This is a genomic window from Thermophagus sp. OGC60D27 (genome assembly GCF_052400625.1).
Classification (GTDB): Bacteria; Bacteroidota; Bacteroidia; order Bacteroidales; family Marinilabiliaceae; genus Thermophagus.
Genome location: NZ_JBQTGH010000005.1, coordinates 115,343 through 173,013, shown reverse-complemented (window position 1 = coordinate 173,013; position 57,671 = coordinate 115,343). Strand labels below are relative to the sequence as shown.

Sequence of the window (57,671 nt, the reverse complement as noted above, 5' to 3'; positions counted from 1 at the left end):
AAAATCTTGAATTTCTATTAAAACGATACTACTGATATGCCAAATTTTATGAGCACAATAATGTATAGCCGTATTTTTCAGTCTTTGTTTATTTTTGTTTTGTTGCTTCCCGTTAATGCCAGTGGACAAAATAATATAATTGATGAGGTGATTGCCGTTATTGGCGATGAGCCTGTTCTTAAATCGGATATTGAATTCCAATATCAGCAGGCGTTAATGGAGGGTGTAGAGTTTCCGGGGGATTTGAAATGTCATTTGTTGGAGCAAATGATGATTCAGAATCTTTTGCTGGAGCAGGCTAAGATAGATAGTGTTGAAGTGAGTGAAAATCAGGTGTTGATGATGGTCGATCGACAAATCAATACCTTTATAAATCGGGCAGGATCCAGAGAAAAATTAGAAGAATGGCTTAATAAATCCATACTTCAAATCAAAGAAGAGCAGCGAGAACTTGTTCGCAATCAGATGCTGACTCAGCAGATGAGACAAAAAATTACGGAGAATGTAAGCGTTACACCTTCCGAAATCAGAAGATTCTTCAGGGAAACAGCCAAGGATAGCCTGCCCCAGATGCCAGCTCAATATGAATATCAAAAAATTTCTATAACACCTCAAATTAGTCAGGAGGAAATAGAACGAGTGAAGGCCAAACTACGGGATTTTCAGCGACAGGTGAGAGAAGGTCGTGATTTCGCTACATTGGCAGTCCTTTATTCTGAAGATCCCAACAGTGCCGCCAGAGGTGGGGAATTGGGATTGACACCTAGGGCCAGTCTGGTGCCCGAATTTGCCCAGGTGGCGTTTAATCTGAGGGATAAAAATAAAGTATCAAAAATTGTGGAAACCGAATTTGGGTTTCATATCATGCAACTTGTTGAACGACAGGGCGACCGGGTGAATGTTCGGCACATTCTTCTAAAACCCAAACCCTCCGAAAGCGCTATTCAGGAAGCTCGTAATATCGCGGATTCACTGGTGGTATTAATTAGAAAAGACAGCATTTCATTCGAAGAGGCTGCATTACGATTTTCTACCGATAAGGATTCTAGAGCCAATGGCGGTTTTGTGATTAACCCACGTACGCAATCTACCAAATTTGAGCTTCGAGAAATCCAACCGGACATAGCTCAAAGACTGGAGCAGATGGAAGAAATGGAAATTTCGGAACCTTTCAGAATGAAAGATCAACGTCTTGGAACCGACCAGTTTACTTTTGTTCGGCTGACCAAAAAGACGCCACCACATACTGCCAATATGGTTGATGACTATCAGACAATAAAAAGCTTGCTGGAGAATAAAAAGAGTGAAGAGACCTTTATTAATTGGATAAGAAAAAAACAAAGGGAGACCTACATTACTATATCAGAAGAATGGCGGGATTGTCAATTTGAATTTGAGGGGTGGGTTAAATAATGGTTAGTAGATAGATCGTCCGTAACGAGGATGCCTGCAATGGTTGAAAACTTATGGCAGAAGGAACTGTTTTTAACCGCGATATTTCGAAATGATGAGACGGCATTCGGATAAGAATAGTAGGAGTTAAATGTTGTTTTGTATTGGGGAAAGAGTTTTTTTAATAAGTTAAGCCAAGGGTTTAGCAAATTATACCGTTTTGTGGATGGGGAAATACATGCTTTATATATCTGGGTTTCTGTTGGTGCTAACCGTTTCTTTTTCAGGTTGTGCCAGGGAAGTGTATAATGTCGTGTGGGAGGGAGTGGTTGCCGATGAGCTTACCGGAAAGCCTGTCCCGCATGCCCGGATTTCAGCATCCGCCTCCTATCAGCAAAATATTGATGAAACAGCAGAGCTTAATCAGTATTCTTTGAGTGATGAATATGGTCGATTCAAATTGGCCTTTCCACGTGCGTTTGGTTTGACCTTACGAGTCAGTGCTCCCGGCTACCTCAGTGGTTTGCAATATAAAACGGTAAAGAAGGCAGAGTTGGGTGATACCTTATTTATTTCGCCAAACCCGTTTAATGCCAGTTTGGTCGTACGAAAAATGGATTTGTCCGGTTTTTCTCCGGATGTGCCGTTTGTGAGAGAAATTCATTTTCAGAATAATATTAGAACACGAGGGAAAAGTCCGGTGAGATGGGGATTTGACTTTCTGTCGGGGCGTAATACATTAAATTTGGATAGTGCCGATATTTGGGTAGTGGTCAATGAACAAAATGGAAGAATATTGCTCAATGCTTCATCCGGGGGTGGTATCTTCCCGGTGGTAGAAGGCAGTTCCGAAGAGTTTCTTTTGGGATACACCCAGGCACCTGATGAGGGCTATCAAAAAAGCTATATGATAAAAGGAGATGAAGCCGGCTTTTTTGTTTTGTGTCGAAATGGAGTAAATGTTGCCAAAATGATACCTGAAAACAAAATATGTATCTTGTCATATACAAACTCTGCAGGACAAAGAATACAGGAAAAAGGCATTCGCTTTAATTATTTGTTTCAACCTGATTTGAAAAACCGATTATCATTTCCGGTTTCTGCTTCAGTGATCAAGGTTGAAAAAGCAGCCAATAGGGTTTCGAATTAAAATTTATTGCAGGGTATTTACTAGTTGAGATTTTCTTTATATATGTCTAAATACTTTTCTTCTGGTTGGCACTTTGGTTTAATGGTTTGGGCAAAGGGAGTCCTGATTTTTTCTTTTATTATTGGAAGTTTTGTTTTTACGCAGGCACAACAAAATCAAAAGGAAAAGAAGATTTTGATTGAATATGCCGACCGGATGGAAGGCGCAGAGAAAAGACTGGGAAAAAATACCTGGGCTCTGATCGGGAACGTTAAAATGCGTCACCTCAATACCCGAATGTTTTGTGACAGCGCCATTCTTAATCGTGACTCTAACAGGGTTATGGCTTTTGGTTCCATTCATATCATTCAGAATGACACCATTCACCTTTATGGGGATCAACTGGATTATGATGGCAATGAAGAGTTGGCCAAAGTGCGGCAGAACGTCAGGATGGTCAATAAAAATGTTGTGCTGACTACTGATTTTATGGATTACGATCGCAGAAATGACGTTGCGTACTATTTTAATGGCGGGAAAATCGTTGACGAAAGTAACCAGTTAACTAGCCATCTGGGGTTTTACTATCCGCGAACGGGGGAGGTCAACTTTAAAGATAGTGTTGTTCTCATAAACCCTGATTACAAAATGTATAGTGATACTTTAAAATATTTTACGAAAACAGAGGTGGTGGGAATTGTGGGACCAACGGAAATCTTCAGTGATGAAAATAAGATCTATTCCGAATTGGGCTTTTACGATACACGGAATGATCAAGCGCGTCTTCTCAAAAAAAATTACATTGATGGGGGTGAGCAGAAGCTGAGTGGGGATACTATTTTGTATGACCGGAATAATGGATTTGGGGAAGTCTTTTCTGCGATGGCCTTGGAAGATACCGCCAATAATGTGATTATCACTGGTGATTATGGCTATTATAATGAGCAAACAGAAGAGGCCTTGGCTACAAAGCGTGCGGTTCTAAAGCAGGTTTATGGTAATGATACGCTTTTTTTGCATGCCGATACTCTAAGAGCCGATCCGGCCCCGGATGATGTAGAGAATAAAATTGTAAGAGCTTTTCATCATGTTCAGTTTTTTAGACGTGATTTGCAGGGACGATGCGATTCTATGGTCTATGATTTTAGAGACAGTACTAATACTTTTTATTATGATCCCATAATATGGGCACAAGGAAATCAAATGACGGCCAATGTGATAAAACTCTACATTCGGAATAGAACTTTGGATCAGGCAGAACTGATTGAGAATGCATTTTTGATTGCCCCGGAAGATTCTATCCACTTTAATCAAATAAAGGGGAAAATTATGACCGGTTTTTTTAAAGACAATAAACTCTTCCGGATTGATGTGGATGGAAATGGACAAGCAATTTATCATCCCAAGGACCAAGAGTATATAATAGGCGTCAATCGTGCGGAAAGCAGTAATATGTCTATATTTTTGAGTAATAGAAAGGTGGATACTATTATTCTTCGTACGCAGGCTGCAGGAAATATGAATCCTCCCTTTGTTTTGGAAAAAGAAGATACGCGTCTTGAGGGGTTTTTATGGTTAGAAAAATATCGACCCCAAAAGTATGAGGATATTTTTCATTTTGAGAAGATCACTGAGGAAATACAACGAACCGATTACAGCGATTTCCATATTGCCAATTAATATTTTTAATTAGGAAAGCGGTCGTGGTACGAAATTTGGCAGTTGCCATTCAATGGATGTAGTATTTTGGTTTGCTCGATATTGTTAATTGAGCATTCGGGAATGAAAACAATATAAAAAAGAGGTCGCCTTAATATATTATGGCGACCCCTTTTTTTATAAAAAGATTTTGTTCGATTGATCCCATAGATCAATACTCATCTTCGTTAAAGAAAAAATCATCCTTGCTAGGATAATCCGGCCAGATGTCCTCGATGCTTTCATAAACTTCTCCTTCATCTTCAATTTCCTGCAGATTTTCTATAACCTCCAGTGGCGCCCCTGAACGAATAGCGAAATCGATAAGTTCATCCTTCGTAGCTGGCCAGGGCGCATCTTCTAGTTTTGATGCTAACTCAAGAGTCCAATACATAGCAATTACAATTTAACTCTTAATAATATTTTGTTTTTTTGGTATTGGTGTTTTGTGCGAAATTAAAAAAAAAAACTAATCTTCCAACCCAGGGTCCCATCTTATTTCTTCGTTATTGAAATATTTTGCCAGGTAACGCGATAAGATAAAGAAATAGTCCGATAAACGGTTCAGATAGCGAATTATCCATGGGGCAACCTCGGATTCTTCGGCCATCCGGACAACCTGTCGCTCGGCTCTTCTACAAACAGTACGCGCTATATGGCATTGTGCTGCTGCTGGATGACCTCCGGGTAATATAAAGTTTTTTAAAGGAGGAAGTGATTGATCTATCGTGTCGATTTCTTTTTCAAGAAATTCAATCTCTGCTTCTCCCTCTTTGATGCGGGACCGTAGGTCGGAAACAGAATCGTCCGTGGCCAGGTAGGCTCCTATGTTGAATAGTTGGTGTTGAATTCTGGATAAGCTAGATTCTGTGTGTTCTTCATTTTTTGAAAAAGCCTTGATGAGACCGATATGGGCATTTAATTCGTCCACGGTTCCATATGCTTCTAGTCGGTAATGGTATTTGGGTACCATCGTTCCTCCAATCAACACAGTCTTTCCTCTGTCGCCGGTTTTCGTGTATATTCGACTCTTTTCCATGGTTATTTTTTTAAGGTTGTGCAAAGATATAACTATCGATGCCAATAGAAAGTTTAGGAAACTAAATTTTATCTGACGTATTCTGAAAACGCAGCGTTTGAGAATGCTGTAAGTGTTGAAAGCACAATAAATAAAAATTAATAAATAAAAATATTTTTTGTGGCTTGTTTTTTTGAGGATTCGTTATTAATTTAGCGGTAAAATTAGTAAGTGTTTGAAAGACACATAAAGTTATGAATGGCTTTGGGGGATGTATAAGGATTGAATGGATCGCTCATTAGTCCGTATGAGAATGGAAGGGAATAAAAAAACAAATATGGTAAAAGAACGATTAAATAATCACATTTCGGTGGATTGTGTGGTGTTCGGTTTTGATTTTGAACAATTAAAAGTACTACTGGTCGATCGTGTATTAAAGGATGAGACAACCGGGGAAGAGTTGTTTTCGGATTTGACTCTTACAGGAAACCATATTTATGAACATGAGAGTTTGGAGGACGCTGCAGCCAGAATCTTGTTTGATCTAACGGGGTTAGAGAATATATATTTAAAGCAATTTGCGGCATTTTGTGCTCCTGATCGATTGAAAAAAACCAATGATCAGGCTTGGTTGAGGGCTAATGGTCGGGATCCGGACAGCAGAATTATTTCCGTAGGGTATTATTCTCTTCTGGCAACCCGGAATGTTACTTTAAAATGGAAAGGAAGAAATGTTAAATGGTATCCCGTTTCGGAGGTGACAGATTTGGCCTTTGATCATTTTCATATCCTTCAATCAGCGCTCGAGGCGTTGCGAAGAGAATTGTTGTATGAACCCATCGGCTTTGAACTTTTGCCGGAAAAATTTACCCTTTCGCAACTGCAGAAATTGTACGAGGTGATATTGGGAGTTGAATTGGATAAGCGGAATTTTCGCAAAAAAATTGCACGAATGAAATATCTCATACCATTGGACGAGAAACAGAAAGGTGTGGCCCATAAACCAGCCCGGCTTTATATGTTCAGTCGGGAGGTTTATGAAAAGACCAGAAAGGAAGTATTGGATTTTAATATATAAATATTATACTGACCATGTCAGGTTCCGGACAGAAATTAAGTTTTAAAGAAAAAGCAGGATATGCCTTGGGTGATGCTGCCGCCAATATTGCATGGCGTGGGGTCGCCACATTTCTGCTTGTCTTTTATACGGATGTATATGGATTAAATCCTGCCTCCGTCGGGCTATTGATGCTAATTGCCCGCTCCAGCGATGGAGTAAGTGATGTATTAATGGGTGTGATCGGTGACAGGACCAATTCCCGTTACGGGAAGTTTCGGCCTTGGATTTTATGGACAGCAATCCCCTTGGCTGTTATGCTTTCCTTGCTATTTACCACCCCAGATCTTGGACCTAATGGGAAAATCATTTATGCTTATGTGACCTATATTCTTTTTACACTGGTATATACTGCCAATAATATACCATATGGAGCCCTGATGGCGGTGATGACCAATGATGATAAAGAACGCACCAGTATAGGATCATTTAGAATGGTCGGGGCTTTTGCAGGTGGAATGCTGGTGCAGGGAGCTCTTCTTTTTCTGGTTGCATACTTTGGTGATATTAATCCTGATATTAAGGTGGTTGAAATAGGTGATCAAAAATATGAAGTTGCCGTCTCATCACCTAAAAGTGTAGAAAATGTTAATATAAAAACAAAGGCAGGCGTGGCCACCTTTAGGTGGGCGGAAAAAGCAGATAAAGAACAAGATAATATCCCTACCAAAGGAATTAGCTTTTCGATGGAGGCAAATCACTCCTACACATTTTTGGTGGAAGGCGAACCCGCTATAGATGAAACCAAAATTACCATCGTTGATCAGAAAAACGGTTATTCCAAGGCCATTTATTTGATGTCTGTATTGTTGGCAATTTCCCTCATTATCACTTTTTATTCAACCAAGGAGAGGGTCTTCCCTCCGGCATCACAGAAAACTAACTTGCTGAAAGATCTTAGAGACTTAATATCGAATCGACCTTGGCTGGTACTATTAGTTATCGGGTTATTATTTAATATTTATAATTCCATAAAGCAGGGGATTACAGTTATCTATTTCACCCATTATTTGCACAATCAACTACTGGCAGGATCCTATATGGTGGGTTTGATGATTGCGTCTGTTTTGGGTGCTATGATTACGTCTCCATTAGGCCGGCGGTTGGGAAAACGTCCTCTATTTATTTATGCGTTGTTGTTTTCGGGCGGAATAAATGCCTTACTTGCTTTTTGCGGAGCGGAGGATATTGTTCCCATTTTTGTAATAGGAATAGCTTCAGAGTTAGGCGCTGCTATCTTTCCGACCCTCTTCTTTGCCATGTTAGGCGATGCGGCCGATTATTCCGAATATAAAAACGGACGAAGGGCTACCGGACTCATCTATTCTGCCGGGTCATTCGCCACGAAGTTTGGTGGAGGACTGGCAGCCGCCATTATTGGATTCGTTCTCTCGTCATTTCATTATGATGGGATGGATGCTGTTGCCATCCAAAAAGCTGTTCCCGGCATCGTGATGTTGATGAGTTGGATCCCTACTATCATTGCTTTAATCGGTGCTGGACTTATGAGTTTTTACCCGCTCAATCAACAGAAAATGGATACAATTACTATGGAATTGAATCAAAGAAGGCTGATGGAAAAGAAGGAAGCTGTTTAAGGTAACATTTGATGTGAGATATTAAAAGGAAAGCGAACATATTTGAGAAGAACCATCAGATACAATAAAACAAATTCATAATAAATAGGATACAGACCATGAAATTTGGATTTTTTGACGATATCAATAAGGAATATGTAATAACTACTCCGGCAACCCCTTGGCCATGGATAAATTATCTGGGGAATGAAGATTTTTTTTCGTTGATATCCAATACGGCCGGTGGTTATGCTTTTTATAAGGATGCTAAATACCGTCGTTTGATTCGCTATCGCTACAATAATGTGCCGATGGATAACGGAGGTCGGTATTTTTATATCAAAGATGGGGAGACGATCTGGTCGCCTGGATGGAAGCCGGTGAAAACGGAATTGGACCATTATGAATGCCGGCATGGATTAAGTTATACAAAAATTACAGGGGCTAAAGAGGGGTTAAAAGCTGAAGTTTTATTTTTCGTTCCACTAAAGTCATGGTGCGAAATACAAAAGATGACTTTGCACAATACCTCCTCAGATATCAAAAAAATCAAATTGTTTTCTTTTTTGGAGTGGTGTTTATGGAATGCCGAAGATGATCAAAATAACCTGCAGCGAAACTTGAATACCGGTGAAGTAGAAATTGAAGGCTCTACGCTTTACCACAAAACAGAATATAGGGAGCGCAGAAATCATTATGCATTTTACCATGTGAATGCACCTGTTCAGGGTTTTGATACCGACAGGGAAAGTTTTGTAGGATTGTATAATGAACTTTCAGAGCCTCAGGCAGTGCTGGATGGTAAACCACGGAATTCTCATGCCCATGGATGGTCGCCGATTGCTTCTCATTATCTGGAGGTGGAACTGAAACCCGGTGAAAAGAAGGATTTGATATTCATTCTCGGTTATGTGGAAAATCCTGATGATAAAAAATGGGAAAGTCCAAAAGTGATCAATAAAAAACCGGCAAGAACGCTTATCCAAAAGTATGACTCCATTCAGAAAGTGGATCGCGCATTTGAAGCATTAAAAGATTACTGGGTAGCTCTGTTGGATGGTTTTGTCCTGGAAAGTGGTGATGAGAAACTTGATCGAATGGTCAATATCTGGAATCAGTATCAGTGTATGGTCACATTTAATTTGTCCCGATCGGCGTCCTATTTCGAAGTGGGCATCGGCCGGGGGATGGGATTCCGAGACTCCAATCAGGATCTGATTGGTTTTGTTCATCAGATACCCGAGAGAGCCAGAGAGCGCATTATTGATATTGCCTCAACCCAGTTTGAGGATGGTGGCGCTTATCATCAATATCAGCCGTTAACCAAACGTGGTAATGATGCCATCGGAGGTAACTTCAATGACGATCCTCTATGGCTTATTCTTTCTACTTCAGAATATATAAAGGAGACAGGAGATTATAGTATTTTGGATGAAATGGTTCCGTTTGACAATGATGAGTCACTGGCCAAGCCCCATTTCGAGCATTTGAAAGCCTCGTTTTATCATGTTGTGAATAATCTTGGCCCACATGGATTGCCCTTGATTGGTAGGGCCGACTGGAATGATTGCCTAAACCTCAATTGTTTTTCCACCGATCCCAATGAGTCGTTTCAGACGACCGGCAATAAAACGGGAGGAAAAGCGGAATCACTTATGATTGCAGGGTTGTTTGTGGTATATGGCCGTGAATTTGTGACTCTTTGCCGAAGGATCGGAAAAGAGCAGGATGCCAAGGAGGCGCAAAAATATGTGGATGAAATGGTTGAGGCAGTTAAACATTACGGTTGGGATGGAGAATGGTTCCTTCGGGCATATGATTATTATGGCCGGAAAGTGGGAAGCAAGGAAAATGAAGAAGGAAAAATATTTATCGAATCACAAGGGTGGTGCGGTATGGCGCAGATAGGAAAAGAAGAAGGTCTGATAGAAAAAGCGCTTGACTCGGTAAAGGAGCGTCTGGATTGTAAATATGGCATTGTGCTAAACAATCCTGCTTTTACCAAATACTTGATCGAATATGGAGAGATCTCTTCATATCCGGAGGGGTACAAGGAAAATGCCGGAATCTTCTGTCATAATAATCCCTGGATAATGATCGCTGAAACAATGATCGGAAGGGGAGAGTATGCCTGGAATTATTATAAAAAAATATGTCCGGCCTACCTGGAAGATATTTCTGATCTGCACCGTACTGAGCCTTATGTGTATGCTCAAATGATTGCAGGAAAAGATGCTTCCAAACCGGGAGAAGCCAAAAACAGCTGGCTTACCGGAACCGCTGCTTGGAATTATTATGCTGTTACCCGATACATTCTGGGAATACGTCCCGAATATGACGGTTTAAGAATAGACCCATGCATTCCGCCTGACTGGAAGGGCTTTAATGTAAAACGGAAGCTAAGAGGTACGACTTTCTACATTAAGGTAGAAAACCCTAAGTCTGTTAGTAAAGGCGTGGTCAAAGTTGTGCTGGATGGAAAAGTTATTGATCAAAATTTGATTAACACTTTTGATGGCGGTCGGCATGAAGTACTCGTCATAATGGGCTAGAAGTGATATCTGTCGATTCGTGTTTTTGTTTAATCTTTAGATGTATGTGTATATGATAGAAATTTAAATAATAAAGGGATGTTGCCCTACAAATTGGCGTTGAGGAGGACATCATCCCTTGTGATCATTTTAACCGATTCTATTGTTAAATAACCCGTTAAAAAAGCAAATCTATGAAAAAGATTCAATCTTTTTGGGAATTGAACATGTTAAAAAAAGTCAATTCCTGTGGTAAGAAGTTTCTTACCCGGTTTTCCTTTGCTCTTGCTGCTTTCTTCTTTTTGACAACGGCAGCCTTCGCACAGGATCAGAAAACGGTCACCGGACAAGTGACCGATGAACAGAACCGACCGCTGCCCGGTGTTAATGTGGTCATTAAAGGAACCATGCAGGGTACCATTACCGATACGGACGGTAATTACCAAATTCAGGCGGCTAGCGGTGATGTGCTCCAGTTTAGTTTTATTGGATTTCAAACATTGGAAGTGGCAGTGGGTGAACAGTCTGAAGTTAATGTTGCCCTCGCTGAGCGAACCACCGGTATCGATGAAGTCGTCGTCGTGGGGTACGGTGTACAACAGAAATCCCTGGTCACCGGCGCCATTTCAAGTGTCGATGCCGAGCAACTGGAATCTACTTCCAACACTCGGGTAGAACAGGCCTTGCAAGGAAGAACTGCCGGTGTTACCGTCCTTCCTACCTCCGGTTCGCCGGGTGCAGGTGCCAAGGTCCGAATCCGGGGTACCAACTCTAACCAAAGTTCCGAACCGCTTTATATTGTGGACGGAATGAAGGTAGACAATATCGACAATATCGAACCCGGTGATATTAAATCCATTGAAGTGCTCAAAGATGCTGCTTCTTCCGCTATCTACGGGTCGGAAGGTGGGAATGGTGTTGTAATCATTTCTACCAAGACCGGGGAAAAAGGAAAAGGTCAGATTTCCTATAATTTCCAATATGGCATTCAGAGTGTGAAGACCAATATGGAGCTTATGAATGCTCAGGAGTATGCTCAATATATGGAAGAGCAGGGCTCCAATGTTACGGTTCCTGCCGGCATCGGCAACGGCACCGACTGGCTTGATGAGGTCTTTGAAGAATCGCCCATGCAGCGTCACCACCTGAGCTTCTCAGGCGGAGGTGAGTCTTCCAATTATCTGGCATCTGTCTCGTACAGCTCACAAGATGGTGTCGTGGGGGGAGATAAAGCTTCTTATGAGCGGCTTTCATTTCGTCTAAACTCTTCGCACGATATCAAAGAGTGGTTGGAAGTAGGCAATACTTTCACCTATTCTCATTCCAAAAGAAGTACTGTGGGTGAGGATGATGAATATAGAGGCGTACTCAATAATGCTCTTTTGATAGATCCAACAACGCCGGTTTATTATGAACTTGGCGAAGAAAGCGATAAAGAATTGGAGGCTTTGGCCGACGGTCATACGCTATTGACAGATGATCAGGGACGCTATTATGCATTGCCCGTTAATGCAACCGGTGAGATTGCCAACCCCGTGGCCATGCTGGAAACCTACAATAATGAAAGAACCAAAGATCAGTTGTTGGGAACTTTATATGCCAATCTGAAGCCTATGGAAGGATTGACCATTACTTCACGATTAGGCCTGGATCTGACTTATGACCAGTACCATAATTGGAATAAGGTCTATTATTCTTCCCAGGAAAGAAATAATGGCACGAATACCATGAGTGATGACCTGGACAAGTACTTCAACTGGTTATGGGAGAATTTTGCCACCTACAAGACCGCTTTCGATAATCATGATATGACCTTCTTGTTAGGATACTCGGCACAGAAAAAGATGCATCCTAGTTGGTACCTTTATTCAGGTCCTATGGCTAGAGAAGGTGATCAGTTTGCGTATCATGATTATGCCACTTCAAGGAAACAGGATGTTGTAGGAGGAGACCTGGAAGAAGAAACGATGACCTCTATATTCGGCCGGTTCTCGTACAACTACTTAGGTAAATATTTGTTACAAGGCTCCATTCGTCGTGATGCTGCCAGTGTCTTCTCTGAAGATGACAGGTCGGCTGTATTCCCCTCTCTTTCTTTAGGATGGGTTTTGTCAGAAGAAGATTTTTGGGGCGGTTCACTGGTCGATTATTTTAAACTTAGAGGTAGCTGGGGACAGAATGGAAGTACTTCCATTTTGACCGGTACTGCTGATAAAGAACTGTGGACCGCGTCCGGAATTTTTTATCCCACCGCTTCTGAAAATGGGTATTTCTCAGGATCCCAGATTGACAAACTGGTCAATGAAAATCTGAAGTGGGAGCGTACCGAGCAGCTGTCTGTCGGGGCTGATATGCGCCTGTTAAACCGAAAAGTTAATTTCTCGGTGGATTATTATGATAAGGTCACCAAAGATTTGATCGTTTTGGCTATGTTGCCTTTATCCGGAGGGGTCAATGTTCCCTTTGTTAACGGTGGTGATGTATCCAATTCCGGTTTTGAATTTGAACTGGGATACAATAATCAGTTTGGGGATGTGAATCTGTCGGTAAGCGCCAATTTGGCAACCCTGAAAAATGAGGTTACGCATCTTGATCAGGATGCCCCTATTGCCGGTGCCAATGTTCGGGGTTATAATCTGACTTGGTTCGAAGAAGGAGAACCTATTTGGTATTTTAATGGCTATAAAACCGATGGCATTAATGAAACCACCGGAATGCCCAATGTTGTGGATGTGAGCGGTGACGGACAGATCACTTCCGCCGATTTGACCAAAATTGGTGATCCTCATCCCGATTTGCTCTACGGTGCAAGTATAAATCTGGACTACAAAAACCTGGACTTTAAGTTGTTCCTTCAAGGAACCAAAGGGAATGACATATATACAGCATGGTATCGTCCCGACCGTCCACTGTCCAACAAACCTAAATATTTCTATACAGATCGGTGGACACCACAAAATACCAACGCATCTATGCCTAAGCCCGACGGAAGCAGTGAATATATCTATCGTAGCGACCTGATGGTGCAGGATGGATCTTATATGAGGATTAAACAGATCCAGCTGGGGTACTCATTACCTCAAAGCCTGATTAATAATTGGGGAATTTCTAATACCAGAGTCTTTATTTCGTTGGACGACTACTTCACCTTTACCGATTATGAAGGACTGGATCCTGAGGCAGGGAGTTCCAATAGCCAAAGCCAGGGAGTAGACCGTGGCGTTTATCCCATTCCTCGCAAAATGATGTTTGGTATATCTGTTAATTTCTAATTTTTAAACCCGATAGAAATATGAAACGATATAATTTCTTTAAATGGATTCCGGCCTTGATAATTCTTTTGTTGCCGGCTTGTAGTGATAGTTTTCTCGAAGTTGACCCCGTTGGAAGATGGGAAAATGAAAATTATCCGGAAACCAATGATGAAGCCCTCTCTGTTTTAATGGGTGCTTACGACTTAATGCAGTGGAATTACGGAAGAGACTGGAATAGCGCCTTCTTTGCCAAAAACTTACCGGCCGATGACTGCAATGCCGGCTCGGCTCCTAGTGACCAGTTGCCATATCAGAATTTGGATGATTTCGTCAATGAGGCCGACAATACGGTCACTACTGCCATTTGGGAAGGGTTCTATAAAACCATTAATCATTGTAATATTCTTTTGTCCAAATTGGTGACCGACAATGATTATAAAGAGCAGGTCGCCGCAGAGGCCAAAGCCATCAGAGCGTGGAATTATTTTGAGTTGGTTACGCTGTTTGGGGATGTGCCCTATTATACTGAGCCTACCACCATGGAGAATGCCCACCGTGCCAGAACTGCAAAATCGGAAGTATATTCCAATATTGAACAAGATTTGATGGAAGCCATAGATGTTCTGCCTTTAAAATCTGAATTGCCAGATGATCAGAAGTTTAGATTGTCAAAAGGGGCTGTGCAGGCCATTCTGGGTAAGGTTTATCTGTATCAGGAAAAATGGGAACAGGCGCATCAGGTGTTGAGTCAAGTTATCCTTACTGAGGGCGCAGAATATGATTTGGAACCTGACTTTGAAAAAGTGTGGAAAGAAGAAGGTGAACTGGGAATTGAATCGGTGTTCGAAATATTATACACTTCTCAGGAAGGTTACGACTGGGGTAATTTCCCCTGGAGCCCCGGATTGCATGAATCCAATATACACATTGTGTTGATGGGACCTCGTGACAAGCTGTTTAAAAATGTACAGGCTGTGGGATTGATCAATGGTTGGGGGTTTAATCTGCCTACAGCTCGTATTGGTGAGGCTTTCAACGAAATGGGTGATAATGGACCGAGATATCAGAATACGATTATGAGTGAGGATGAGTTTGTGGCTGCCGGAGGATTAATGGTTGGAGAATCAGATGATGATTTTCATGATTATGAAGGTTATTTGAGAATGAAATATTCCACCTATGCCGACCAGAGTAACCCGGCCGCTTCGGTGAAGGAGCTTAACTTTACCACCAATTGGCGACTCATTCGCTATGCCGATGTACTGCTGATGGCTGCTGAAGCTTACAATGAAGATGACGATGAGGCCAGTGCCAGAGCAGAACTGAACAAGGTGCGTGTCAGAGCCGGGCTGGATACTTATGATTCGGCCATGTCGAAAGAGGATTTGAGAGAGGCTATCAAGAAAGAGCGTCAGCTCGAACTGGCCTTCGAAGGCAGTCGCTACTGGGATCTCGTCCGTTGGGGGGATGCAGAAACGGTGTTAGCTCCTTTGGGATTCGTGGCCGGAAAACATGAACATTTCCCGATTCCTCAGTCAGAAATTTCTTCCAACAATGAAATTTCTCAAGAGGATCAAAACCCAGGCTTCTAAAGTCATATACTGTTGATCCCGCGTAAAAAGAAGGGGTTGTTCCGGTGTTTCGGGACAACCCCTTTGTGGTAATGGAAGATCTTCCATTTGGGAATTAGGGCTCTTCAATCATTCATTTTCTAATACAGGTCTTCAAAATACTGCCCCCTGGCTTTTAACCAATCCGTAACGGTAGAGCTTCGATCATGGTCATTTAGCCGTAGATCCTCCAACGCTTGTTTTACGCCGGCGCCCATATTGAGGGATCCACAAATATAAATTCGGGCTCCGTCCTTTATCCATTCGGCCAACAAGTCGGCGTTTTCTCTTATTTTATCCTGCACATATTGTTTGGAAGGATCTCTGGAAAAGGCCATGTCCAAGCCCTGCAGAAGTCCTTGGTCTTTCCATTTCAGGATTTGTTGGTTGTAAAGAAAGTCCGAATCTTTATTTTTTTCGCCGAAAATCAACCAGTTTTTGTTTGTGCCATTAATGCTTCGATGATGCAAAAAGCCAATAAAAGGGGCGATGCCGGTACCTGCACCAATCATAACGACAGGAACATTCGAGTCGGAAGGAAGCCGAAAACCTTCATTGGGAATCAGTTTGAAGGGTAGCTTTTCGCCTTTACGGAGCCAGGATAGGTGGTTGGAGCAGGCGCCGTAATAGATCCGTTTTTTTTGGTGAAATCGAATTTGTTTGACTGTCAGATGTAGTTCGCGCGGGGTCTTTTGCTGACTGGAGGCGATGGAATAGTAGCGCGGCCGGATTTTATTGGGAATGTTAATTAGTTCTTCCACATGTATTCCGTTGGGAAAATCGGTGATCAGATCCAGCAGGTCGTTGTTTTTAATATATTCCTGGCATTTATCTTCGTTCTCCAATAGTGCTTTTAATGCTTGGTGGTTGGTTACCTTGGCATATCTGCTGAGTGTGTTTTTGCTCAAAGTGGTGATTTCCAGTTGTGTGTGGAGGAGATCGCCCAGTGCTGTTGATTGTCCCTTGAAGGGTACTTCATCGTCCGGCGAAACACGATAATGGTCTAGGATTTTATCCACAAGAGGAGAAGGATTGCGGGGAACCACAGATATGGCATCGCCGGGGCTGTACCGTGTTGTGTCCGGATCTATTACTGTTTCAATGTGATAGATCTCCGAGCTGGAGCCCGGGTTTAATTGAATCTTGTTCGTTATGACGGCCGAATGGGTGGTGGTGCTGGAACTCTTTTTTTCTTCTTCATCGGATTCATGGTGTTGAATGCCGGTGTCCATCCTTTCAACAGGAGAAAAAGCATGGACAACTTTTGCCGATGCAGCGCGTGGAGACGATTTGATGTTGCCATATTGAGAATGAACTTTTTTTATCCAATTAACAGCGGTATCTCTAAAGTCCGTGTCGCAATCGGTTCGGGGCAGGAGGGGAACTGCCCCCAGTGATCTGAAACGTTGGTCAATGATTTTCCCGGCCCGGCAAAAATGTTCGTAATCGGAATCGCCCAGCGCACACACTGCATAATGGAGGTGCTTCAACGACAACGAGGTCGTCTCCAACGCCTTAAAAAAGGAGGAGGCTCCGGGCGGAGGCTCTCCTTCGCCATGGGTGCTTACCACCACCAGCACTGTCTTTTCGAAGGCCAATTGAGCTGCCCGATATTTTGCCATGTTTTTCACTCTTGTTCCAATGCCCTGCATTTCGAAATATCGGGCTGCCTCCCGGGCTATGAATGATGAATTGCCCGACTTGGTGCCGTAGAGGATGGTTATTCCCGTTTCAGTTGACTTATGCGAAGTTTTGAAAAGTTTAGACAATATCATTTTTACCATGGAACGACTTTTTCTCTTATTACTTAAGTTTCTTATTGGCGTATTAAGTGTGATGGATAGCTCTTTTATAGGACCGATACGGGTTAAAATAAAGAGGTTCGTTTTTTTCGTGTTCTCTTCCACCACATCATAAAGCCGGTAATAGGTAAGGATGCGGCAATCAGACTAACGATGAAGGCCAGTATTTTTCCGGGCAGCCCCAATATGGCACCGGTGTGAATATCGTAATTGGCATGGAGCAGTTTTTCCCCGGCATTTTTCTCCTCGTGGTTGCGTGCTGCCAACAGTTCGCCGGAATATTGGTCAAATTGCAGCTGATGATTAATATAATAGACACCTTCTTTTTGCTGAACGTAGAAATTGATGACGGAGGTGCTGTCGGATGGCGGAGTGACACGAAAAGCGGCGGCATCGGAATATCTCTCTTTGGCTGTTGCCAGGGCTTTGTCGAGGGGACTGACCACCCGGATGAGGCCCGGTTCAGATACTGCGTGAGACTGAATGGGGGGCGTGGTGGTTCCTGCGGCTGCCACATACACCGCTGCCTGAAACCATTTAAATGCCCAAACCATACCGGTAAGGGCAATGATTAATGCTGCCAGAAAACTCCAAAAGCCCAGGACATTATGCAGATCGTAGAATCTTTTATACCAGCCCGTCGTTTTCTGCCATCTGATAATAAAGATGTTTTTTACAGCCCGGAAACTACGGGGCCACCACAGTACCAGACCGGTAATCAGCAATACCACGAAGATGAGAGTGGCCCACCCTACAATGGGCTGACCAATGGAAGTCTTGAATAGCAAACTCCAATGCAGAAACTTAATAATGTTGAAGAAATTGGTCTTTTCGTTATAAACCTTTTCGACCTTCCCTGTGTATGGATTGAGGTATATGGCTCTATAGTGATCGATATACCCGAAATAGGTGAGGGCATCAGGATTGCTGGCGTAACTGTAGAATATCTGATTCTTTCGTGGATCGTTGTAGATGTTAACCCATGAAATCTCTTCATTTTCCGGAAAAGCTTCTCTGGCTTTTTCCCACAGTTGTTGTTGAGAAAGAGGTTTTTGGTTGTTCGGATGGTCGGCATAAATGGCATCGCGGCGCTGCAATGCCGTGATCTCCGGCTGGAAAACATAGAGGCTTCCGGTGATAGAAACGATGAATACCACAATTCCCGACAGTAGGCCAAGCCAAAGATGAATCTGAAAAATAATTTTTTTAATCATGATTGCCTGTTTTATTATAGAGAAAGGAATGAGTGTTAAACCCATTCCTGCTTCAATGAATCTGACGGTTGTTTGATCCTCTGATGCCCCCTATGGCATCGGTGATAATCCCTTCTTTGTATTAAATGCCATAGGGCAGGTCAGAAACGGTAATTGATGCTCAGCCGGTAGTTGATTCCCGGTTCGGTCTGCCAGTAATAGTAACTACCATAGCTTCCGCCCGAATAAAGATACTCGTCCAGAAGATTGTTGACATTCAACCGCACGGCAATGTTATTTTTTGCCCAGAAGAGGGCACCGTCCAGCCGGAAATAGTCGGGCAAAATGGCTTCATTGTCGGCGCTCCACGACCAGGAAGAGCGATCCGCCTGATATTGATACCCCAGACCGATACCAAATCCTTCGGGCAGCAAACGCTTGAAAGAATACTTCAGCCAACCGTTGGTCATATGTCGGGCGTGACCGGCCAATTTGGTTCCTACCACCTCCGGATTGGTGTCTTCCGTGATTTCAACATCGGTATAGGCATAGTTGAGAATCATGTCCAGACCGGGCAGAATGTTTCCCTGAAGGTCGAACTCCACCCCTTGCGAGCGGGCTTCTCCTAATTGAATCTGATAGTTGACATCTTCCGGATCGGTGGTTAAAACATTTTGTTTGGTGATCTGATAAACGGTGAGGGATGAGATCCATTTTCCGTTGCCCCATTTTCTTTTGATGCCCGCTTCCAGGTCGATGGCTTCCACCGGGTCAAAAGCATTGCCTTCTTTATCGGTTCCTGCTTCCGGAATGAAAGTCTGGTCCCAAAGGCCGTAAACAGAGGTGTTAGGGTCGATGGTAAAATTAATGCCTGCCCGTGGGGTGAAGACCTGATCGTCGGTGTTGGCACCATATACCGATGTGCGGTAATGGGTGTATCGACCCGCGAGCGTCAGGCGAAGACGGTCGGAAAAGAAACTCAGTTCATCCTGGATGTAGGCCGAAGCGGATTGCAATGTTTGTGCTGCAGGGTAGCTGCCATTGAAGGCCCGCTGACGGATGCTCAGACTGCGATCGAAAACGGGCATCTGGGAGGTATGTACATAATGCACCGGGTTGTTTATATCCAGTGGGTTATCTTCTCCTGCCAGCGGTCCGGACTGGAACCAGTCGGCATAGTAGGTCTTACTGCTCATGTCGATGCCCGCAAGAACATGATGGCCCACAGTGCCGGTAAACGATTTACCTTCGATATAAGCCTGTCCCGACTTGGCATTGCTGAGGGCATCCCATATTCCAAGGCCCCGGTAAACCAGTCCGCCAGAGGTCACCGAGTCGGGCCACAATGACGAACCTGTCAGCTGGTAGTCCAGATATCCCAGTTGGGCCGTCAGGTTCCAGTGTTCTCCCAGCTTGTGGTGAAGGGTCACAAAGAGATTGTGTTCCCTGATATCGGTGGGATCGATGTTGGGTTCGGCAAGCGTGAAATCACGCGGTAGGGTGCCCATGCCGTCGGGTGCAAAAACATAGGCCGCCCCTACTACCGACAATTGGGAATATTGATAAATATATTCCGCCGTAAGACTGGTGCTGCCGTTGATGAGATATGTCAGGGAAGGATTAATGGTGTATCGGTCGTTATACTCATAGTCTCTGTGCGAGTTTTTTGTCGAGCCCATCGCATTTAGGCGATAGATCAGGTTGTCCTTGTTTGCCAGCCGCCCTCCAAAGTCGACCGTAGCCCTTTGGGTGTTAAACGACCCCATCATGATTCCGGCACTGTTGGAGGCTGAAGCTGACGGCTTCTTGGTTACCACGTTGTAGAACCCCCCCGGCTCCCCCGATGAGAGCATAAAGCCTGCGGGTCCTTTCACGAATTCGATGCGTTCGACCATCGACAGGTCTTCGGTGAGCGGGCCCCAGGGCAGGTCCACGTTCATGCCGTTACGGAAGGCGGGTAGTTTAAAACCCCGCATGTTGATGCGGGCAAAGGTTCCCCAGTGCTCAATCATCTGAGCCCCGCTGGTGTTGCGCGAAACATTCTCCAGCATGTCGGTCAGCTGCTGGTCGGCCAGCACTTCCTCGCTGATGATTTGGACATTTTGGGACATTTTGAGAAGCGGGACGTTGTTCCGGAGCGAGGAAGAAGTCTGCTGAATGGAATATCCCGAATGATGATTGCCGACTACTAAGACTTCTGCAATCTCTTTTTCGGTGCGTTCCATCCTTATGGTGGGGGCGATGGATTGTTGCCCGGCGGTGACGGTAACCGTGATTTCCTTCGGCTTATAACCAACATACGAAGCCTGCAACGTGTAATGGCCGGGATTCAGATTCCGAATAATATAATCCCCTTCTTTATTGGTAATGGTTCCTATGCTGGTGCCTTTAATGCCTATGTTGATCGGGGCCTCCTCTTCATCTGGCATGTCGATATGGCCGCGGATAGACCCTGTTTGGGCAGTTGTTATCAGTGATAGTTGTAAGAAAAACGATACAAATAGTAGGATTCTCATATCTGTTTGTTTTTAATGTTTGATTCTTCGAATAGTTAGTTTGATGAAAGATTTGACGACCCATAGCTGGCTACGATCTCATTTGGTGATCACAAAAGTAGAGGGACACCGAAAGCCAATCAATCCCCAATAGTTGTTATTTTTAGAATCGTTCTAAATTGCACAGCCGGGTGCGGTGGTATCGTAAGAGCTATTTCGCCTCTTCGGGGGTGGAAGGGTAAGTCATTTACATCCAGAACACAGGCACCCTGGTTGAACTTTTTACCTCTTCGGGGCCGGAGATAAAAGCATTGAAGGAATTTCTCGCGGCATGATATGTCTTCAAAGTCATTGATACCAAACGTTCTGGAACTTTGATGTCAATTCTTCGGTATGCGCTTGCAGATGGATTATTCATAACTCAGGCACCAGCGCCTTTGCCTGCCGGAGATCATTCCCCATTATTGGGGATGGAGTCCTTTCCGATTTGGCCTTTGGGGATTGGAAATTTACCCCCTGAGGCATAATAATTCCGGAATGAGACACAACGGGCGCGTATTTTTTTTAATTTCGTTTTTCAAAATTTAACAGCTTCAGGGGGGATCGTTTGGTTTTCCCTCATGGAAATTCAGCAATTACTATTCTTTGATATGATCACATTTATACTGTCTATTGTAGGATTAATAGCCGGATATTTTCTGTACGGCAAATTTGTAGAACATTTTTTTGGTGCTTCCGATCAACATGAAACGCCCGCCCTTAAGATCAACAATGGGGTCGATTACGTTCCCATGCCCACCTGGAAGGTGTTTACCATCGAGTTTCTGAATATTGCCGGGCTGGGCCCCATCTTCGGGGCCATTCTTGGCGCCATGTATGGCCCAATGGCTTATGTGTGGATTGTGTTTGGCTGCATATTTATGGGGGCCGTCCATGATTATTTTTCGGGGATGTTGTCGGTGCGCAATGAGGGGGCCAGTATTCCCGAGATTGTGGGAAAATATCTGGGTCCGGGATTTCAAAATTTCATGCGACTCTTTTCATTGCTGCTGTTGATCTTTGTTGGGGTGGCCTTTGTGTCCGGACCGGCCGAACTGTTGACGACCCTTACCAACGGAGGCTTAAAATTATGGCTGTATGTCATCTTTGCTTACTATCTCATAGCCACTTTATTGCCCATCAATAAGATCATCGGTCAGATCTATCCTCTTTTTGGGGCGGCACTGTTAATCATGGCCATCGGCATTGCCGGGGCAATGATTTATTATGGTTTTGCCGGGGAGCTGGCAATGAAAGAAATCTCTTTTACCAATCTGAAAAACTGGCACCACCATCCTACGGAGAACATCCTTTTCCCCATGATGTTTATTGTGATTTCGTGTGGTGCGCTTAGTGGCTTTCATTCTACCCAGGCGCCTATGATGGCGCGATGCATCAAAAAAGAGAGCTACGGCCGGCATGTTTTTTACGGCGCCATGATTGCCGAAGGGATTGTAGCCATCATCTGGGCCACTGCGGCCATGAACTTTTTTGGTGGCCCCGACGGTTTAAACACAACGATGCAGATGGAAGGACACAACCCTGCGTGGGTGGTCAATGAGATCAGTCGCAGCTGGTTGGGAACCGTGGGTGCCATTTTTGCCATCATCGGGGTGATTGCTTGTCCCATCACCACGGGCGATACGGCGTTTCGGAGTGCACGCCTCACCATTGCCGATGTTTTTAAATTGGATCAATCGTCCATACAAAAACGTTTATGGGTAAGTATCCCATTGTTTGCTGTTGGTTTTGTGTTGTCGCAGCTGGAATTTGCCACCATCTGGAAATATCTGGGCCTTTCCAACCAGGTGCTGGCAGTGGTGGTGCTCTGGGCCGGTGCCATGTATCTGGTCAAAGTGGGGAAACCTCACTGGATGCTGTCGCTGCCGGCGGTTTTTATGACCGTTGTATGTGTTACCTATCTTATTGTGGCGCCACTGAAAAACGGAGGATTCTTTGTGGATCCTTCCACCGGTCTTCCTCTGGGAATTCTCTTGGGGTTGGCTTCTTTTATCTGGTTTTTGCGAAGTGCCCGCAAGCATAGAGGATGATATCTCTTAAGATAATATTTGGTGGTTTGTTGCTGATTATTAGTATGTTGAAATTTCTTGGCTGATGAGCAGGAAACGGATGCCTATTCAATGATAAAGGAATGCGCATCGACCGGGAAACGGATGCGCATGAAATTAAAAAAAGATGCGCATTCGACCAGGAAAACGATGCGCATCAAAAAAAAATTCATGCGCATGATTTGATCAATTGATGCGCATCAAAAAAAAAAAGATGCGCATCGACTTTTTGGTTCGAAAGGCATAAAAAGTTTTTTTCACAAGCAACAAAAAAAATACTACATTTGTCCACGTAAAACTGGTTCATCACTCTTAGTTTTTACTTCCAAGAGGATGATTAAAAGGGAATCCGGTTAAAATCCGGAGCTGTCCCCGCAGCTGTAAGCTCTTTAAAAGGTTTGAATAAAACCCCCTGCCACTGAGAAGAACGATTCGCAAAAATGGTGAATCACCCCTCTCGGGAAGGCCATTCAAACCGGAGCAAGCCAGAAGACCTGCCAGAAGTTAAAATTCGTAGCTTTCGGGTGGAAAAGCGAAGATATGAACAGTTTTTTCCGTTCTATTTTCACTGTACCGGATGTTGCGAATGATTAAATCTGTTTAATCATTTGTAACTATGTTGTTGAAGTATCTTGGGATTTGCATTGTACTGATATTCCCGGTGTGGATCAGCGCACAGGATCTTTTTCAGGAGGAACCCGTTCGATTAAAAGAGGTGCGTGTAACCTCTACCCGCCTAAGGGAATTTGCGGTGGGGGCTTCCGTGACGTCGCCCGATTCTTCGTTGGTGAATCTTCATCAAGAGGAATCGCTCTCATCTCTATTGTCTGCCGCATCGGGCATTAATATAAAAACGTATGGTGCCGGCGGCCTCACATCCCTCAGCATGCGTGGAGGGCGAACCAATCATACGGCCGTTTTGTGGAACGGATTGAATATTCAAAGCCCTATGAATGGAGGCGTAAACCTTTCGGTTATGCCGGTGCGCTTTTTTAATCATGTGGAAGTGCAGCGGGGAGGTTCCGGAACTCTGTTTGGCAGCGGTGCTGTTTCGGGGGTCATCCATTTGTCGGGCAAGGATCTTCTGGGGATGGAGAATGGCTTGAATGTTTCCGCTTCCACCGGCAGTTTTGGATTTGGCTCCGCCGCTGCCGATGTGAAGATGGGGAATTCCGGATTTGCCGGCCGGCTGGCGGTCTTTGGACAGCAGGCCGATAATGATTTTTCCTTCATCAATACCTCTCGTATCGGTCATCCCAAAGAAACTCAGACCAATGCCGGTGTCGAACAATTTGGCGTTTTACAGGAAAATCAATGGCGCATTTCCGATCGATCGGTGATGACAACCGGGCTGTGGTTTCAGGACTACAACAAGGATTTGCAAACCCTGATGACCAGCCGCCAGCCCGACGATACCAATCAGAAGGATAAGAATCTTCTGGTCTCGGCCAACTATAAATATTACGGACCAAGAGGAACGTTTCAACTCAAACAGGGATTGATTCGCAACAAGGTTCTCTACTCCAATCCCGACTATGTGGACCCTCAGGCCGACAATAATTCCCGTTCGTGGATCAGTGAGGCCGAATATAAGTATCGGGTCGGGGTGCTTCATTCCATCAATGCCGGGGTGAATTACACCAACGAACTGGCATGGTCAGACGGATATATCGGCGATGTGACGCGTCACCGCCTGTCGGCTTTTGCGTCGGGGCGTTATGGCTGGGCCAATGGACGAGGTGCCGCGGTATTGAGTGTGCGCGAAGAGTTAACCAACGGGAATGAACAACCGGTGGTATTCTCGTTGGGACTGGAGCATCCGATCATGAATTGGGCAACCATTAAGGGCACGGTCTCCAAAAATTACCGAATCCCCAACCTGAATGATCTTTACTGGAAAGAGGATGGCTACTCCATGGGCAATCTCGATTTGAAGGCAGAAGCCGGATGGTCGGGTGATATGGGCATCGATTTCTCCTTTTCGATGAGCGAAACGGTGAAAACAGAGGTGACCACCGCTCTGTTTGCTTCACGAACCAATGATATTATTGTATGGCTTCCGGAGGATGGCGGAAAATGGATGCCACGGAACAAGCAAATCGGCGAAACGCTCGGTGTGGAGGCCGGGTTGCGGCTTACCGCACAAGCCGGTGTTAACACCTTGGCCGCCCGTGTGTTTTATACCTATGTGAGCTCAACGTTAACGACCGATGATGAATACAATGATCAACAAATGATCTATACCCCGAAGCATAAAGTGAACACGGTGTTGAGCTTGGCTCGCCGACCGTTTTATGTCACGCTTTCTGGTGCCTACACCGGCCAAAGGTATTACGATTATAAAAACACCTTGGAAGCCTATACGCTGTTGAATGGCATGGTCGGATATAAATTAAAGCTTTTGAATGTTGGTGCCGACCTCTCCTTTAAGGTTAATAATATTACGGATACCGCTTACCAGGTGGTGGCTTGGTATGCCATGCCGCCGCGAAACTATAGAATTACACTGAGTTTAACTATTTAAAAAAGTTGATAAGAATGAAACGATTGGAATTTTTTAGCAGGAAGCGTTCGATACAGAACATATTGAAAATTTTTGGTCTATCGCTGGTGGTGATGCTGGCATCGTGCGAAGATGACGATAACAACAGCGATGTTATTGATAAAGGCGACTTTACCAATGGTGTCTTTGTGTTGAACCAAGGACAGTATGGGGCGGCCAATGCGTCGGTCTCTTTTATTGGAGAAGATACCATAATGGGCGACTTGTTTACGGAACGAAATAATACTGCTGTTTTGGGAGATGTATTACAAGATATGGTTTCGGTCGGGAACCTCTCTTTTTTGGTGTTGAATGCTTCTAACAGTCTGATGGTTGTTGATAATACGAATTTTGAATATGTCTATGAGATTGAGAATGGCATAGATAATCCGAGGTATGCCGTGGTGTATGATGGGTTGGTTTATGTCTCCCAGTGGGGTAATGATGGACAGATCGTCGTAATTGATCCGCAGCAGTTGGCGGTAATCAACACGATAGATGTGAGTGCCGGCCCGGAAGGAATGGCCGTTATCAATGATGAGCTATGGGTAGCTAACTGTGGTGGTTATGGTGCCAATGATATTGTTTCGGTTATCGATTTTTCCGATTATTCAGTAAAAGAAACGATAAAGGTTCACGACTGTCCTCAGGATGTGGTAGAAGATGTCAATGGCGATGCGTGGGTTCTCTCTGCAGGATATAATGAATATGATTGGGAAACCTGGGCGCTAATTAGTTCTACGCCCGGTGCTCTTCATCGAATAGATGCCGGCTCTTATCAGGTAGAAGAAACCTTCGAGGCTGATGAATCGGTCTATGGTAAACCTACCCGAATGGCAATGGCTGCTGATGGTGAGAGCATCTACTTTGGTGGTGGTTATGGTTTTTCGGGAATTTGGGAGGTCGCTGTGGAGGCTACTGAATTACCCACCACCAAATTTGCCGATGTAGCCGTTAATGGCATGAGTGTGGATCCTGCCACCGGAAATCTTTATGTGGGTATTGCTCCTAGCTATACGGACGCCGGAAGTGTGGACGTTTATGATGTCAACGGGGAAATTGTAGATACCTATTCAGAAAATATAGGAATAGGACCCTGTAACTTCATTTTTGTAAACGACTAAAAGAATTAATCCCCCGGGCTTTGAAATAGTTTGTGAGCTTGTTTGATTTGTTTTGCCATAAAACATTTTTAAGCATATTACCCTTCCCAAAAATCCTGATTCACTGAAGCTAAATGCCCGGGGGCTATTTTTTTTTTTTTTTGATTATTTGCAGTGTGTTGAGGGGAGTAATTTTCCGAACAGCACTTCTACTACTTCGTTCGCCATTTCTTCAATATTATCCGGGAATGCCAGTATTATATCGTCATTAGAAGTCTGAAATTCAGTCTTCGCTATGTGGCTTGCAAAAAGTATATTTTTTTCTGAGAGCTGTCTTGCTTCTTTTTGAGACAACGCGCGTAGAGCCATTGCACCACTTTCGAATACGATTCCGTTGACCTCCTTTTCTACCAGTTCGAGACAAGCCTTTAGTATCGTTTGGGGCGACCAGTCATTTTGGGGTATATGAGCAATATTCTCGGGGATCTCGAATCGATCACAATAATTTTCTTTGTAGGTTTTAATCATTTCATTGGTGGATGGGTTGTCGCCATGTTGAGCCACCAATCCAATGGCTTTTTTATTGTGCCGGTATAGGGCAGAAATCATTTCGTTTACTCTTTCCCGGTAATTGGGATGGATGCCTTTAAAAGCAGTTGTTTTGGTTTTGAATCCGGCGCATACAACGGGAAAACCTGGTTCCGGCTTTTGGGGGAAAAGATCTGCTGCTGCTTCATCAATAATAACATAGCCGTCGGCAGCAATGTGGTCGATCGATTGTTCCGGATTGGCGCCCGATAGTATCGGAACGACCACATATCCGTGCGCCTGAATGGAAACGATCAGGTGGTGAAGCCATAAATAATTTGGATAGGACGAGAAATCGGTGGCGACCACTGCGATAATTCCTGTTTTCCCGTTTAATCGTCCCGGATTAAAGCGGTTTGGTTGGTAGTTCAGTTCGCGGGCTACCTTCCTTACACGTTCCTGCGTGCCGGGGGCGATATTAACTTTGTCGGCTTTGCCGTTGAGGACTAATGATGCCGTTGTCTTGGATACCCCGGCCTTCTGAGCAACCACATTCAGAGATGTATGTGACATGGCTAAATTTGTTTAGTTATGACAAAGATATAAAGATTGCCGGGAGCGATCAATCGCTTTGTCGGGGATTTATGATTCTTTCGGCAAAAACAGCGGCAGGATAAATCAAATTGCATCCTTAACATAAGCGGGGAGTTGGTCGAAAAAAAGCGATGCTTTGTCAAAGGTTCAGCGTCCCATGACCAAAAAATATAGTCTTTTTCCCAGCAGACTCGTATTTCTAAAATAAATTAAAATCTAATACGATGCTTCGAACAAACATTCTGTCCGAACCTTTGACCCCCTCCTTAAAATCCGTTGTAGTAAAAATATTTCTCACGCTGTTAATTTGGTTTGCCTGGATTGGCGGACTATCGGCTCAGGAACCTTTAAAGCATAAAAAGGTCATTTATAAAGGTTCTGACGGAAAGTTATTCATTAATAAAAGCTTGCCTCTTTATCTGAGTATTTCTACTTCCCCCGAAGAGGGCGCAGAAAGCTGGCTTTTGGAAAGTTCCAAAACCCCACAGTATGCCAACCCCATGTATCTGGATTCGGAAGGATGGAATACAATACGTTCGCCCTGGGCCGTCGATACCGCTACTCATGAAGTTAAGTATCCCCATCAGGATATCATTTTTGATGTTTATGCAGATGGTTTGCCTCCCAAATCAAAGATGGTTTTTGGAGAAGTTAGGATGTTTAAAAAAGAGGGGATGCTCTTCCTGAATGAAGGGGGGCAAGTATCTTTTGAGGGGAAGGATGAAATGTCGGGACTAGCAGATTTCTTTTATTCTGTGGACGGATCGGCATACCGGAGTTTGAAGGAAAACCCGGCTCATTTTGCGGAAGAAGGAAAATATGAGGTTTTGTTCTACTCGGTCGATCATGTGGGCAATGCCGAAAAGCCTAAAAAGATGGCTTTTGTGGTCGATCAATCGGCACCCCAAACCCGGCATACCATTAACGGTATTGAGAAAAATCGCGTGTTGGCACCCGATGCCTCAGTGGTTCTGGAAAGCCAAGACAGCCTGTCGGGAATTAAAAATATTTATTACGCCATAAATAATGGTGATTATAAAGTGTATCAGAAGCCGATTCCCGTCTCAGTGCTTAGCGATGATGAATCGTCCATTACTTATTATGCCGAAGATCACGTGGGCAATAAAGAGGAGCCAAAGGTCATTGGAACCATTGCATCGGCCAGAGGCAGCAAAGCAGAGGATGAAACGGTGTTCGATTACTATATTGACCGGGAAGCACCGGAAGTCAGTTTAAGTTTTGAAGGCGACCATTACAAGGGTGATCAGGATTATATTTCCGGGAATACGCGGGTGGTACTTTCGGCCAAAGATGATAAATCGGGTGTTAAGAGCATTCTTTTTAGTTACAATTCATTTGTTACCTCAGAGGAGTATGCGGAACCTTTTTTGCCGGAAGGAAACAGCTTGGTGAAAATGTCTTATTCGGCCACAGACTGGGTGGATAATGCAGCAAAAGAAAAAATAAAGACCTTTTATATTGATCGCGATGCGCCGGAAAGCAAGGTGGTCTTTCGCGGTCCTGTTTTCCGAAATAGAGATACATTATTTATAGCCCGGGCTACCCGGGCCGAAATTCAAGCCAATGACAAAGAGAGTGGTTTGAAAAGAGTTTTTTATAACCTGAACGGAGCGGAAGGCGAATATGTCGATCCTTTTGGCGGATGGAAAGCGGGCCTGAACCATCTGGAATGGAGATCAGAAGATCGAGTGAACAACAGAGAAGAGTCACGCCAAATGGTTTTTGTAATGGATGATGAGCCACCTGTCATCTATTACCATTTTAGTGTTGAACCCATTGGTAAGAAAGTGGTAAGAGGTGAAGAATATGTTATTTATCCTTCCAATACCAAATTGTATATCGGTGCCACAGATAATACAACCGGAGAGGAAACACTGCGATACCGTATAAACGGCAAAGAAACTTCCGGAGTGCTTCCCATTGAGGGATTTAAACCTGATAATTATGAGATTGTAATTGAGGCCGCGGATGCGCTTAAGAATAAAGCCTCGAAGACCATACGATTCGCCATTGAAAAATAACTCTTTATGTTGAAAAATCTTTTGGTGATATTCTGTCTTTGCATGACCTCCTGGCATGTAACAGCGCAGGAGGAAGATTATATTTCTCTTTATCTGCTCAATTTCACGCGGTATATTGAATGGCCGGAAAGCAGTCGTTCGGGGAATTTTGTGATCGAAGTATTAGGGCACGCATCGGTATATGAGAAGCTCAAAGAGATTACCGAAGGTAAAACCGTGGGCAATCAGGCCATAGAGGTGCGAAACTATATGTCGGCATCAGAAGTAGGCAATCCCCATATTATGTTTGTCGGACACTGGCAGAGTCGTCAGATAAATGAAGTCCTGGAAAAACTGGAGGGGAAGGCTGTCCTGCTGGTCACGGAAAAGGAGGGAATGATAGAACAGGGGGCGGCAATCAATTTTGTGGTCCGCGAAGGGAAAATATGTTACGAATTGCGTAAGGCAAATGCAGAAGGAAGGAGATTAAGCATTAGTTCGCGACTGGAGCAGATGGGGATTCTGAAGTAGTCTTCCAATCTGGATTTTGGCAATCATTGCTTTTACAGGTAAGCGAACCGGCACGGGAACAGGAATGCTGAAGGCGGAAAGAAAGTGCTTTTTTGCACCCGGTGTGTGGGGTTCAAGAATAGGGTGGTGACCGGTGCCTGAAAACAATATTGGAGAGGATTGTCTGAAAAGAGAATTTGTGTGCGAGAAAAGGAGTTGGATGCTTACAATTTGTCGTCTGTTTTGGTGTGGGTGGAGGTGATTTTTATCATATCAAAAAGTTTTGGCCTTGTAAAAGATTGAATAGTAGTTTTTAAGCTGCGCTTGTTGTTGTTGCATAAAAACTTTCAATTTGTTACTCCGTATAAAAAATATCCCTATTTTTGATGGTGTAATCAGATACTAAAAATCCGGATTTATGGATAACAAATTTCAATCTTTTATGGATAGCGTCAGGAGAAAAAATCCTGGCGAAGACGAATTCCTGCAAGCCGTTCAGGAAGTTGTTGAAACAGTTTGGGATTTCTATATGGAAAATCCCCGTTACCAAAAAGCTAAAATATTGGAACGGATGACGGAACCCGAAAGGGTCGTTATGTTCCGTGTTCCCTGGGTCGATGATAAAGGAGAAGTTCAGGTGAACAGAGGCTATCGGGTAGAGTTCAATTCTGCATTAGGCCCCTACAAAGGAGGTCTTCGGTTTCACCCCAGTGTTACTTTGAGTGGACTAAAGTTTTTAGGGTTTGAACAGACCTTCAAAAACAGTCTTACCTCACTGCCTATGGGTGGCGGTAAAGGTGGAAGTGACTTTAGTCCGAAAGGAAAGTCGGACAATGAGATTATGCGTTTCTGCCAGGCTTTTATGGCCGAACTGTTTCGTCATATAGGTCCGAATACCGACGTTCCAGCCGGAGATATCGGTGTCGGTGGACGGGAAATAGGCTATCTGTTTGGAATGTATAAAAAGCTAAGAAACGAATTTACCGGCGTATTAACCGGGAAAGGACGAGAATTTGGTGGCAGTCTTATTCGTCCCGAAGCGACCGGCTTTGGTGCTGTTTATTTTGTGCGTGAAATGTTGAGCCAGAATAACGAAACGCTGGAAGGCAAAACAGTGGCTGTTTCGGGATTTGGCAATGTGGCTTGGGGGGCTGTTTTAAAAGCCACAGAATTGGGCGCTAAAGTGGTGACCATCTCCGGTCCTGACGGTTATGTCTATGATCCGGACGGGATCTCTGGCAGTAAGATCGATTATATGCTGCAGCTGAGGGCTTCCAATCAGGATATTGTAGAACCTTATGCCGAAAAGTACGGAGTTGAATTTTTCAAAGGCAAAAAGCCGTGGGAACAAAAAGTAGATATTGCGATTCCGTGTGCCATCCAAAACGAACTCAATGAAGATGACGCGAAAAAACTGGTAGAAAACGGCTGCCAGTTGATTGCCGAAGCTTCCAATATGGGATGTACCGCCGAGGCTGTCTCTTTCGCTGTCGAAAATACGCTCTTTGCGCCCGGCAAGGCCGTCAATGCCGGTGGCGTTGCCGTTTCCGGACTCGAAATGAGCCAGAACAGCATGCGCCTCGGGTGGAGCAGAGAAGAAGTGGATACTCGCCTGCATCAAATCATGAGAAATATTCATGCCACTTGTGTCAAATACGGTAAAGGCACCAATGGTAAAATCAATTATGTGAAAGGTGCCAATATCGGTGGCTTTGTGAAGGTGGCAGAAGCCATGCTTGCACAGGGCGTGGTTTAAATAGACAATTTTGAAATACCGGCCTCTTTTATGAGTGGATGAAGTGATGTACCTTTGTCGGACTGCAGATGCAGAGAAAAGGTACTTAATCTAAAATGCATGATAGACACACATTCACATATTTTTTTGTCTGAGTTTGACGAAGACAGAGAAGAGGTCGTTGTTGGAGCAAAGGAGGCCGGTGTTTTCAAAATATTAATGCCAAACATTGACGAACAAACGATCCCTCCTTTGTTGATGACCGAAGCAGCTTACCCCGGATTTTGTTATGCCATGATGGGGCTGCATCCCACTTCCGTCAAAGAAGATTATACAGAACAATTGTCCATCGTTGAAGATTGGCTGGGGCAACGGGATTTTGTTGCCATAGGGGAGATTGGGATTGATTTGTATTGGGATAAATCGCGGGAAAAAGAACAACGTGAAGTGTTTGGAACCCAACTGCGCTGGGCTGCAGAGATGGAGAAGCCGGTGGTTATTCATGTCCGAGAAGCTTTTGATGCCGTCTTTGAAGAACTGGATAAAGTTAACGATTCCCGATTGAAGGGGGTCTTTCACAGTTTTTCAGGGAATGAAGAGCAGGCGCGGCGGGCGTTGGGATACGACGGCTTTATGTTGGGAATTAATGGAATTATTACGTTTAAAAATTCTGGGCTCGATAAAGTCATTGAAGCAGTAGGACCCGACCGTCTGATGCTTGAGACAGACGCTCCTTATCTGACGCCTGTTCCATATCGGGGGAAACGAAATCAACCTGCATTTCTGAAATATACCCTTGAAAAGCTGGCAAATCTATTTAATATGACCACGCAAGAAATGGACCAACTGACAACTCGAAATGCTGCCCAACTATTTGGGCTGGATTTATAATGCTGGCTATGAATAAACAAGTTTTAATAATTTATACGGGAGGTACTATCGGAATGGCGGTGGATGCCGAAACCAATGCTTTGGTCCCTTTCGATTTTGAAAAGATATCCCGGAAAGTTCCCGAACTAAAAAAATTTGATTTTGGAGTTAGTAGTATCTCCTTTAACCCCATCGTGGATTCGTCAGAAATGTCGCCCGAAATCTGGGGGAGACTCGTCCAGATCATTGAAGAGAATTATTCCCGGTTCGATGGCTTTGTGGTTTTGCATGGCACCGATACCATGGCGTATACTGCCAGTGCTTTGAGTTTTATGCTTCACAATTTGCAGAAACCGGTAATCCTTACAGGGAGTCAATTGCCATTGGGGGCCATCCGAACCGACGGAAAGGAAAATTTACTGACGGCCCTGGAGATTGCCGCCGCCCATAAAAACGGTCAGTCGTTGGTTCCGGAAGTTTGTATCTATTTTCAGGATAAACTTTTCAGAGGCAATAGAACCACAAAATATAATGCAGAACATTTCAGGGCCTTTCGTTCCGACAATTATCCTCCTTTGGCGGAGGTGGGGTTGCATATCAAATACAATTATCCTTATATTCGCTATACCACGCTGGAAGGTACTTTTTCGGTTTCGACCCAAATGGATAATAATGTGTCGTTGTTGAAAATATTTCCGGGCATTCAGGAGAATGTGGTCCGATCAATTCTTGAAGCCCCGGGGGTGAGGGGCGTCGTGCTGGAAACTTATGGCTCCGGAAATGCCCCAACGGCCCAATGGTTCATTCGGGCGTTGCGTGATGCCATTGACAGAGGGGTTATTATTATTAATGTTACACAATGTCTTTCCGGCAATGTGGAAATGTGGCGATATGAGACCGGAAGGCACTTGTTAAATATGGGGGTTATCAGTGGACATGACATTACTACCGAAGCCGCTTTAACCAAATTGATGTATCTTTTGGGAAATTGCTCTTCCACGGAAGAGTTAATTGCTGATCTCAACAGATCGCTTAAAGGGGAAATAAAACCGGTTAATCCTTAAAGTGGTAGTGGTAACCCCAATGGGGAAATGCTTCCGATAAATCGCGTGGGATGATTATTCGTTGTTTTAAGGAGGCTATTCTCTAATTATTAGGATTTAATATACTCGCCTTTAATTTCTGGAAGAAGGTGGCATGAACCAGCGTGGATACTACTCTTGGGACAACCATAGGGGAACAAGAATTGATTTAAACTGCGTCATGCGAGCTCCATTAGACCAATGTTTTAGATAAATTATCTACGAATGAATTTGAATGATAACATTGTATTTGACAATTTTTTTGTAATTTGCAACCCGTAAATTCAAGTGTAAAATAAAAATTTTGCGTTTTTACTAATTGATTTTAAATTTGTTCTGCATTGTTACGAATGAGAATGTCAATTATATTTGAGTATTAACAAACCAATACAAATCAAAATTTATTACAGATTATGAAAAAGCTATTTGCGTTTTTGGCAGTTTTTGGGATGCTTAGCATAGGTGCATCATCCATTTATGCTCAGGGAGAAGAGCAGTCGATGGCCGAAGATACTACAAGTGCACAAGTTACTGAGGCGGAGGCTGTAGAAGGAGAGATGGTTGAAGAAGCAGTCGTAGGACAAGATGAGAGTGAGGAACTTCAAGGGCTTCACAAACAAATTAAAGCCAAATTTATTGAAGGTGGTGCGATGTTTATGAGTTTCGTACTTCTGGCCCTTATTTTTGGTTTGGCGATTACCATTGAAAGAATAATTTATCTTAATCTTTCCTCTACCAACACTAAGAAACTTCTTCAGAAAGTGGAAGAAGCACTGAATGAAGGCGGTGTTGAAGCAGCTAAAGAAGTGTGCCGCAACACCAGAGGACCGGTTGCATCTATTTTCTATCAGGGTCTGGATCGATTCGATGAAGGTCTTGAGGTGGTAGAAAAATCCGTAGTTTCTTATGGATCGGTTCAAATGGGATTGCTTGAAAAAGGACTTACCTGGATTTCCTTGTTCATCGCTATTGCTCCTATGCTTGGGTTTATGGGAACAGTAATTGGTATGATCGATGCGTTTGACAGTATTCAGGCCATGGGAGATGTTTCTGCTACTGCGGTTGCAGGAGGTATCAAAATAGCTCTTATTACTACCGTATCCGGTTTGATTGTTGCCATCATTCTTCAGGTATTCTACAATTACCTGGTTTCTAAAATTGATGGCATCGTAAACTCAATGGAAGATGCTTCAATTTCTTTGATGGACATCCTGGTTAAGTATAACATGAAAAATAAATAATTGTCCTTATGACTAAGCTTTCAAAATATTTAAGTTTTGTTCTGTTTATCATCCTCGGGATAACAGTTGTTTTTGCAGGGCTTTTCTTCTTCGGAGGTGAAGTAGAAGATGCAGCTTTGCCAACACCTGTTTACACGGAGTCGATCCTGAACTGGGGAAAGATATTACTGATCGGAGCCGCTGCAATAACCATCATATTTGAATTAGTAAATCTGGTTATTAATCCGCAAACGGCTGTTAAATCTTTGATTTCTATTGCTGTATTAGGAATCGTTGTTCTGATTGCGTACAGTATGGGAGATGGTACACCTCTGCCACTGTTAGGTTATAAGGGATCAGATAATGTTCCAAGTATGTTGATTCTTGGCGATACATTTCTTTACAGTACCTATTTCCTCTTTGGGGGTGCTTTAGTGGCAATCCTGTATACAGAGGTGTCCCGAATTTTTAAATAACAACATTTTTTAAAGGAGGAAAGAAGATCTTTCCTCCTGACTTAATAATTATAAAATTCTATGGGAAAAAGAGATATTCAGGAAGTGAATGCAGGATCGATGGCAGATATAGCCTTCCTTTTGCTCATTTTCTTCCTTGTGACTACAACCATGGACACGGATTCAGGCTTGTCTCGGATGCTTCCACCTCCGGTACCGAAAACCGAAGAAACACCTCCGCCCATTAAAGAACGGAATGTGTTTGAGGTGCTTATTAATGCTCAGAACAGGCTGTTGGTGGAGAAAGAACCCATGGATTTGAGTCAGCTCAGGGAAGCCGCCAAGGAATTTATAGAGAACCCAATGGATGATCCCTCTTTGCCGGAAAAAGAAGAAATTGAAGTTGAATATTTCGGCATTGTACCTGTCTCCAAAGGGGTAATTTCTCTCCAAAATGACCGGGGAACTCAATACCAAATGTATCTGTCGGTACAGAATGAATTGGCCGCTGCTTATAATGAATTGCGGAATGAGTTGGCTCAACGGAAATTTGGTAAGAAGTTCGATGAACTTGATGATGACAAAAAGGAAGCTATTCGGGATATCTATCCGCAAAGAATTTCCGAGGCTGAACCTAAAAACATAGGAGGGAAATAATATGGCTAAATTCAGAAAGAAAAGAGGAGGAGGCCAGCAGGCAATCAATACAGCCTCGCTTCCCGATATTGTTTTTATGCTTTTGTTTTTCTTTATGGTGAGTACAACCATGAAAGAAGTTTCATTGAAAATTCAATTGAAACAACCAGAAGCAACAGAGTTGACCAAATTGGAAAAGAAAACATTGGTTACCTATATTTATGTTGGAATTCCGCAACGACAATATCAATCCACTTTTGGAACGGAACCTCGTTTGCAGTTGAATGATCAATTTTCTACGGTAGACGATATTCGGAATTATATTGTGCAAGAACGTGAATCCATGCGTGAAAGTGATCGTTCAAAAATGACGGTCTCTATTAAGGCGGATTTTGATACCCCAATGGGTGTTATTACCGACGTTAAGCAGGCTCTGAGAGAAGCGCAGGCGCTTAAGATTAGTTATTCCGCGCGGAAAGTTAATCAGATACCGATGTAAATCTTTGTTTTGATATAGAAGATTATGAAGGCTGTCTCGAGAGTGTATTTTGAGACAGCCTTTCTTGATTTTAGGCCGTTTGTTGGCCGGTTTTGTATTTGCATAGACCTCCATCTTTTAATCAGTCTTTTTAATTGGGATTTGTTTATGGACTTGAATAGTGTTTATCACTCCTTTTCAGAAACAGCTTTTGATCAGCTGATGCAAAAGCGAATTCATAAAGTGTTATTAATCTGTAGCTCTTACGATGCATATATGCTAGAAGAGGATGGACGGATTGATGAGCAGCTATTTAACGAATATGTTTCGTTGAGTTTGCGGTATCCGCCTCATTTTATTCAGGTGTCGTCTGCAGGTGAAGCTTTTAAGGTTTTGGAAGAAGAGCAGATAGACTTGGTGATTTCCATGCTAAGCGTCGGAGAGATGGATCCTTTTTCGCTTTCCCGTAAGATTAAAGAACTTTATCCCAGTGTTCCAATCGTTGTTTTAACGCCTTTTTCACGTGAAGTGTCTATGCAGCTGGAACAGGAAGATACCAGTGCCATCGATTATGTTTTTTGTTGGCTAGGGAATGCCAATCTTCTTTTGGCCATTATTAAGCTCATTGAAGATCGGATGAATGCGGATTATGATATTTGTGAAGTGGGGGTGCAAAGCATTCTTTTAGTTGAAGACTCGGTGCGGTTTTATTCCAGTTATTTGCCAGTGATCTATAAAATCGTTTTTCGGCAATCTCAAAAATTAATGCAGGAAGGCCTTAATGAACATCAAAAGATGATGCGAATGCGCGGTCGACCCAAAATATTGTTGGCCAGGACCTATGAGGAAGCGGAAAATTATTACAAAAAGTATCGGAACAACCTGTTGGGGATTATTTCTGATGTTTCTTTTAAGCATGATGGAACCAAAGAACAGGGGGCCGGTATTAATCTGGCCAAAAAGGTGAAGAAAGATAGCCCCTATTTGCCTATAATGTTACAATCGTCAGATGCCAGAATTGGCGAGGTGGCAAAACAAATGAAGGTGGGGTTTATTCATAAACAATCGAAGTTTTTGCTTCAGGAACTAAAAGAGTTTTTAAACTCTTATTTGGCCTTTGGTGACTTTATTTTTATTAACCCGCACACGGGGGATGAAATTGCTAGAGTCAGTAACTTGAAGGAATTACAGGGAAAGTTGATGGAAATTCCGGATGATTCTTTGCTTTATCACTTTAAACGGGATCATGTATCCAAATGGCTTACAGCACGAGCTCTGTTTCCTATTGCTGACGTAGTAAGGCAGATAAAGGTGGAGGATGATGTGGATATGGCCACCCATAAGGAGAAACTGGTTCGATTAATTGCTGAATTTCGGAAAAGTAAAGGGAAAGGAGTCATCGCTTCTTTTGATCGGGAGCGGTATGATGAGTATATGACCTTTTCGCGCATAGGGCAAGGGTCGATAGGAGGGAAAGCCCGAGGACTTGCATTTCTTAATACCATCATAAAAAAACATCCTGAACTGAGCCAATATCCTGACGTCAATATTATGATTCCCCGAACCATTGTTTTGGGGATTGATATTTTTGAAACTTTCATGGAAGAGAATGATCTTTATTCAGTGGGATTGTCGGAAGCCCCCGATGAAGAGATTCTTAGACATTTTATTAGAGGAAAGCTTCCGGAACATCTTCACGACGACCTTTTGAGGTTTGTCAGAGTGGTCCGGCGGCCCGTTGCCATTCGTTCGTCTAGTGTGCTTGAAGATAGCCATTATCAGCCATTTGCAGGAATATATTCGACCTATATGATTGCCCCGTCCCAAGAGGAGGTGATGGTGCATCAAATTATGGATGCCATCAAGTGTGTATATGCCTCGGTGTATTATAAGTCAAGCAGGGCCTATATGGAAGGAACCACGAACCTGATTGATGAAGAGCGAATGGGAATTGTCCTTCAGGAGGTTGTGGGACAGGCGCATGGCAATCGGTTTTATCCCACATTTTCAGGGGTTGCCAGATCGGTGAATTTTTATCCCATTCCACCGGAGAAGGCAGAAGATGGTGTGGTTAATGTGGCGTTGGGATTGGGTAGACATATTGTAGAGGGGGGAACCTCTCTGAGGTTTTCACCCAGATATCCTCACAAGATATTACAATTGTCAACGCCGGAGATGGTGGTCAAAGAAACTCAAAAAACCTTTTTTGCACTCGACTTGGATGCGAAAAACTTTGAACCTTCCGTAAACGACGGGATTAATATTCTCCGTCTAAATGTGGGTGAGGCAGAAGCTGACGGTTCGCTGAAATGGCTTGCCTCAGTCTTTGATATGCAGAATCATATGATCAAAGATGGTCTGATGGCTGATGGAGTAAGGCTAATTACTTTTGCTAACATCCTTAAATATGATGCTTTTCCTCTGGCCGAGATATGCAGAAAGATTCTGGATATTGGTCAGGATGAAATGAAACAACCTGTGGAGATAGAGTTTGCTGTTGATTTGCAGACACCCGACGGAAAGCCGGTATTTTATCTGTTACAGATTAGACCGGTGGTTAGCACCAAAAATCCTATGGGGCCTGACTTATCCGGTTTTGAACCCCAAAAGTGTTTTCTTTATTCCGAATCGGCTCTTGGTAATGGTGAGGTACACGATGTTCGGGATGTGGTGTATGTCAAAACAGAAAGCTTTAAACCATCACTTAACCGAGAAATTGCTACCCAAATCGAAAAAATTAATGATAAATTGCAAAAGGAGGGACGACCTTATTTGTTGATTGGGCCCGGACGATGGGGATCCCAGGATCCGTGGCTGGGGGTTCCAGTCAGATGGGGGCAAATAGCAGGCGCTCGGACCATTGTGGAAATGGGGCTGGAGAATTACCATGTGGAGCCAAGCCAGGGAACTCATTTCTTTCAAAATCTTACGTCACTCAGGGTTGGCTATCTCACCGTTAATCCATCCATCGGCGAAGGCCATATTGATATGAATGTTTTGGACAATCATCCCTCGGCGGAAGACTTGGGCTTGGTCAGACATGTGCGGTTCGCAAGACCTTTTTCGACCCTCATCGACGGGAAGAATAATATTGGTGTAATTGTATTTGACCAGAATCATGAGGAGAAATGAACAGTTGATGGTTGTATTATATCATAGAAGCCGGGCCCAATGTTCATTGAGCCCGGCTTACTGTTTTTATATGAATTTTTGTCTATGTTTAGGTGTTTTCATTATTGGTTTGTGTAGTTGGCTAAAAATCGAAGATTTTGTAACCAATTGAAAAGGTCAGATTGTTATTTACTCGTTCTAGTTTCGTGGATGAATCTCCCAGTCCCCAGGAATATCTGACATCGAGATTTAAACGGCCAATTTCTATACCTCCTCCGGTTTGAAAACTCCACAAGGCACTTTTTATGTTGTCTGAGAATTCATTGACATCATCAATACTCGCATACCAGTTATCATTTTCTTTGGCAGTAAAGGAGGCTACCGGACCACCGACACCATAAATATTGAGAAACTTTAAGTCAATAAGTTTTAGATGTGCCAGCAGAGGAATATCCCAGGTGTGATAGGTTGAGTTGATGCTAACATTCCCCATATCAGTGTTGGCGATGGTTTTTCCACCTTTTTTTACGTAAAGTAGTTCGGGCTGTATAGAAAGTTTATTAATCAATTTGATACGAGCAAAGGCACCTAGCATAAGTCCGTTTTTGGCCTCTTCTTTGGCGTCGCTGAAGGTATAATTTTCGGTCCCTTTTATTATATCTTCCGCGTTGTCGGTTCGGAATTTGGATGAATTGTATCCTGCTTTTACCCCCAATGCAAAACGCCCCTGCGCTATTGTTTGTAAGGAAAAGGTTGCTCCTGCGAACAGAAGCGCCGATAAAATAATGAGTTGCTTTTTCATCAGTATAAAGTTTATTTAATTTATTGGTCTGATGGAACTCGTATGACACTGGTTTCAATCATCTCCTATTGTGGCAATTCTCTAATGTCATACTCGTTTCTTCAGCTTTAGTTTGTCATTTTTTAGCTGCAGGCAAGGGATTCTATTTGATGCTGTGTTGCTTATGCTGCTGGTTGCCAACGGTTGAGATTGAATTGTTAAACTTCCTTAACACAAAGATTGTGCCATTACAAAAGTGAGAGGATCACCGAAAAACACATTATTCGTTTCTTATTTTGTACATTTACATCTATTGGATCAAATATCAGGAGTTTTTTTTATTCTGCACCTTTATTTCAGAGAAATCTTTTATAGGGTGTCCTAGGTAAGATTGTTACGAAAAGTATGTAAACTAAATATGCGGAACGCTTTATTATTGTTGATATTCAGTTTTTTTATGGCTGCCATAGAGGTTGTTTCCGGCGTACCGGCACCTCCCAAAGGAGTGACAGTGAGTGGATATGTAAAGGATGCGGAGACCGGCGAAACACTCATTGGGGCCACCATCGCCATAACAGGGGAGGGAACCGGAACCGTTACCAATATATATGGTTATTTTTCACTGGAGGTGCCGGCACCTGGTCGTATGCTTCGATTTGCTTTCTTGGGATACAATAGTCATGACTTGATTGTAAATCGTGATACGGTGGTTACTATTGAACTGGAACCTGCCGCCCAAACTCTGGGAGAGGTAGTGATTAAAGCGGAAGGAGACATTTATTCTTCCCGTTTTCCGTTGATAGGTCTTGAGAAATTAGAGTCTTCATCCATTCGTCGTATTCCTGTATTGATGGGGGAAACAGATCCTATGAAAGCGGTTCAGATGTTGCCGGGTGTCTCAGCTACCAGTGAAGGTTCCAGTAATTTCACCGTCAGGGGAGGCAACCCTGATCAGAATTTGTTGTTGATGGATGAAGCAATTGTTTATAATGCAGGGCATTTGCTTGGTTTTTTCTCCGTCTTTAACAACGATGCCGTTAAAAGTATAGAACTTTACAAAGGCGATTTTCCCGCATCGGAAGGTGGTCGTCTCTCCTCGGTATTGGATGTTCATACCAAAGAAGGAAATATGAAGAAATTTAAAGGATCGGCAGGGATAGGACTTATATCCAGTCGATTAAACTTGGAAGGACCGATTGTAAAGGATAAATCCTCATTTTTCCTTAGCGGAAGACGTTCTTATCTGGATCTGTTTTTACCTCTGTCGCCCGACGAAGCGATCCACGATAATAAGCTTTACTTCTATGATACCAATATGAAATTTAACTGGATTGTCAATGAAAATAATCGAATTTTCCTTAGTGGTTATTGGGGTCGTGATGTGTTTTCCGATGATCTTGCCCGTCTAAATTATGGCAACACCACCTTTACCTTTCGTTGGAATCATGTATTTTCCCCATCTCTATTTGCCAACTTTACCTTGGTAAAGAGTAAATATGATTATTTTCTGGGAACTTCCGAAAACGACTTTGACGATCTGGAATGGGTGTCGGAATTTAACGATTATATGGTAGGGAGTGATTTCTCTTGGTATATTAATTCAACCCGCACCCTTCGCTTTGGAAATAGAACCATTTATCATCGGGTTGATCCCGGCGATGTCTCAGGAACGGATGAGTATTCACTATTCCGGAGTATTAAGCTACCCCGTAATAATTCACTCGAACACGGTATATACATCAGTCATACCGATGAGTTGACGCCATGGCTTGTACTGAGGGTCGGTTTGCGTTATTCACTGTTTCAGAACATCGGGGGAGGAAAGGTATTTGAATTTGATGATGATTATATTGTGACCGATACTTTATACTATTCATCAGGGGAGATCTTTAATGAATATCATGGATTGGAGCCACGTGCAGGCGTTTCGGTGGAAATATCACCCAGACTTTCAGCAAAACTCAGTTATAGCCGTACCCGGCAATATATTCAGCTGGCCAGCAATTCCACGTCATCAACTCCTCTTGATGTTTGGTTTCCGGCATCTCCGAATGTGAAACCTCAGGTGGCCGACCAGGTATCACTGGGCTTTTTTCATACTTCAAGGGACAGGGTCTTTGAGAATAGTGTAGAAGTATTTAATAAATGGATGGAAAATACCATTGATTTTAAAGATCATCCCGACCTGATTCTCAACGAAACCATAGAAAGTGAGGTGAGACAAGGAAAAGCCTGGGCACGAGGCTTTGAGATTATGTCAAGGTGGAATACCCTTCGGTTTAATGGTTGGGTGGGATACACTTTTCTGAAATCGGAACGGGTAGCCCCGGACATCAATGATGGTAAACCGTATCTGTCTCAATATGATCATACCCATGATCTGTCGGTCTTTATGAATTACCGCCTTTCATCCAGGACTTCATTATCCTGGAATTGGATCTATTATACGGGATCTCCAGTAACTATGCCGGTGGGGAGATACGAGGTGAGTGGGGAAATGGTGCCTTTGTATTCCGAACGAAATGGAGAACGAATGCCCGATTATCATCGGCTCGATTTATCGTTGACCATCCGGGGAAGAAAAGGAAGAGGTAAAGGGGGAGAATGGATCTTTTCGCTTTACAATGTATATGGCCGAAAAAATGCCTGGGCCATTAATTTTGTGAGTGATGAAACCGATCCCTATAAAATCAAAGCAGAGAAGACCTATTTGTTTTCAGTTGTTCCCTCTATTTCTTATAAATTGGAGTTTTAATATACAATTATGAAACAACCACAATCCAGATTGATTCCATTGGGAATACTAATAGCAGGGCTGCCTAAGAAGTGGAAAAATAGCAGGCTTTACTTTCAAATAAAGACCCCGGGATTGGTCGTGTCCTTGGTCTCTGCCTTGATGGTGTTTAATGCATGTACCGAAACCATTGACCTGGAACTTGAATCGGCTAATAAACGTTTGGTGGTGGATGGTTTGGTGATGAGTAATCAGCGGCGTCATTTTGTCCGGCTGACTCAATCCGTACCGTTCTTATCCGACTCGGCTTCTCCTTTGGTGTCGGATGCTACAGTCTTACTTACTGATGGGGAAATTACTGAGCAACTTTCTGAATCGGATGAGTTTCCGGGGGTATATATTTCTCCTGGAAATATTCTTGGACAATCCGGTAAAACCTATTTCCTTTCAATTTCTGATGTTGATATCAACGAAGATGGTGTTGAAGAAGAATATACCGCTCATTGTTACATGCCTGCCGTGACAATGCCGGATTCCATAAACATCGTTTATGATTCTACATGGAATATATGGAAGGTATTACTCTATGCCAAAGACAATCTTGAAACAGAGGATTATTATTTGTTTCGAGTATTTAAAAACGGCACCCTGATTTCGGATCGACTGGGAGAATTTAGCATCGTTAGCGATCAGTTTTTTGTAGATGGTGTTGCTGATGGTATTTGGATACAATCAATTGCTGCCGGGGAGGATCAGGAAGTCTTTGCAGCAGGGGATGTAATAACCCTTCAGATGTGCGGAATAACCGAAGAATATTTTCGTTTTATTGAGTCGGTTCAAGAGGAGAACCGATTTCGATATCCACTGTTTAGTGGGCCTCCTGCCAATGCAGAAGGCAATATTTCCAACGGTGGACTTGGCTTTTTTGCCGCGTTTTCGGCACAATATGCTTCCTTTCGGTTTGATGAAGTCAATTTAGTGAAGTGATGAACCAATAATATTGAAAAATTCTTCGCGGGTGGCCATGTTTTTTAAAAATGCACCTGTAAAATCTGATGTGGTCGTTACAGAATGTTGTTTTTGTACCCCTCGCATCTGCATACACATATGTTGCGCTTCAATGACCACAGCCACCCCAAGAGGATTTAAGGTTTTGTGAATGCATTCTTTAATTTGAGTCGTCAATCTTTCCTGAACTTGAAGGCGACGGGCATATGCCTCCACTACACGGGCAATTTTGCTTAATCCTGTAATATGATATCGAGGAATGTAGGCTACATGTGCTTTCCCAAAAAATGGAAGCATATGGTGCTCGCACATGCTATACAGTTCTATGTCTTTTACTACGACCATTTGTTGATAATCTTCCCGGAACATGGCCGATTTAATGATTTCTTCCGGATTCATGTTATACCCCTGAGTGAGAAACTGCATTGCTTTGGCAACGCGAAGAGGTGTTTTTTCCAACCCCTCCCTTGTGGGATCTTCCCCAATGAGCTTTAAGATCTCTGAATAATGCAAACTTAGCTGTTCGGTCACATTATCGTCGAAGGATTCAATTTTTGCGTATCCGTGTTTCCCGTTTAATGTTTGTTTCATCCGTGTAAAATTTAGTTAAGTTATTGACCGGATGGAACTCGCATGGCATGACTTTTTATGAAAGTCCTTGTTGTGGCAATTGTTGCCATGCTCGTTTCATTATGTCGTTTTGTTTTGGCTTCCCGAAATTATCTAGGAAAATCCTAGTAATATAGGGGTGGCTTACTATATGAAAGTAACAAAAATACAAAAGACCACCGAGAAAAAGGAATGACAAACGCTATTATTTTGGTTCATTCCAAATAACTGGTCGGCCATGCAAATTTGGTGACCAATCTTAGAGGTGGTAGGAGGGCTTTTACCGCTTCTTGCGGGATAGTATTTATGTGGGAACCTAAAGAATAAATTAGGTGGATAAAACCACTCGGTATATGCCTCCCGGTTTGCTTTTGACCAGTCCTTTAAACTCCAGGTCAAGAAGAATCGCGGATAATTTGCTGACCGGAATACCGCATTTCAAACTTAGAAGATTAAGATTTAGTTCTTCTTCTTCTAATAGTGTCTCCATAATTTTTTGTTGATCCTCATTTTCAAGGGTGGCAAAGAGATTCCCCTGAACTGCCCTAGGTGGTTGTATGCCTGGCTCCCATCCCAAGGCGTATTCCAGATCCTGTGCCGACTCAATTAATGCTGCAACATTAGTTTTGATGAGATTATTGCATCCTTTGGAGAAGGTATCCCCCGGACGCCCGGGAAATGCTAGAACATCCCGATTATAATCTCGGGCCAGTTGAGCGGTGATGAGGGCGCCTCCTTTGGCTGCCGACTGTACCACAACCACCGCATCCGATAGTCCGGCGATTATTCGGTTGCGTTGCACAAAGTTGTGTCGATCAGGATTGGTTTTGCTTTTGAATTCGGTAATTAGGGCCCCTTCTTTTAGCATCTCTTTGGCAACATTGCGATGCATGGAGGGATAAAGGCGGTCTAGCCCATGGGCCAAAACACCTATAGTCGGTAGATGGTGTTTTAGGGCGGCTTTATGTGCACAGATATCTACACCATATGCGAGACCGCTGACAATGACCGTGTCGGGATGTCGTTCTGCCAGGTCAGAGACCAGTTTTTCGCATAACTCTTTTCCTTCTTCCGTTGGGGTTCTCGTTCCAACGATGGCAATAGTATGGTGCGCTTCAAAGCAGTTGGTCCCCTTGACGTAGATCATTAATGGGGCATCGGTACAATAAGAAAGACGATGAGGATAGGAGGGATCGGAAAAGAAAATCGGAGTGATTTGGTGTTTCCGAATAAAACAACACTCTTCTTCGGCTTGTTGCAGTAATTTTGGCCGGTCTATATTGCGAAGGAGTTGTTCCAGTGCCGGCCCAATTCCCGGAACTTTTCTCAGTGTCGGCAATTTTTCTTCAAACAAGGCCGATTCAGATTTCAGATAAGCAATCAGGTTACGGGCCAGTTTTGGTCCGATACCCTTGATCATACTTAAAGCAATCCGATATTTTAGCATTTCTTTCTCCATGGCGAATTGTCGTCTTGGAGTTGGTGAATTAAAACTAAAAAATCTAATCCAGAAACCAGGATACCCCGGTCGTTACTTTTCCGGGATTTCCACGACCTGCTTCCAGGTGCATACAAAAACGGTCCGTCAGAAAATAACGAATCCCGAATATGGGACGTATCCTGAAGACAACCTCTTTCCCTTTATTGTCGTTATACCTTTCGTTCTCCGGATCCCAAACCTGCTTTTCATCGGTTTTGTTAAATGCTAGCTGTGCCGCGCCCGAAATATACAGGTCGAAATCACCCAGAAAGATATTGTAGCCACTCAGTCGCTCTATCCAATGTGCATAATGTACTGTGGCTACTACCCCTGTCATAAAGGTCCGGTATTTCAATATGTTCGATGAAAGCGTATCGTTGACATATTTATCACGATTGTATCCCATAAAACCTCCTGCGCTAAAGAATGAGTTGATACCTTTCTCCACGAAAATCGACAGGGGCGGAATCTTACTGATCGAATAGTCTGCGTAATCGTTCTTATCGGAATAATCGGCAAAAGAGATCTTGGGGCTAATGATCCACTCTTGTTGACTATACTGAGCTTTCACGGAAAATTCAAACGCTGCCAGAATGATCAGGGCTATGAATATCTGCTTTATCATATTTTATCCTGTAATTTGGGAATTCATTATAAAGATATCACAAGGTTTATCCAATCCACCAGTCCCTCAAATCACTTAGCTTGAATAGATTTGCTGAAACTTGTTGCCAACCAGATTGTAAGAGTGGCGCATTAAAAACTAACTACTTTGACCGTCCTTCAAGACTGGAAAGATAATTGTTAATTTCCGTTCGCTCTTTTTTCGATGTCGCAGATAAACCTACAGCGGGATATTTGGCAATACCACCCTTCATTTTCTGATAGATGGTGAGCCAGTGGATAAGTCCCCATAATTGACCTTTGATTTCATGTCGATGAACTTGTTGTAACGGGATTTTGAAGGCTTTAAACTTTCTTCCTATGGGGAAAAGATTATAATGTTTTACCATCAGGTTTTTGTTGTTCTCAACTTCTATTTGAATGTAAAAAAAACCTCCCAGATAAAAGAAAGAACCTGAAATTGCTATTAACCCCAATATTGCCAGCTGCGACCATACCGGAATCGTTATTACTTCTGAAAAGGAAAGAGCAAACAGAATAAGCAATGCTGCCCATATCCCTGTGAATAAAAGCAAGGCCCTGGACGATTGTTTTTTGTTTGAAATCATATCGGTAATATTTTGTTTTGCCTTTACGCTGAACAAAGATAAAAGTTCGGACTCAATAAAAAACCTTATTTTTGCAACATTTACACGATAATATTAACTGAGCATGCAACCATTACCAGCGAAATCTGCTTCTGTCGCACTTTGTGAGGATCCGGTGACAGACTTGGATCTGCTAATCCAAAAGATATCTCCGGATAAAGTTTTTACACTTACCGATCAGCATACCCGCCATCACTGTTTCGATTTTATAAAAAAGGTGGACCGCGTTTCGGAGGAACAAATCATCACGATTAAAGCCGGTGATGATTTTAAAAACACTGAAGCCTTATCATCGGTATGGCAGTTTCTTTCTGAGCGAGGAGCCACTCGTCATTCCCTGCTGATAAATCTGGGTGGAGGAATGCCTTGCGACCTGGGTGGGTTTGCAGCGGCTACCTACAAAAGGGGGATTTCTTTTATCAATATGCCTACTACACTTTTGTCGATGGTGGATGCCTCAGTGGGCGGTAAGACCGGGATCAATTTTAATGGTTTTAAAAATGAAATAGGGGCCTTTAGGCAAGCAGAGATGGTTTTAATGTATGCGCCTTTTTTGAATACACTTGACAGGGATAACCTCCTGTCCGGATATGCAGAAATGATTAAACATGCGCTGATTGATAAGCTTGAAACCTTAGAAAAGTTGCTTGGCCTGGGATTGTCTGACATTACTTCAGAGAAACTATCTCCATTGATTGCCGAATCTGTGCTGGTGAAAGATCATTATGTGGAAAGCGATCCCTTGGAACGTGGTATGAGAAAAGCCTTGAATTTGGGGCATACCATTGGGCATGCCTTCGAAAGCCTTTCCATGAAGAAAAAGAAGCCGGTTCTTCATGGCTTTGCTGTGGCTTGGGGAATGGTTGCAGAGCTGCGAATTGCGGGGAAAAAGCTGGGATTCCCTTCCAATGTTTGCAAAAAGGTAAGTGATTATATTACCAATATGTATGGAGATCACCAATTTGTGACATCTGATTTTGAAGATCTCTATGCTCTGATGCGACATGATAAGAAGAACAAAGGAGAAAGAATTAATTTTACCCTGCTGGAAGAAGTAGGAAAACCCGTTATTGATGTAGATTGCAGCAAAGAGGAGATTGAAGAAGCAATCGGTTTTCAGAAGTGAAATGCCAAACGAATGCATACCCGAACTCCCGGAGCGATTGGTATTTGATCCGGGTTAATAGCCGAATGGAATGGATGTAATTTTATGACAATCAGTAATCAATGAGCATGGATGCAATAATTATAACACCCCCCAGAGGGAAGAAGCCGGTCGTTGTGGAGTTGCCTTCTTCCAAAAGTATCAGTAATCGTTTGCTGATCCTTAATGCTTTATCCTACAATGCGCGGGCTGTCAAAAATCTTTCCGATAGTGATGATACCAAGGCTCTTTATACTGCCCTTCATTCCAATGCTTCCCTTTTTAATGTGGGGGCTGCCGGTACCACCATGCGGTTTTTAACTGCTTTTTTGTCACGTATTGTAGGGGAGTGGGTCATTACCGGAAGTAATCGGATGAAAGAACGCCCCATCGCTGTTTTAGTGGATGCCTTGCGTCAATTGGGCGCAAGAATTGAATATTTGGAAAAGGAAGGCTTCCCGCCGATACGTATTTTCGGTAGTGCTTTGCAGGGGAAAACACTTGAATTGCCGGGGAATATCAGTAGTCAATATATTTCGGCTTTGTTAATGATTGCTCCTGTTATTACCAATGGTGTTACGTTGAAACTCATCGGTGATGTTACTTCCAAACCTTACATTGCGCTTACTCTGAAATTAATGGAACAATATGGGGTTAAAGCCCAATGGGAAGAGAACGTCATTCATGTTCCAGAGCAAACCATGAAACCGCCCAGACAAGTGCGCGTTGAAGCCGACTGGAGTGCTGCCTCGTATTGGTTCCAGATTGCTGCATTGAGTGGGCTTGGGACAAAAATAATTTTAAGAGGGCTTGACCAAAATAGTTTGCAGGGAGATGCCAAGGTGGCAGGGTTGTTTGAGCCATTAGGGGTGAATCATGAATTTGTTGGAGAGGATTTAGTGGTGACCAATATCGGAGGTGGTGTCCAACATTTTGAATATGATTTTACCGATCAGCCCGATCTGGCACAAACCTTTGCCGTTACGTGTGCCTGTATGGGTGTTTCCTTCCATTTTACGGGTCTACATACTTTGAAGATTAAAGAAACCGACCGAATTAATGCCCTAATTGCCGAATCGCGAAAGCTGGGTTTTGTTTTTTCTACCAATAATGTTGATGATCTGAAATGGGATGGTAAAAAGGACCCTGTCACGGGCATGCCAATTATCAACACCTATCACGATCATCGAATGGCCATGGCTTTTGCACCTGCATCACTCTATGTTGGGGAGGTGCAAATTGAAAATCCTTCGGTGGTGACTAAGTCGTATCCCGGTTTCTGGAACGATTTGGAGAAAGCAGGATTTTCGATGATTTATCGGTGAATGGATCATCAATTACCGTTGTTTCCTGTCTTTGGGAGATGACGGTATGGGCCTTTTTTTTTCTGGGCATCCTTTGTTGGATAGGTGCCATAATAAATGGCAGGTGTAAATATCTGCGTAATATTTCCTTTCTGTTCTGATTCCTAAAGTTAATTTAACGTTTATTCTTTTTTTCTCTTCTTTTTCCCAACCTTTTTGAACCTTCTTCCGTAAAAACCCTTTGGAAACTGTTTGTTTTTTGTTAAAACTGGTGATTTTACAGTATGATTCTTCTTGTGATTTAGAGGGTTCGGGAAAAAACAAGGTTGGAGTTTTCAAAGGTTTTTTCGAGTATTTATTTTAGATGAGATAGAATTAGTATGCAACAACGATTTCGGTGTAATAAAAGATAATTGTTAGATGATTACTTCTTAGGTTTATTTAGGCTTAACCTATTAAATTAACCCAAGGTTCTGTGGATAATCCACTTCTGACAAATATTATTTTTCCATTCTACGGTTCTGTATATGGGCCGGCTCAGTATGTAGGTTTACTGTTTTACTAACCCCAGTAATAGGGATTAAATAATATACGCGGATGAGGAAAGGTTTACAAAAAATTAAAATATTTTCTCCCTTTTTGTTTCTCAAGAGCATTCTGCTTTTGACTGTATTTTTCGTTTCTGTTGAGAATATTACAGGTCAGAACCCAATCGTTTGTTCAGGCGGAACCCTAACCGGAGCAGATGTGCTGGATGCAATGGGCGTTTCAGGAGCAGACAGGTTAGTGGGAAATTTCTCCCTTACTTCTACGACACCTCCTGGTGGTGAAACAACCATAACGATAACCGATGGTGCAGACAATGAGAGTGATAGCTTTTCCGGCTTTGATGTCTCTGTTTATTCAGAATATGAAATCCATTACGACGGTGGCTCCGGCTATGATGTAACTTATCAAGTTGTCGCTTCTCCTCCCACCGTTAGTTTATCAACAATAGATCCGTCAAGTGTATGTGTTGGTGATGAGGTTTCCATTGATATCACTCTAATTGGTTCGGGGATTTGGAATGTTTATCTGGATGAAACCTCATTGGGCGTAAGTAGTTACACTTTGAGTGCCAGTGGTTCTGGTACCACTCATCGGTTAAATTTTACTTTAAGTTCTAATTCCACTTTTGAAATTACCTCGGTGGTGGCCTATGGTAATAGTAATTGCTCTGTTGATCCTGCTGATTTGCCGTCCCCTCTATCATTTTCTGTGCTACCCGACCCTTCTGCTCAATCAGTAACCGGAACTAACGGATGCGATCCGGCATCGCTTAATGATATTACTTTGTTAAGTTCTGAGGTTGGCGTTGAATATTACATTGTTTATAATGATGGTAGCTCCATCTCTGAAGTGTCCGGTACCCGATGGACCGGCGATGGAGGGGCACATATTTTTCCCGGTGTTAATGATGGAACAGGAGAGTATTATGTGGTGGCAATGGGATGTCATGGAGAAGTTAAGATGGGAGGATCATTTTATATCAGTACGCCTCCTGCGACTACCCCTTCCATAAGTTCTTCCAGCCCTGCATGTCCGGGCACCGACCTTATAATTGATAATACTGAAGGTTCGGATGTGCAATATTATTTGTTGAGGGATGGTTCCAGAACCGGTGCTTATAAAAATGGGAACAATGGGGCCATTACTTTTGGTGGTTTAACTACACCTGGAACTTATACCATAGAAGCCGAACGACATGACTGCGTTGTTGCCATCCCCGGCTCGTTTGAGATTCAGGCATTACCCTCATTTTTCACTCTTTCGGCCAATCAAACTTCCTATTGTGCCGGAACCACTCCTACTGGTGTTGAACTTTCTCTTGCTGGTTCTGAGTCGGCGATCCAATATCAGCTTCAAAGGAATGACGGATCCGGGTTTTCTGATTTGGGGTCACCGGTAATCGGTGATGGGAATGCTTTATCGTGGGTCAATATCTCTGAGGGGGCATATCGTGTGGTGGCTTCATCAACGGCGGGGTGTTCAACCATTATGTCCGGAACACCAGTGATTGTTGAATATGATCCTCCTACTGCTGTTATTACCTCTAGCTCACCCAATAGCCGATGTGAAGGTTCTTCCGTTGATTTCAATATTAATGTTACCCTTACAGGAACCCAGCCTTTTAGTTTTGATATCATCAACAATGTGGATGGGAGTGTCATTTCTGTTTCGAATTATTTCTTCAATACCTATTCGGTATCGGTAGACCCATCAACAGATATTATATATACGTTAACCAATCTTACTGATGCTTCGGGTTGTGACCCGGTAATGGATGTGGGGCAAACCCAGTTTTTTGTTCGTCCCGCTCCTGTATTTACCTTTGATGCAAGTCCGAATCCTGTTTCTACTGTTTCGGGGACTTCAACTACCAGTGTATGTGTGGGAAGTGAGGTGACTTTGGATGTTAATGTTTCCAATTCGTCTGGACCCTTTGACTATGTTTGGAGTAGTGGTAGTGCTTTTGGGACCACTAAGTCGGTTTCATTTAATCCCAATACCACCAGAACTTACGATGTTACTATCGAAAATGAATTTGGATGTACCGCCACCCGTCAGATTGAGGTGATTGTGAATCCTCTTCCTACGGTAGATTTTGAACCTGATGGAGGAGATTATGATGTTTGTATTAATGGCGGAGACGTAGAGCTGATTCCGGATGCCCCAAACACCGGTGGTAATTTTTCGGGTACAGGAGTGTCTGGTAATTTCTTTGATCCTGTCACGGCAGGTGTCGGTCGACATTCCATTACCTATACTTTTACCAATACTTCCACAGGATGTGAGAATAATATAACAAAAGACCTTGATGTTAATCCCGAACCGAATGTTAATGTTCAGGGAAATCCTACCGATTATTGTTATGGTGATGGGGCTGTTACCATCGGTAGTATCCCACAAAATAGTAATGGTGTTTGGACCATAGTGGGAGGTACAAGACCTTGGTTTAATGATAACGGTAATGGAACAGCAAGTCTTGATGTGGATTTAGCTATTGATTTGACAGGTGGTGGTAGTTTTGATCTGGTTTATCAATATACAGATCCTAGTACTAGTTGTACCGCGGAAGATATCCTTACTGTTGATTTGCATCCCGACCTGGCCGATGAAATTGAATTTGAATATAGCTTGTCCACAGCTGGAGCCGGGGATCCATGGAATGCCTTTCCGGCAGGTGATCTGACGGTGTGCCAGACTGAGGCCCCCATTAACCTACGGGGCATCTTTGATGATACCGGAGCGGTGATTGGAGATGGTCATTTTTCTGGTCCCGGAGTTACTGATACTGGTTCAGGAACCGCTCAATTTGATCCTTCGGTGGCTGGAAATGGAAATCATACCATAACATATACTTATACCGATCCGGCCACGACTTGTTCCGGAACCATTACTCATACGGTTCAAATAGGTACAACCTTGGAATTCCCGGGATTGAATCCTCTTTATTGTGCTTCCGATGGTCCCATAAGTGTGTATGGGGATGAAGTCCCGGCCAGTGGGGTTAGCGGAACTCTGGCAATATTTGATAATACCAATCCTGCCAGCCCGAGCCTGATTTATTCCCAGGCTAATAACTCTTCTGCCAATCCTTTTTCTTTCGATCCCTCAGCAGAAGGATCGGGTGAATATCTTTTCCGATTTACCTATAATGATGGACTTTGTGATAATATCATTGAGGAGGTGGTTACCGTAGCGGCTGCGATCAATGCATCCTTTACAATCAATGCGCCTTCAACTCAGTTCTGTGAAACTCAGGGGCCGGTAGAACTGGTGCCTAGCCAAGGAGGGGGTACGTTTTCGATCAATACTTCTTCGGGGGGCGGAGTGGCAGGCTATTATTTTAATCCCTCGCATCCCGATGTGATACCCGGAAATACTTATACCATCACTTATACCATAAATACAGGCTCTTGTACAGACTCCTATTCAATGAATGTTAGTGTTATCTCTGTACCTACCCTTGATATTTCAGGCCTTAGTGGCGATTATTGCGATAACGACGGCGGACCTTTTTTAATTGAACCCAACAATGGTGGTATTGCCGGTGCCGTATATACTTTCTCAACCACATTAAATGCTGTTGGACGATCCCCGCTCTATTATGATGATGGAAGCGATACCACTCATGTGGCATCCTACACATATACCGGTGCATCGGGCGATCCACTCTTTTTCGATCCGGTGCAGGCGGGCTATGGAACCTATACGATTACTTATACCTTTGATAATACGGCCAACACCGGTTGTATTACCTCTGTCTCCCGAACGGTCACAGTTCATGAAACACCGGGAGTCACCTTTGCCGGAATGGCCGATCCTGTTGAATACTGCCAGTCCGATGCGCCTGTGACCTTGCAAGGCAGTTTTGTAGGAGGCGGTTTCACCGGTGAGGGAAATTTCTTCGGTGCCGGGATAAATAATGCTACACCGGATGACGGGGTGGCAGAGTTTGATCCCTCTTCGGTAATTCCGGGTGATCATCCTATACAATATGTGTATTACGATCCTGTTACCGGATGTAATTCTGAAAAGACCAAAACCTTTACCGTTAAGGAGACCCCTGCTGTCTATAACGTAACGCCTAATAGTTCTACCTCTGCTCATCCGGGGCATTTTTGTCCGGGTGACAATGTGGAAATTGGTGTGGATGATTCTCAGGATGGTGTTGATTATCTGTTGATTCGAAATGGGAATATAGCCTCTCCTGTGGAAACAATTTCCGGAAATGCCAGTGTCGGAGCAATTACTTTTTCTCCGGTGAATGTACCGGGTGATTATACCGTACTTGCCATTTGGCCATCACCATCAGGCTGTTCACAATGGATGAACGGAACGGTGGAAGTTCGTGAAAACAATGTTACTGCTTCTTACACCAAACAAAATGTCTCTTGTCCCGGTGATACCAATGGGAAAATAACTGTTTCTGCTTCTGGTGGTAGCGGTCCTTACTGGTTCTATCTGTATAATGATGCGGCATTATCGTCTCTGGTGGACGATAATAATTCAGGGAATTTTTCAGGACTTAGTGCACAAGTTTATTATGTTCAAATAGAAGATGCCATCGGGTGTATGCTTCCTGCTCCGGTGGAAGTAAATATTTCCGAACCTGCTTCCGGGTTGTCTGTCACCACCGATAGTTCACCATCCGGATGTGCCGGATGTACTGCCGGTGTTGACTGTGAGGGCGAGGCTTGGGTGACTATAGCTGACGGTACTGCTTTTGCCGATCTTATCACATATCCTTCAGGGTATGATGTGCAATGGACCGATGGCAGTGGTAGTTCGGTGACCGCAACGGGAGATGGTACCGCCATTGAAAAAATGCCCGCAGGTTTCTATACTGTTCGGGTTACCGATGCTAATGGTTGTTGGATTGAGGAGGTGATCGAGATTGAATCTGTGCCGGCCATCACACTGACAGAGGTGAGTCGTAGCCACGTCTCCTGCCATGGTGCCGCAACCGGTCAACTGGTGGTGGAAGCAGCCGGTGGAGACCCTGCTGTTGAGTATCAGTTTTCCATTGATGGGGTCAACTGGTTAAACCCCGATGTTGCCGGAGGTAATCAAAGAACTTTTGCGGGGCTTACTGCCGGAACTTACAATGTGTTTGTTCGGGATCTTCATTATCCTCGGTGCGAATATCAACTGGGAACAGCCATCGTTATTTCTGAACCTTCGGCGCTGTCGATTTCAGAAGTTGTAAGTTCTCATTCAGATGTGGATTGTTACGGCAATGCAACAGGTCAGTTTGAAGTGGTGGCTGCCGGTGGTAGTGGTTCTTTCGAATATTCTTTGAATGGTGGAGCTTTTGGTGCAGACAAAATCTTCACCGGTCTTATGGCCGGTTCGTATAGTGTAACAGTCAGAGATATAAATGGTTGTACGGCGGCATTGGCAATGCCTGTGGAAATTACTCAGCCTGCTCAGTTGAGTATTACCAATACGTCAACTACGCCTGTTTCTTGTATGTCGGGGAATGATGGGGCTATTGCTATTACAGCCAACGGAGGAGACGGTAATTATGTTTACTCTATTACTGCAGGACCCGAAACAAGGCCCAATCAAACATTAAATACTTTTGACTTACTCCCGGCCGGAACCTATGATGTGTCGGTTACGGATGGAAATAGTTGTGTTGCAACTTATTCCGGAATTGTGGTTGATGAACCGTCATCCGCAATGGCGCTCTCTGCAACCGTCATTCAAAATGTTTTATGTCGAGGCGGAAACAGCGGAGCTCTTTCTGTCTCTGCTTCCGGAGGTTCTGGGAATTATGAATTTAGTATCGACGGAGGAACTACTTGGGTGACCAACAACACCAATAGTTATATCTTTGATAATTTGGTGGCAGGTTCCTACACCATTGATGTTCGGGATGATAATGGATGTATGGCCAATACTTCCGAAACCATCAGTCAGCCGGCCTCTGTCTTTTCGCTGAGCGCTGCAGTAGACAAAGATGTTACCTGTTATGATGGCAATGACGGTGAGATTACTGTCGAGGGAACCGGAGGGTCGTCGTCATCGGGAGTTAATTATGTTTTGTACAAAAATATTTCGGGTTCATGGGTAATGCAAGCTACCTCTTCTAACGGAACTGGAGCTTCCCATACCTTTACCGGCCTTTCTGCCGGAGATTACCGGGTTGAGGCTTGGGACAACAGTGGTGCCTGGAATGGGGATTATTGTTCCGACTTTGTGGAAGTGACTGTTGATCAGCCATCCGCTGATATTCAAATCAATACCATTAATATTAATCATGTTACCACAACCGGTGGAAACGATGGCTCCGTTGAAATAGAAATTTTGGGTGGGAGTGGTTCTTACAGCTCTATTACCTGGAGTGGAACGGAAGAGAGTACCGGTAATCCTGTAGGCGGGTTGGTGAATAATGTCTATGTTCAACCGAACCTGGTAGCCGGAACTTATAGTGTGGAGGTGACAGATGCGTTGGGTTGCACGGTGACCTCTGATCCAATTGTGGTTACCGATCCGGATTCACCTTTAGGATTGAGCATCTCAACCGGTGAGCCCGGCCCATGTTACAATGCCACCAATGGAACCATTAGCTTAACGGCAACCGGTGGTGTGACTCCTTATACTTCTATTACGTTAAGTAGAATGGGGACGGTGATTGCTCCAACCTCTTCAGGAAGTGATTTTGCCAACTATAGCAATTTGGGTGAAGGTACCTATGAGGCTGAAGTTGTGGATAATGCAGGTACTTCCTATACGGAGACCATCACCTTTAACCTCCCTGATGCTTTGAATCTTAACTTTGCTATTGATCATGATGTTACTTGCGCAGGGGCTTCTGATGGATCCATAACTTTCAGTGTGACAGGTGGTACCCCTGATGCCTCCGTGACGCCTAACACTTATGATTATTTCATCATACCATCTGTGGGCGGTGTTATTTCCGGAACTGTTGATGCGGGTGGCGATGAGACGGTTGCAACTTTGTCTGCGGGGACCGATTACC

At 43.5% G+C, this 57,671-nt stretch carries 38 protein-coding genes and 1 riboswitch (2 of these 39 running past the window's edge); of the genes, 27 read left to right on the top strand and 11 right to left on the bottom strand.

From position 1 onward, the window contains the following. The 4 genes from ACT29H_RS07885 to ACT29H_RS07870 form a co-directional block, all read left to right on the top strand. Nucleotides 1-21, top strand: partial view of a hypothetical protein gene (locus ACT29H_RS07885; protein WP_444821074.1) — the 3' end only. 759 nt of this gene lie to the left of the window's left edge; only the last 21 of its 780 coding nucleotides appear in the window; the start codon falls outside the window, past its left edge; it ends in the stop codon at nt 19-21. Between the two features lie 27 nt (nt 22-48). Continuing rightward, nucleotides 49-1,413 carry a peptidylprolyl isomerase gene (locus ACT29H_RS07880; protein ID WP_444821073.1) on the top strand — a complete coding sequence of 455 codons (1,365 nt, stop codon included), beginning with the start codon at nt 49-51 and terminating at the stop codon, nt 1,411-1,413. A 217-nt stretch (nt 1,414-1,630) separates the two neighbouring features. After that, complete coding sequence (locus tag ACT29H_RS07875) at nt 1,631-2,542, top strand: carboxypeptidase-like regulatory domain-containing protein (RefSeq protein ID WP_444821072.1); 912 nt, start codon at nt 1,631-1,633, stop codon at nt 2,540-2,542. A gap of 42 nt (nt 2,543-2,584) precedes the next feature. Then, nucleotides 2,585-4,201: an OstA-like protein gene (locus ACT29H_RS07870; RefSeq protein ID WP_444821071.1), complete on the top strand. Its 1,617-nt coding sequence runs from the start codon at nt 2,585-2,587 to the stop codon at nt 4,199-4,201. Nucleotides 4,202-4,391: 190 nt separating this feature from the next. Here ACT29H_RS07870 and ACT29H_RS07865 read toward each other — a convergent pair whose 3' ends face one another. Beyond that, the gene (locus ACT29H_RS07865; RefSeq protein ID WP_010425069.1) at nt 4,392-4,613 is read right to left on the bottom strand and encodes a DUF2795 domain-containing protein; all 222 of its coding nucleotides are present in this window, start codon (nt 4,611-4,613) and stop codon (nt 4,392-4,394) included. A gap of 75 nt (nt 4,614-4,688) precedes the next feature. Further along, nucleotides 4,689-5,258: a cob(I)yrinic acid a,c-diamide adenosyltransferase gene (locus ACT29H_RS07860; protein WP_444821070.1), complete on the bottom strand. Its 570-nt coding sequence runs from the start codon at nt 5,256-5,258 to the stop codon at nt 4,689-4,691. A 316-nt stretch (nt 5,259-5,574) separates the two neighbouring features. Here ACT29H_RS07860 and ACT29H_RS07855 point away from each other — a divergent pair, with 316 nt between their 5' ends. The 5 genes from ACT29H_RS07855 to ACT29H_RS07835 all read left to right on the top strand — a co-directional run bounded on the left by ACT29H_RS07855 (nt 5,575) and on the right by ACT29H_RS07835 (nt 15,308). Next, nucleotides 5,575-6,315 (top strand): NUDIX hydrolase, encoded by a 741-nt coding sequence (locus ACT29H_RS07855; protein ID WP_444821069.1) that lies wholly within the window; start codon nt 5,575-5,577, stop codon nt 6,313-6,315. Between the two features lie 14 nt (nt 6,316-6,329). Continuing rightward, nucleotides 6,330-7,952 carry an MFS transporter gene (locus ACT29H_RS07850; RefSeq protein ID WP_444821068.1) on the top strand — a complete coding sequence of 541 codons (1,623 nt, stop codon included), beginning with the start codon at nt 6,330-6,332 and terminating at the stop codon, nt 7,950-7,952. A gap of 98 nt (nt 7,953-8,050) precedes the next feature. After that, nucleotides 8,051-10,483, top strand: a complete 2,433-nt coding sequence (locus tag ACT29H_RS07845; protein ID WP_444821067.1) for a GH36-type glycosyl hydrolase domain-containing protein — start codon at nt 8,051-8,053, stop codon at nt 10,481-10,483. Between the two features lie 173 nt (nt 10,484-10,656). Beyond that, nucleotides 10,657-13,734 carry a SusC/RagA family TonB-linked outer membrane protein gene (locus tag ACT29H_RS07840; RefSeq protein WP_444821066.1) on the top strand — a complete coding sequence of 1,026 codons (3,078 nt, stop codon included), beginning with the start codon at nt 10,657-10,659 and terminating at the stop codon, nt 13,732-13,734. A 20-nt stretch (nt 13,735-13,754) separates the two neighbouring features. Then, a complete protein-coding gene (locus tag ACT29H_RS07835) occupies nt 13,755-15,308 on the top strand; it encodes a RagB/SusD family nutrient uptake outer membrane protein (RefSeq protein ID WP_444821065.1) in 1,554 nt (517 codons plus the stop codon). A 119-nt stretch (nt 15,309-15,427) separates the two neighbouring features. On the opposite strand, the gene ACT29H_RS07830 is transcribed toward ACT29H_RS07835, so the two are convergent. The 3 genes from ACT29H_RS07830 to ACT29H_RS07820 all read right to left on the bottom strand — a co-directional run bounded on the left by ACT29H_RS07830 (nt 15,428) and on the right by ACT29H_RS07820 (nt 20,837). Continuing rightward, on the bottom strand, nt 15,428-17,110 hold the full coding sequence (locus ACT29H_RS07830) for a diflavin oxidoreductase (protein WP_444821064.1): 1,683 nt from the start codon (nt 17,108-17,110) through the stop codon (nt 15,428-15,430). Nucleotides 17,111-17,193: 83 nt separating this feature from the next. Then, nucleotides 17,194-18,342, bottom strand: a complete 1,149-nt coding sequence (locus ACT29H_RS07825; protein WP_444821063.1) for a PepSY-associated TM helix domain-containing protein — start codon at nt 18,340-18,342, stop codon at nt 17,194-17,196. A 140-nt stretch (nt 18,343-18,482) separates the two neighbouring features. After that, nucleotides 18,483-20,837 carry a TonB-dependent siderophore receptor gene (locus ACT29H_RS07820; RefSeq protein WP_444821062.1) on the bottom strand — a complete coding sequence of 785 codons (2,355 nt, stop codon included), beginning with the start codon at nt 20,835-20,837 and terminating at the stop codon, nt 18,483-18,485. A gap of 629 nt (nt 20,838-21,466) precedes the next feature. On the opposite strand from ACT29H_RS07820, the gene ACT29H_RS07815 reads away from it, so the two are divergent. The 3 genes from ACT29H_RS07815 (at nt 21,467) to ACT29H_RS07805 (ending at nt 26,590) form a co-directional block, all read left to right on the top strand. Further along, nucleotides 21,467-22,906, top strand: coding sequence for a carbon starvation CstA family protein (locus ACT29H_RS07815; protein WP_444821061.1), 1,440 nt, complete (start codon nt 21,467-21,469; stop codon nt 22,904-22,906). A gap of 303 nt (nt 22,907-23,209) precedes the next feature. Next, nucleotides 23,210-23,440, top strand: a riboswitch (cobalamin riboswitch). Between the two features lie 100 nt (nt 23,441-23,540). Beyond that, on the top strand, nt 23,541-25,448 hold the full coding sequence (locus ACT29H_RS07810) for a TonB-dependent receptor (protein ID WP_444821060.1): 1,908 nt from the start codon (nt 23,541-23,543) through the stop codon (nt 25,446-25,448). 14 nt (nt 25,449-25,462) lie between these two features. Continuing rightward, nucleotides 25,463-26,590: a YncE family protein gene (locus ACT29H_RS07805; RefSeq protein ID WP_444821059.1), complete on the top strand. Its 1,128-nt coding sequence runs from the start codon at nt 25,463-25,465 to the stop codon at nt 26,588-26,590. A gap of 144 nt (nt 26,591-26,734) precedes the next feature. On the opposite strand, the gene ACT29H_RS07800 is transcribed toward ACT29H_RS07805, so the two are convergent. Then, a complete protein-coding gene (locus ACT29H_RS07800) occupies nt 26,735-27,670 on the bottom strand; it encodes a LacI family DNA-binding transcriptional regulator (RefSeq protein WP_444821058.1) in 936 nt (311 codons plus the stop codon). Nucleotides 27,671-27,915: 245 nt separating this feature from the next. Between ACT29H_RS07800 and ACT29H_RS07795 the strand changes: the two genes are divergently transcribed. The 10 genes from ACT29H_RS07795 (at nt 27,916) to ACT29H_RS07750 (ending at nt 39,830) form a co-directional block, all read left to right on the top strand. After that, nucleotides 27,916-29,733, top strand: a complete 1,818-nt coding sequence (locus ACT29H_RS07795; protein WP_444821057.1) for an OmpL47-type beta-barrel domain-containing protein — start codon at nt 27,916-27,918, stop codon at nt 29,731-29,733. A gap of 6 nt (nt 29,734-29,739) precedes the next feature. Further along, nucleotides 29,740-30,243, top strand: coding sequence for a YfiR family protein (locus ACT29H_RS07790; RefSeq protein WP_444821056.1), 504 nt, complete (start codon nt 29,740-29,742; stop codon nt 30,241-30,243). Nucleotides 30,244-30,640: 397 nt separating this feature from the next. Beyond that, nucleotides 30,641-31,978 (top strand): NADP-specific glutamate dehydrogenase, encoded by a 1,338-nt coding sequence (gene gdhA / locus ACT29H_RS07785; RefSeq protein WP_444821055.1) that lies wholly within the window; start codon nt 30,641-30,643, stop codon nt 31,976-31,978. Nucleotides 31,979-32,077: 99 nt separating this feature from the next. Further along, the gene (locus ACT29H_RS07780) at nt 32,078-32,848 is read left to right on the top strand and encodes a TatD family hydrolase (protein ID WP_444821054.1); all 771 of its coding nucleotides are present in this window, start codon (nt 32,078-32,080) and stop codon (nt 32,846-32,848) included. 8 nt (nt 32,849-32,856) lie between these two features. After that, a complete protein-coding gene (locus ACT29H_RS07775) occupies nt 32,857-33,891 on the top strand; it encodes an asparaginase (RefSeq protein WP_444821053.1) in 1,035 nt (344 codons plus the stop codon). A 431-nt stretch (nt 33,892-34,322) separates the two neighbouring features. Further along, nucleotides 34,323-35,150, top strand: a complete 828-nt coding sequence (locus tag ACT29H_RS07770; RefSeq protein WP_444821052.1) for a MotA/TolQ/ExbB proton channel family protein — start codon at nt 34,323-34,325, stop codon at nt 35,148-35,150. A gap of 8 nt (nt 35,151-35,158) precedes the next feature. Further along, nucleotides 35,159-35,605 carry a hypothetical protein gene (locus tag ACT29H_RS07765; protein ID WP_444821051.1) on the top strand — a complete coding sequence of 149 codons (447 nt, stop codon included), beginning with the start codon at nt 35,159-35,161 and terminating at the stop codon, nt 35,603-35,605. A gap of 60 nt (nt 35,606-35,665) precedes the next feature. Next, on the top strand, nt 35,666-36,241 hold the full coding sequence (locus ACT29H_RS07760) for an ExbD/TolR family protein (RefSeq protein ID WP_444821050.1): 576 nt from the start codon (nt 35,666-35,668) through the stop codon (nt 36,239-36,241). 1 nt (nt 36,242) lies between these two features. Further along, entirely contained in the window at nt 36,243-36,719 is a 477-nt protein-coding gene (locus ACT29H_RS07755) for an ExbD/TolR family protein (RefSeq protein ID WP_444821049.1), read from the top strand. A gap of 147 nt (nt 36,720-36,866) precedes the next feature. Beyond that, nucleotides 36,867-39,830, top strand: coding sequence for a PEP/pyruvate-binding domain-containing protein (locus ACT29H_RS07750; protein WP_444821048.1), 2,964 nt, complete (start codon nt 36,867-36,869; stop codon nt 39,828-39,830). A 121-nt stretch (nt 39,831-39,951) separates the two neighbouring features. On the opposite strand, the gene ACT29H_RS07745 is transcribed toward ACT29H_RS07750, so the two are convergent. After that, nucleotides 39,952-40,611 (bottom strand): porin family protein, encoded by a 660-nt coding sequence (locus ACT29H_RS07745; protein ID WP_444821047.1) that lies wholly within the window; start codon nt 40,609-40,611, stop codon nt 39,952-39,954. A gap of 397 nt (nt 40,612-41,008) precedes the next feature. On the opposite strand from ACT29H_RS07745, the gene ACT29H_RS07740 reads away from it, so the two are divergent. Further along, complete coding sequence (locus tag ACT29H_RS07740) at nt 41,009-43,345, top strand: TonB-dependent receptor (protein ID WP_444821046.1); 2,337 nt, start codon at nt 41,009-41,011, stop codon at nt 43,343-43,345. A gap of 9 nt (nt 43,346-43,354) precedes the next feature. Then, nucleotides 43,355-44,311: a DUF4249 domain-containing protein gene (locus tag ACT29H_RS07735; RefSeq protein ID WP_444821045.1), complete on the top strand. Its 957-nt coding sequence runs from the start codon at nt 43,355-43,357 to the stop codon at nt 44,309-44,311. Here the strand turns inward: ACT29H_RS07735 and folE are convergent. From folE to ACT29H_RS07715, 4 genes are all read right to left on the bottom strand, one after another. Beyond that, nucleotides 44,300-44,923 carry a GTP cyclohydrolase I FolE gene (folE, locus tag ACT29H_RS07730; protein ID WP_444821044.1) on the bottom strand — a complete coding sequence of 208 codons (624 nt, stop codon included), beginning with the start codon at nt 44,921-44,923 and terminating at the stop codon, nt 44,300-44,302. The two genes, ACT29H_RS07735 and folE, sit on opposite strands and share 12 nt — an antisense overlap. Nucleotides 44,924-45,269: 346 nt before the next feature. Beyond that, complete coding sequence (dprA, locus tag ACT29H_RS07725) at nt 45,270-46,400, bottom strand: DNA-processing protein DprA (RefSeq protein WP_444821043.1); 1,131 nt, start codon at nt 46,398-46,400, stop codon at nt 45,270-45,272. A gap of 43 nt (nt 46,401-46,443) precedes the next feature. After that, nucleotides 46,444-47,046, bottom strand: a complete 603-nt coding sequence (locus tag ACT29H_RS07720; protein WP_444821042.1) for an outer membrane beta-barrel protein — start codon at nt 47,044-47,046, stop codon at nt 46,444-46,446. Between the two features lie 142 nt (nt 47,047-47,188). Next, entirely contained in the window at nt 47,189-47,653 is a 465-nt protein-coding gene (locus ACT29H_RS07715; RefSeq protein ID WP_444821041.1) for a hypothetical protein, read from the bottom strand. 103 nt (nt 47,654-47,756) lie between these two features. Between ACT29H_RS07715 and aroB the strand changes: the two genes are divergently transcribed. From aroB to ACT29H_RS07700, 3 genes are all read left to right on the top strand, one after another. Then, nucleotides 47,757-48,818 (top strand): 3-dehydroquinate synthase, encoded by a 1,062-nt coding sequence (gene aroB, locus ACT29H_RS07710; protein ID WP_444821040.1) that lies wholly within the window; start codon nt 47,757-47,759, stop codon nt 48,816-48,818. 107 nt (nt 48,819-48,925) lie between these two features. Next, complete coding sequence (locus tag ACT29H_RS07705; RefSeq protein ID WP_444821039.1) at nt 48,926-50,161, top strand: 3-phosphoshikimate 1-carboxyvinyltransferase; 1,236 nt, start codon at nt 48,926-48,928, stop codon at nt 50,159-50,161. A 576-nt stretch (nt 50,162-50,737) separates the two neighbouring features. Beyond that, a protein-coding gene (locus tag ACT29H_RS07700; RefSeq protein WP_444821038.1) for a PKD domain-containing protein crosses the window boundary here: on the top strand, nt 50,738-57,671 show its 5' end (the start). Its footprint extends 10,859 nt past the window's final position; only the first 6,934 of its 17,793 coding nucleotides appear in the window; its start codon is at nt 50,738-50,740; its stop codon lies off the right edge, out of view.

Excerpts from the sequence above, each read along its gene's own strand:
- ACT29H_RS07880 (WP_444821073.1), top strand. The coding sequence starts at position 49 with ATGAGCACAATAATGTATAGCCGTATTTTTCAGTCTTTGTTTATTTTT.
- ACT29H_RS07875 (WP_444821072.1), top strand. The coding sequence starts at position 1,631 with ATGCTTTATATATCTGGGTTTCTGTTGGTGCTAACCGTTTCTTTTTCA.
- ACT29H_RS07870 (WP_444821071.1), top strand. The coding sequence starts at position 2,585 with ATGTCTAAATACTTTTCTTCTGGTTGGCACTTTGGTTTAATGGTTTGG.
- ACT29H_RS07865 (WP_010425069.1), bottom strand. The coding sequence starts at position 4,613 with ATGTATTGGACTCTTGAGTTAGCATCAAAACTAGAAGATGCGCCCTGG.
- ACT29H_RS07860 (WP_444821070.1), bottom strand. The coding sequence starts at position 5,258 with ATGGAAAAGAGTCGAATATACACGAAAACCGGCGACAGAGGAAAGACT.
- ACT29H_RS07855 (WP_444821069.1), top strand. The coding sequence starts at position 5,575 with ATGGTAAAAGAACGATTAAATAATCACATTTCGGTGGATTGTGTGGTG.
- ACT29H_RS07850 (WP_444821068.1), top strand. The coding sequence starts at position 6,330 with ATGTCAGGTTCCGGACAGAAATTAAGTTTTAAAGAAAAAGCAGGATAT.
- ACT29H_RS07845 (WP_444821067.1), top strand. The coding sequence starts at position 8,051 with ATGAAATTTGGATTTTTTGACGATATCAATAAGGAATATGTAATAACT.
- ACT29H_RS07840 (WP_444821066.1), top strand. The coding sequence starts at position 10,657 with ATGAAAAAGATTCAATCTTTTTGGGAATTGAACATGTTAAAAAAAGTC.
- ACT29H_RS07835 (WP_444821065.1), top strand. The coding sequence starts at position 13,755 with ATGAAACGATATAATTTCTTTAAATGGATTCCGGCCTTGATAATTCTT.
- ACT29H_RS07830 (WP_444821064.1), bottom strand. The coding sequence starts at position 17,110 with ATGGTAAAAATGATATTGTCTAAACTTTTCAAAACTTCGCATAAGTCA.
- ACT29H_RS07825 (WP_444821063.1), bottom strand. The coding sequence starts at position 18,342 with ATGATTAAAAAAATTATTTTTCAGATTCATCTTTGGCTTGGCCTACTG.
- ACT29H_RS07820 (WP_444821062.1), bottom strand. The coding sequence starts at position 20,837 with ATGAGAATCCTACTATTTGTATCGTTTTTCTTACAACTATCACTGATA.
- ACT29H_RS07815 (WP_444821061.1), top strand. The coding sequence starts at position 21,467 with ATGATCACATTTATACTGTCTATTGTAGGATTAATAGCCGGATATTTT.
- ACT29H_RS07810 (WP_444821060.1), top strand. The coding sequence starts at position 23,541 with ATGTTGTTGAAGTATCTTGGGATTTGCATTGTACTGATATTCCCGGTG.
- ACT29H_RS07805 (WP_444821059.1), top strand. The coding sequence starts at position 25,463 with ATGAAACGATTGGAATTTTTTAGCAGGAAGCGTTCGATACAGAACATA.
- ACT29H_RS07800 (WP_444821058.1), bottom strand. The coding sequence starts at position 27,670 with ATGTCACATACATCTCTGAATGTGGTTGCTCAGAAGGCCGGGGTATCC.
- ACT29H_RS07795 (WP_444821057.1), top strand. The coding sequence starts at position 27,916 with ATGCTTCGAACAAACATTCTGTCCGAACCTTTGACCCCCTCCTTAAAA.
- ACT29H_RS07790 (WP_444821056.1), top strand. The coding sequence starts at position 29,740 with ATGTTGAAAAATCTTTTGGTGATATTCTGTCTTTGCATGACCTCCTGG.
- gdhA (WP_444821055.1), top strand. The coding sequence starts at position 30,641 with ATGGATAACAAATTTCAATCTTTTATGGATAGCGTCAGGAGAAAAAAT.
- ACT29H_RS07780 (WP_444821054.1), top strand. The coding sequence starts at position 32,078 with ATGATAGACACACATTCACATATTTTTTTGTCTGAGTTTGACGAAGAC.
- ACT29H_RS07775 (WP_444821053.1), top strand. The coding sequence starts at position 32,857 with ATGAATAAACAAGTTTTAATAATTTATACGGGAGGTACTATCGGAATG.
- ACT29H_RS07770 (WP_444821052.1), top strand. The coding sequence starts at position 34,323 with ATGAAAAAGCTATTTGCGTTTTTGGCAGTTTTTGGGATGCTTAGCATA.
- ACT29H_RS07765 (WP_444821051.1), top strand. The coding sequence starts at position 35,159 with ATGACTAAGCTTTCAAAATATTTAAGTTTTGTTCTGTTTATCATCCTC.
- ACT29H_RS07760 (WP_444821050.1), top strand. The coding sequence starts at position 35,666 with ATGGGAAAAAGAGATATTCAGGAAGTGAATGCAGGATCGATGGCAGAT.
- ACT29H_RS07755 (WP_444821049.1), top strand. The coding sequence starts at position 36,243 with ATGGCTAAATTCAGAAAGAAAAGAGGAGGAGGCCAGCAGGCAATCAAT.
- ACT29H_RS07750 (WP_444821048.1), top strand. The coding sequence starts at position 36,867 with ATGGACTTGAATAGTGTTTATCACTCCTTTTCAGAAACAGCTTTTGAT.
- ACT29H_RS07745 (WP_444821047.1), bottom strand. The coding sequence starts at position 40,611 with ATGAAAAAGCAACTCATTATTTTATCGGCGCTTCTGTTCGCAGGAGCA.
- ACT29H_RS07740 (WP_444821046.1), top strand. The coding sequence starts at position 41,009 with ATGCGGAACGCTTTATTATTGTTGATATTCAGTTTTTTTATGGCTGCC.
- ACT29H_RS07735 (WP_444821045.1), top strand. The coding sequence starts at position 43,355 with ATGAAACAACCACAATCCAGATTGATTCCATTGGGAATACTAATAGCA.
- folE (WP_444821044.1), bottom strand. The coding sequence starts at position 44,923 with ATGAAACAAACATTAAACGGGAAACACGGATACGCAAAAATTGAATCC.
- dprA (WP_444821043.1), bottom strand. The coding sequence starts at position 46,400 with ATGGAGAAAGAAATGCTAAAATATCGGATTGCTTTAAGTATGATCAAG.
- ACT29H_RS07720 (WP_444821042.1), bottom strand. The coding sequence starts at position 47,046 with ATGATAAAGCAGATATTCATAGCCCTGATCATTCTGGCAGCGTTTGAA.
- ACT29H_RS07715 (WP_444821041.1), bottom strand. The coding sequence starts at position 47,653 with ATGATTTCAAACAAAAAACAATCGTCCAGGGCCTTGCTTTTATTCACA.
- aroB (WP_444821040.1), top strand. The coding sequence starts at position 47,757 with ATGCAACCATTACCAGCGAAATCTGCTTCTGTCGCACTTTGTGAGGAT.
- ACT29H_RS07705 (WP_444821039.1), top strand. The coding sequence starts at position 48,926 with ATGGATGCAATAATTATAACACCCCCCAGAGGGAAGAAGCCGGTCGTT.